This is a genomic window from Leifsonia sp. HAY1-4F (assembly GCF_056755275.1).
In genome coordinates this window covers 1-42491 of sequence record NZ_JBNDHX010000022.1, presented here as the reverse complement: position 1 = coordinate 42491, position 42491 = coordinate 1, and the positions used below count along the sequence as shown (strand labels likewise).

At 69.6% G+C, this 42491-nt stretch carries 29 protein-coding genes; 17 read left to right on the top strand and 12 right to left on the bottom strand.

Annotated elements, in window-relative coordinates; genetic code table 11:
- From ACPYOG_RS06840 to ACPYOG_RS06810, 7 genes are all read right to left on the bottom strand, one after another.
- On the bottom strand, nt 1-1618 hold a 1618-nt coding region (locus tag ACPYOG_RS06840), incomplete at its 3' end, for a hypothetical protein (protein ID WP_481293492.1).
- A gap of 258 nt (nt 1619-1876) precedes the next feature.
- Complete coding sequence (locus tag ACPYOG_RS06835; protein WP_481293491.1) at nt 1877-4891, bottom strand: DUF7927 domain-containing protein; 3015 nt, start codon at nt 4889-4891, stop codon at nt 1877-1879.
- Nucleotides 4892-5040: 149 nt separating this feature from the next.
- Nucleotides 5041-6477: a DUF5719 family protein gene (locus ACPYOG_RS06830; RefSeq protein WP_481293490.1), complete on the bottom strand. Its 1437-nt coding sequence runs from the start codon at nt 6475-6477 to the stop codon at nt 5041-5043.
- Nucleotides 6470-9655, bottom strand: a complete 3186-nt coding sequence (locus ACPYOG_RS06825) for a glycosyltransferase family 2 protein (protein WP_481293489.1) — start codon at nt 9653-9655, stop codon at nt 6470-6472. The genes ACPYOG_RS06830 and ACPYOG_RS06825 overlap by 8 nt, the downstream gene beginning before the upstream one ends.
- Before the next feature lie 72 nt (nt 9656-9727).
- A complete protein-coding gene (locus ACPYOG_RS06820; RefSeq protein ID WP_090036697.1) occupies nt 9728-10051 on the bottom strand; it encodes a WhiB family transcriptional regulator in 324 nt (107 codons plus the stop codon).
- A 188-nt stretch (nt 10052-10239) separates the two neighbouring features.
- Nucleotides 10240-11202, bottom strand: a complete 963-nt coding sequence (gene galE / locus ACPYOG_RS06815) for a UDP-glucose 4-epimerase GalE (RefSeq protein WP_481293488.1) — start codon at nt 11200-11202, stop codon at nt 10240-10242.
- Nucleotides 11203-11402: 200 nt separating this feature from the next.
- Nucleotides 11403-12581 (bottom strand): acyl-CoA dehydrogenase family protein, encoded by a 1179-nt coding sequence (locus ACPYOG_RS06810; RefSeq protein ID WP_481293487.1) that lies wholly within the window; start codon nt 12579-12581, stop codon nt 11403-11405.
- A 115-nt stretch (nt 12582-12696) separates the two neighbouring features.
- Between ACPYOG_RS06810 and manA the strand changes: the two genes are divergently transcribed.
- From manA to ACPYOG_RS06795, 3 genes are all read left to right on the top strand, one after another.
- Complete coding sequence (gene manA / locus ACPYOG_RS06805; RefSeq protein ID WP_481293486.1) at nt 12697-13857, top strand: mannose-6-phosphate isomerase, class I; 1161 nt, start codon at nt 12697-12699, stop codon at nt 13855-13857.
- A gap of 697 nt (nt 13858-14554) precedes the next feature.
- Nucleotides 14555-15292, top strand: a complete 738-nt coding sequence (locus ACPYOG_RS06800) for an O-antigen ligase family protein (protein WP_481293493.1) — start codon at nt 14555-14557, stop codon at nt 15290-15292.
- A 21-nt stretch (nt 15293-15313) separates the two neighbouring features.
- Nucleotides 15314-16603 (top strand): O-antigen ligase family protein, encoded by a 1290-nt coding sequence (locus tag ACPYOG_RS06795; RefSeq protein WP_481293485.1) that lies wholly within the window; start codon nt 15314-15316, stop codon nt 16601-16603.
- Nucleotides 16604-16606: 3 nt separating this feature from the next.
- On the opposite strand, the gene ACPYOG_RS06790 is transcribed toward ACPYOG_RS06795, so the two are convergent.
- Nucleotides 16607-17980, bottom strand: a complete 1374-nt coding sequence (locus tag ACPYOG_RS06790; protein ID WP_481293484.1) for a hypothetical protein — start codon at nt 17978-17980, stop codon at nt 16607-16609.
- Nucleotides 17981-18186: 206 nt separating this feature from the next.
- Here ACPYOG_RS06790 and ACPYOG_RS06785 point away from each other — a divergent pair, with 206 nt between their 5' ends.
- From ACPYOG_RS06785 to ACPYOG_RS06755, 7 genes are all read left to right on the top strand, one after another.
- Nucleotides 18187-19203: a Gfo/Idh/MocA family oxidoreductase gene (locus tag ACPYOG_RS06785; RefSeq protein WP_481293483.1), complete on the top strand. Its 1017-nt coding sequence runs from the start codon at nt 18187-18189 to the stop codon at nt 19201-19203.
- Nucleotides 19200-20804, top strand: coding sequence for a DUF2142 domain-containing protein (locus tag ACPYOG_RS06780; protein WP_481293482.1), 1605 nt, complete (start codon nt 19200-19202; stop codon nt 20802-20804). Before ACPYOG_RS06785 ends, ACPYOG_RS06780 begins: the two co-directional genes overlap by 4 nt.
- Nucleotides 20805-20876: 72 nt before the next feature.
- A complete protein-coding gene (locus tag ACPYOG_RS06775) occupies nt 20877-21776 on the top strand; it encodes a glycosyltransferase family 2 protein (RefSeq protein ID WP_481293481.1) in 900 nt (299 codons plus the stop codon).
- Nucleotides 21777-21817: 41 nt separating this feature from the next.
- Nucleotides 21818-22552, top strand: coding sequence for a glycosyltransferase family 2 protein (locus tag ACPYOG_RS06770; RefSeq protein WP_090036680.1), 735 nt, complete (start codon nt 21818-21820; stop codon nt 22550-22552).
- A 2-nt stretch (nt 22553-22554) separates the two neighbouring features.
- A complete protein-coding gene (locus ACPYOG_RS06765; protein WP_090036678.1) occupies nt 22555-22932 on the top strand; it encodes a DUF2304 domain-containing protein in 378 nt (125 codons plus the stop codon).
- A gap of 3 nt (nt 22933-22935) precedes the next feature.
- Nucleotides 22936-24477, top strand: coding sequence for a DUF2142 domain-containing protein (locus ACPYOG_RS06760; protein WP_481293480.1), 1542 nt, complete (start codon nt 22936-22938; stop codon nt 24475-24477).
- 91 nt (nt 24478-24568) lie between these two features.
- Nucleotides 24569-26179, top strand: coding sequence for a DUF2142 domain-containing protein (locus tag ACPYOG_RS06755; RefSeq protein WP_481293479.1), 1611 nt, complete (start codon nt 24569-24571; stop codon nt 26177-26179).
- Here ACPYOG_RS06755 and ACPYOG_RS06750 read toward each other — a convergent pair.
- Together ACPYOG_RS06750 and ACPYOG_RS06745 are read right to left on the bottom strand one after the other, a co-directional pair.
- Nucleotides 26130-27149 (bottom strand): glycosyltransferase family 2 protein, encoded by a 1020-nt coding sequence (locus ACPYOG_RS06750; RefSeq protein ID WP_481293478.1) that lies wholly within the window; start codon nt 27147-27149, stop codon nt 26130-26132. The two genes, ACPYOG_RS06755 and ACPYOG_RS06750, sit on opposite strands and share 50 nt — an antisense overlap.
- On the bottom strand, nt 27146-29623 hold the full coding sequence (locus ACPYOG_RS06745) for a glycosyltransferase (RefSeq protein WP_481293477.1): 2478 nt from the start codon (nt 29621-29623) through the stop codon (nt 27146-27148). The genes ACPYOG_RS06750 and ACPYOG_RS06745 overlap by 4 nt, the downstream gene beginning before the upstream one ends.
- A 133-nt stretch (nt 29624-29756) precedes the next feature.
- On the opposite strand from ACPYOG_RS06745, the gene ACPYOG_RS06740 reads away from it, so the two are divergent.
- The gene (locus ACPYOG_RS06740; RefSeq protein WP_481293476.1) at nt 29757-31337 is read left to right on the top strand and encodes a DUF2142 domain-containing protein; all 1581 of its coding nucleotides are present in this window, start codon (nt 29757-29759) and stop codon (nt 31335-31337) included.
- Nucleotides 31338-31474: 137 nt separating this feature from the next.
- On the opposite strand, the gene ACPYOG_RS06735 is transcribed toward ACPYOG_RS06740, so the two are convergent.
- A complete protein-coding gene (locus ACPYOG_RS06735) occupies nt 31475-34444 on the bottom strand; it encodes a glycosyltransferase family 2 protein (protein WP_481293475.1) in 2970 nt (989 codons plus the stop codon).
- Between the two features lie 65 nt (nt 34445-34509).
- Between ACPYOG_RS06735 and ACPYOG_RS06730 the strand changes: the two genes are divergently transcribed.
- From ACPYOG_RS06730 to ACPYOG_RS06705, 6 genes are all read left to right on the top strand, one after another.
- Nucleotides 34510-35589: a glycosyltransferase family 2 protein gene (locus ACPYOG_RS06730; protein WP_481293474.1), complete on the top strand. Its 1080-nt coding sequence runs from the start codon at nt 34510-34512 to the stop codon at nt 35587-35589.
- A gap of 190 nt (nt 35590-35779) precedes the next feature.
- The gene (locus ACPYOG_RS06725; RefSeq protein ID WP_481293473.1) at nt 35780-37162 is read left to right on the top strand and encodes a glycosyltransferase family 4 protein; all 1383 of its coding nucleotides are present in this window, start codon (nt 35780-35782) and stop codon (nt 37160-37162) included.
- 34 nt (nt 37163-37196) lie between these two features.
- Nucleotides 37197-38096: an ABC transporter permease gene (locus tag ACPYOG_RS06720; RefSeq protein ID WP_481293472.1), complete on the top strand. Its 900-nt coding sequence runs from the start codon at nt 37197-37199 to the stop codon at nt 38094-38096.
- A 2-nt stretch (nt 38097-38098) separates the two neighbouring features.
- The gene (locus ACPYOG_RS06715) at nt 38099-39355 is read left to right on the top strand and encodes an ABC transporter ATP-binding protein (RefSeq protein WP_481293471.1); all 1257 of its coding nucleotides are present in this window, start codon (nt 38099-38101) and stop codon (nt 39353-39355) included.
- On the top strand, nt 39352-40224 hold the full coding sequence (locus ACPYOG_RS06710) for a glycosyltransferase family 2 protein (protein WP_481293470.1): 873 nt from the start codon (nt 39352-39354) through the stop codon (nt 40222-40224). The genes ACPYOG_RS06715 and ACPYOG_RS06710 overlap by 4 nt, the downstream gene beginning before the upstream one ends.
- Nucleotides 40221-41027 carry a glycosyltransferase family 2 protein gene (locus ACPYOG_RS06705; RefSeq protein WP_481293469.1) on the top strand — a complete coding sequence of 269 codons (807 nt, stop codon included), beginning with the start codon at nt 40221-40223 and terminating at the stop codon, nt 41025-41027. Before ACPYOG_RS06710 ends, ACPYOG_RS06705 begins: the two co-directional genes overlap by 4 nt.
- A 13-nt stretch (nt 41028-41040) precedes the next feature.
- Here ACPYOG_RS06705 and ACPYOG_RS06700 read toward each other — a convergent pair.
- Nucleotides 41041-42491 (bottom strand): cell wall-binding repeat-containing protein (locus tag ACPYOG_RS06700; protein ID WP_481293468.1); only part of this gene is annotated, 1451 nt, incomplete at its 5' end.

Genomic DNA, 42491 nt, shown 5'->3' with positions numbered 1-42491 from the left:
AGAGAATCTGGGCGCCGTCACCGTCAGCGACGAGACAGTTCGGTGCGACCTGGGACGCCGAACGGACGGTGTAGTTGATGTTGTTCGTCGGTGGGGTGAAGTTATTGCAGAACGGCACCGTCCCCGATCCGGAGTACGTCGCGAAATCGACACAGAGGACGGTATTACCGCCAGAGAGATACACCTTTTTGCCCTGGACGAATGCGTCACCGGCGGAGTTACCCGCCGAGCTGAACTTGGCGCCGGTTCCCGCGTAGGGCGACGACGCCAACGCGGTGCCAGCCAGGTTCCAGCAGGTTGATGTCGGCAACGATCCGGGTCCGTTCGGAATCGTGCACACCCCTGTCACGGTTCCAGTCGTGGACAGGATGGGCGCGAATTCCGCGCCACCCAGGGCGCTTGAACCGCTGTTGGCTACTGGCCACGCGCCCGGGCAGAGCGAGCCACCTGCGATGTAGCAGTACGTGAGCCAGCTGCTGCCCGCCACGGGAACGCTGGCGAAGACGTAGCTCCCGAAGGTCGCGGACGTCATCGCCACGCCCGGTACGTTCGTGCTGTTCAGCGCCAGCGTGCCGCAATTGGCTCCCGTGGAGACGGAGACGCAGAACAGCTTCGCCCCGGTCGTGGTCTGCGCGACCGCATAGATGTTGCCGTTGGAGGCAGGAATGCCGCTGTTTCCGATCTGCGCGCCGATATTGCCGGAGACCGAGCTACCGACGTCGAACTGGGTGAACCCGCAACTCGTCGCCGGAGTCGTCGACAGATCCACACAGCCTGTGCCCACAGGCGAAGGGGATTGGCTCGTCCCCACCCCCGCGAAGAAGAACATCTTGGTTCCGGATATCCACGTACCGTTCTCCCACGCCGTAGTGCCGTCGAATTTGGTGCCCGTTCCCAGGGCTGTACCGGAGGTCGATGACCAGGTCAGGACATGGGCACTCCACCCCGGGCACACGGAGCCGTCTTGCTGCGAACAGTAGACGAAGCTGCCTGACGTGTTGTGGTGATAGGCCGCGTAGATGAGGCCGTTCCGCATGGCGACGTTGTAACCATCACCACCCGTGGTCGAGAATCCGGTGCCCGGCTGTTCCTGGAAATTGATGGAGCGCTGTTGAGTGCCCTGCGGTACCAGCGTGCCGGTGAAGCCCACACCGTTGGCGTTCGCCGGGGGCGTGCCCGTGGCCCAGGTGGTCCCTGCGTTGGTGGTGTATTGCGGGGAGATGGTTCCGACCGCGTTCTGGTTCGGCGGTAGCTTCAGAGACCCATTGACGTAGGCGCCCGCGTTAGTGATGACGTCCTTGAGGTTGACCGATGCGGCTGCCGTTGTGTTGTTCTGGTAGTCGACCACCCAATTGAGCACGTCGCCGGGCTTAGCAGTTCCCGTCTTGGCACCGCCGGGTGCGTCCGACGAGGCAGCGCTGCTGCCGTTCGTGAGATTGGTCGCCGTCTTGTAAATGGTGGACACCGACGTCGCGGATGCTTCGGCGAAGTGGTTCGGAACAATGAGAACCGCGACAAGCGCGCCGAGAGCCAGGCAGCCCGCGACCAGCGCCGCAAGCCGCCACCGGCGCACCAGCTTGGACCGGAAAGAACGGTCAGGCCACGGTGGGGTGGTCATCAGTAAGCGTGTCAATGTCAGTCCAACCAGTATCGAAAGGGTTCTCTACATAGAGGGACACCACCCGACGCGTTTCATCACGCGACCACGAGCAAAAAAGGTGACGAAGTGGTCACCTACACGTGCCGCCGGTCGGCACCGTCGCCGCTAGAGCCCGAACCTGGGCGGCGCCGCCTGGGTGGTGTGGTTCTCAGGCGTGAGTGTGGAATCGGCGCAGCTGGTTCGGGTAGACGGTGATGGGCGAGCCCAGGGCGGTCTTCAGGCTGTGCGGCGGCGTCGGATCAGCTGCCAGCTGACCAGGCCGAGCGCGGTCGCGAACAGGCCACCGGCAGTGATGGTCAGCGCGTCTGTCCCTAGGCCGCCGGTCAGCGGAATCGTCGGGACGGGCAGCTGCTTGTTAACCACATCGGCCAAACTCACCGAGACCGGGGAGCCGGAGGTGATGGTCACCGGAATCGGGGTGGAATTGAGCTTGAACCCGACAGGGGCTCGCGTCTCGACAAGCTGGTATGTCCCCGGGCCCAGGTTGGTCAGTCTGAACTGGCCACCGATCCGATCGATGTCATTCCCGGTGCACTGGGCGGGTGACGCGGCCTGGCAGTCGGTCACGACGATCGCGGGGCCGGTCGGTTTCCCCGCCCCGTCGACGGGTGTGAAGGTGAAGGCCGCGCCGGTGAGGATGTTCTTGGCCCCGGTCGCGTCGATCTTCTTCCACAGCACGTCCGTCACTTGGACAGCCACGGTCGCCGTACAACGAGTGTCCGTCGAACCCGAAGTACAAAAGCTTCCGGGGGTCGAGGAGACCACCGTGTTCACAAGCAAATGGTCGCCGACGTCCGGGGTTCTGACGAACACATCGTAAGTGATTGTCGCGGTCCCTCCGTTAGCCAGCGATCCGGACCAGGACAAGACCGGAGACGTCCACGATGCGGTACCCGAGGAAGCCACCGGCCCACTGACAAACGTCGCCTCTTTGAGGACGTCGGTCAGGTCGTCGGTGAAGGTGGCGTTGTTGTACGCCTGGGACCCCGCATTTGTCACAAGGATCGTGTACGTGACCCTGTCCCCGGGCCTCGCCGTTTGCACCGAGGGCAGCTTCTGGAAGACCAGGGCGCATTGCGAATCTCCTGGCAACAAGGAAGCCCGGTCGGAGAACTGGACGACACCGGTCGTATTTCCGTTCGGCGCATCGCTACCCGACGCTGACGTGGTGACAGCGTTAGCCGTGTTGGAAACTATCAGCGGTGCCGCCGCGTCACATGCCACATTGGGGGCCTTTGTTTGGAAGCACATCTGCGGCGGATCGCCCTGCCACGAGATTGCGACCTGCCCACTCGTGACCCCAGTCGCGTCGTTGATTCCATTGACGGTCACAGTTGCGGTGATCGACGTCACCGACGTGGGGATCGTTGCCAAGGACAGCGGTGTTCCAGCAGCCAATGTCACACCATTGAACCCGGTGATCACGTTATTGCTCTGGTCCCTCAAAGTGATGGTCGCGTTCGTGTAAGCGGTCGTGACAGCACCGGGCAGCGTGAGACTGCCCCAGCCTCTGAAACCGGCCGCCCCGGAGCCGCAATAGGAGTTCAGCGGCGTCACCGTCACACTCGCCGGGCTGGACGCGGTAGTGCAACCGCCACCCGTGATGCCGTCGAAGAAGAGGATCTGGGCGCCGTCACCGTCAGCGACGAGACAGTTCGGTGCGACCTGGGACGCCGAGCGCACGGTGTAGTTAGCCGTGCTAGTCGGTGGGGTGAAATTGTTGCAGAACGGCACCGTCCCCGATCCGGAGTACGTCGCGAAATCGACACAGAGGACGGTATTGAAGCTAGCGACATACACCTTTGTGCCCTGCATGAAGGCGTCACCGGGGCCTCCCGTCTGCACGGCGAACCCGGCGCTGGTTCCCGCGTAGGGCGAGGACGCTAGCGCGGTGCCAGCCAGGTTCCAGCAGGTTGACGCCAACGATCCGGTGCCGTTCGGAATCGTGCACACGCCCGTCAGGACTCCGGTCGTGGACAGGATCGGCGCGAACGGTGGACCAGTCCGGATGCTCGCACTACTGGTCACTGGCCACTGTCCCGGGCACAGGCTGCCACCTGCGATGTAGCAGTAAGCGAGCCAGGTGCCATTTGGCACGGGAACGCTGGCGAAGACGTAGTTCCCGAACGTTGAGGACATCATCGCTTTGCCCGGCATGTTGTAGCTGGTCAAATTCAGCACGCCGCAATTGCCTCCGGTGGAGACAGAGACACAAACCAGGTTCGCACCGGTCGTGGTCTGCGCGACCGCATAAACGTTGCCGTTAGTGGCAGGAATGCCGGTGCTTCCGATTTGCGCGCCGATAGTGTTGCTGATGTCGCTAGCGTTGTTGTAGAACACGTTCATCCCGCAACTCTTCGCCGGGGTTGTCGACAGATCCACACACCCCGTGCCTAGGGCCCCCGGGGACCCGGTCGCCCCTGCCCCCACGAAGAAGAACAACTTGTTGCCGGATATCCACGTGCCGTTCTCCCACGCCGTATAGCCGACGAAGGTGGTGCCTGTTCCCAGAGCCGTACCAGAGGTCGATGACCAGGTCAGGACATGGGCGCTCCACCCCGGACAGAGGGAGCCGTCCTGCTGCGAACAGTAAACGAAGCTGCCGGTGCCGTTGTGGTGATAGACCGCGTAGACGAGGCCGTTGCGCAGGGCGACGTTGTAGCCGTCTCCGGCAGGGGTCGCGAGCGGAGGCACCGTCGGTACCTGAACATTGAGTGAGCGCTGTTGAGTGCCCGGCGGTACCAACGTACCGGTAAAGCCCACACCATTGGCGTTCGCCGGGGGCGTGCCCGTGGCCCAGGTGGTCCCTGCGTTGGTGGTGTATTGCGGGGAGATGGTTCCGACCGCGTTCTGGTTCGGCGGCAGTTGCAGAGACCCATTGACGTAGGCGCCGGCGTTGGTGATGACGTCCTTGAGGTTGACCGATGCGGCTGCCGTTGTGTTGTTCTGGTAGTCGACCACCCATTTGAGCACGTCGCTGGGCTTAGCGGTTCCCGTCTTGGCCCCGCCGGGTGCGTCCGACGACGCAGCGCTGCTGCCGTTGGTGAGGTTGGTCGCCGTCTTGTAAACGGTGGACACCGACGTCGCGGATGCTTCGGCGAAGTATTTCGGAATAACGAGAACAGCGACAAGCGCGCCGAGAGCCAGGCAGCCCGCGACCAGCGCCGCAAGCCGCCACCGGCGCACCAGCCTGGACCGGAAGGAACGGTCAGGCCGCGGCGAGGTGGTCATCAGTAAGCGTGTCAATGTCAGTCCAACCCAGTATCGAAAGTGTTCTCTACATGGAAGGACACGACCCGACGCGTTTCATCACGCGACCACGAGCAGCGGCGTCCGCTGGGATGATGTGATTCTCAGGCGTGAGTGCGGAATCGGCCTGGCTAGTTCGGGTAGACCCTGATGGGCGAGGCCAGGGGGCCGGGCGGAGCGAGCGCGAAGCTGCTCGCACGTCCGTCGGCACCGAAGCTGACGCTGCCCTCGAGGCCGTCCGCGCCCGTGATGCGATAGGTGCCCGCCGCCACCCGGAGGCCGGCGCCGCCTTCCGCCGGCACGGCGACCTTCATGGGCTTGCTGCCGTGGGCGAGGCCCTGCACGGTGACCGTGCGATCCGCCTCTCCCCTGTTGGCGAAGTGCAGCGTGGCCTGAGGGCCGGACGGTACGGCGGCGAACAGGCTCTTCTGCAGCGGCTGCGCCGAGGAGAACCAGCTGAAGTCGCGGGTCTTCGCGCCGATCACCGACGTGCGTGCTGCTGCGACGACGGGAACGGTCGAGTTGACCGTGACGGTGTAGCTGCCGTCCTTGAGGTGGTCGAGCGGGACTTCGGCGACGGTTCCCGCCTTGAGGCTCGCGGCGTACGAGTTCCCGGCGGACGTCCCGGCCTCCCCCACGGCGCCGACGGTCACCTGCGCGTCCTTGTCACCCGGCACGAGCAGCCGGACGACGGGGAAGTCGACGCCGACGCTCTCGGCCGACTGAGCGCCCTGGATGGCGGCCATCGATGCCACCGTCACGCCCGGGATGATCTGCTGAGGGCCGGGCGTGCCGGTCGCTCCCGCGATCTCCGCCCCGCGCGGCTGGATGCCCTGCTCGAAACTCTGCTGGAGGGACGCAACGACCTGGCCGCCGCTGGTCTGGACACGCACCACCGGAGCGGCCGCGGTCGGCGCGAGGCCGGACAGCGGGACCACCTTCTGCGCACCGGCGGGGACCAGGATGCCGGCGGCGCCGGGGGCGCTCACCGGGCCGCTCTCGGTGTAGATCGAGAGCGTCACCGTGGCATCCACTTTGCTGGGGTTCGCGAGCAGCACGAGGCTGGTCTGACCGAGCGAGGTGGATCCGGCGGCCAGCCACGTGTCCGCGCTCGGCTCCGCGCAGGCGGCGGCAGCGAGTCCGGCGAGGTCGTCGGTCGCGGCCGCCTGCAGCTGGGCGGCGGCGAACAGCGGAGGCGTGGTCGCGCCCTTCGGTGTGGCGATGCTGACCACGGAGGGTCCGTCCTCGGTCGAGGACGCGTCGGCGTCGGGCTTCAGCGGGTCGGTCCGGAGGTCGGGTCCATCCGCGTCGGAGGCGACGGTCGGAGGTCCGATCGTGCTCGGGCGGGTGGCCGCGCCGGCATCCGCGGCGAGTTCGAGCAGGGATCCCGGGCAGACGCGCTGCTGGTCGGCCGGAACCGGAGCCACGGTCTCGGCGGGCGCGCTGATCGCGAACCCGGGGAGCGGGAGCACGGTGGCGCCGGCGACCGCGACGAGCGCGACACCGATGCCGATCAGGCCGCCGGCGGTGCGGAAGCCGATTCGTGCGAGGCCTCTGCGGTCAGCCATGGTCGCCTCCCTCGAAGCTGCGTCGCGGACGGACGATGGTCTCCTCCAGGCCCTCTTCGAGCGTGGTCGGGGCGGGCGGAGTGGTCACCCGCTCCACCGTGGGCTCCGACTCTGCGGCGGGTTCCGCCTCCGCGTCAGCCTCCGCCTCCACGGCGGGTTGAGCGGCTGCCACGGGCGGTTCCGGCTCGCGAGCGGGGATCTCGTCCTCCTCCGCCGACTCGACCACTGCCTCGTCCGCGGGTTCGGCCTCGTACTCGCTCACGCTCTCGCCGGCCACGCCTTCGGACGTCTCGTCCGGGGCGGGCGGCTCGTCGTCCGGCTCGACGGCGGCCTCCTCGTCCCTCCGCCTGCCCGGGCGCCGGGCGGAGAGCTCCGACACGCGATCGGCGGAGCGCGAGGTCGGAATCGCCAGGAGGGCGGTGATCCCGATCACGATTCCCTGCACGACCAGGACGATGACCCGCCACAGCCCGCCGGCTCCTGCCGGGATCTGCGCTGCGGTGGCGATCTGGCCGGTTCCCCGGTCGAAGGCCCAGAGCCGGCCCGTCGAGGTCGCACCGACCTGCGCGAGGAGCGGGTTGGCATCCATAGCGACGGCGGCGCGCATCCGGGTGGCGTCCGCCGCGGAGTTGTCAGAGCGGTCGAGAGCGCTCGCGGGAGGCGTGAGGAGGACGAAGTCGATCCCCAGTCGCTTCAGCGACGCGGAGGCGTCGTACCCGCTGCGCGACGACAGGTTGCCGGCCAGCTCGGCGATCTGGCGCTGCCCCGATGTGAGGGTGCGGCGGGTGTCCGCGAGCGTCGAGATGTCGTCGAGCGTCTGACCGCTCCCGCGCACGATAGCCGCGCTGATGCCGCCGTCGGCCTGCGGCACGATGCGCAGCGTCCCGGTCCGCGGTTGTGTCGAGGCCTTCGCGGTGACGACGGCCGGCATCGTGCGGCCGTCGCTCTCGGCGACGTCGCTGTGGCCGGTGAGGACCATGGCCCCGAGGGGCGCCGCGAGCACCGCAAGAGTGACGATGGCGGCCCACGCCGGGTACACCGCCGCCCGGCCGAGGGCGGACAGCCCCAGCACGGCAGCGCCGATCAGGCCGAGCCAGTAGAGGCTCAGCGCGCTCCCCGGCCAGATCGGGACCACCGTCCCGCCCGTGACGGCGACCTGCAGGTGCAGCGCCACGACGGCGCTGACGAAGCCGGCGAGAGCGACGACGAGCGCGACGATCGCCCGGACGCTCCCGCGCAGGAACAGGGCCAGGATCGCCAGGACCCCGAGCGGCAGGAGCAGAATCGGCACCGCGATGTTCGCGGCGGTCGAGGGCAGCATGAGTTGGGAGGCCAGCTCGTGCCAGCCTCCGAGCAGGCCGTCCGGGAAGCCCAGCGCGAGCTGCCAGGCCGGAGTCTGCCGGGCGGCGAGCGGAACGCCCGGGTCCGCGAGGACGGATGCCCAGGCACCGCGCGAGACCTGCTCCCAGACGAGCGGTGCGAAGAGCACGAGCGCGGGCAGGGGGATGAACGCGATTCGGGCGCCACGCCGGCCGGCGAACACGATGGCCGCGATCCACGCGATGAGCAGTGCCGGGATGAGGATGGGCGCGCAGGCGGCCGTGGCGGCGGCCAGCAGTGCGGTCGTGGCGCTTGCGGCCCACGAGCGACGTGCGGCGAGTCCGGCGAAGAACAGCCACGGCAGGAGGATGTGGGCGAGCACGGCCGACGGGCGTCCGCCCTGCAGCGCCACGAGCAGCGTCGGTGCGAGAGCGTAGGCGAGGGCGGCGAAGGCACGGAGGGTGGGACGGGCGGTGAGGCGGGCGGCCGCCAGCCAGGCTCCGAGAGCGGCCAGGGGAAGCGCGAGTAGCCAGAGCACGACAAGCGACTGCGAGGGCTGCCAGAAGGTGATGGTGCCGAGTACGGCGAGCACGGCCGAGAACGGGTCGGCGGCGCCGGTGAAGCCGAGGCCCACATCCCTCCAGCCGTAGCCGAGGTTCGCCCAGAGCTGGCCGACCGAGTCGTGGAGCGGGAGCAGGCCGCCGCCGGTGAGGGCGCCGGAACCGGTCAGCGGGAAGAACAGCGCGACGCCGACGAGCAGGGCGACCAGCACCGCCCAGCCGCCGCCGGTGCCGAAGAAGTCGAGGTCCTGCTTCTCCCCCTGCTGGCGGACCATCGCGGCCTCGCGCTTGAGCGCATGGCTGCGACGCACCTCCGCGAAGGGGATCCGCAGCGGCGCGACGGCCGCCCAGCCCACCTCGCGGGCCGACGCCAGGCGCCGGCGCGCGTTGCTGACCGCGAGCCCCGAGAACGCCACGCGGAACGCCGCCCGCAGCTCGCCGCCGACGGAGCCCGGCTCCTTGCGCAGCAGCCGCAGCAGCCCGCGGAGGATGCCGAGCGGCACCAGCGCGAGCCAGTGCAGCGGGACGGCCCAGCCGGGCGCGTAGACCATCCGCCGGTGGAGCTGCGCGGCACGCCGCTCCCGCGCCAGGCGGCGCCGCACGGTCCACTTCGGCGAGAGGTTGGGCCCGGCCGTGCCGGCGCCGGCGACCGCGACGCGGGCGGACGCCACAAGGGTGACGCGGAACCCGGCGAGGCGTGCCCGCGTGCAGAAGTCGAGTCCGTCATCCACCGTCGGGAGGGCCGGGTCGAAGCCGTCGAGCCGCTCCCACAGCGCCTGGCGCACGAGCATTCCGGCGCTGGACACGGCGAGCACGTCGCTGAGGCCGTCGTGCTGCGCCTGGTCCAGCTCGTTCTCGACGAGGGGCACCGAGGCGCCGAACGGCGTCATCGCCTCGCCGAACTCGCGGATGAGAGCCGGATCGTCCCAATCCACCAGCTTGGGACCGACGACGGCGACCGAGGGCGAGACTTCGAGGGCCGCCAGCAGTGCTTCGAGGGCCTGCGGCTCGGGCGCGGTGTCCTGTGCGAGAAGCCAGAGCAGCTGCTCGGAATCCGCGGCGGGAGGGAGCACGCGCACGGCGGCGACGGCGGCGCCGAAGGAAAGCTTCTCGGGGACGCTCAGCAGCTGGGTGGGGTGGAACTCCGACAGCAGCCGGGTGGCGTCGTCGGCGGTCGCACAGTCGACGGCGATCACGGCGTCCGGTCGACGGGTCTGTTCCGCGAGGGCGTCGAGAGTGCGCTGCAGGCGGGGGCCGCCGCTCTGGGCGACGACGATGGCGGTGACTCTCGGATACATCGGGAGCCAGCCTAAGTCGGGGTCGCGCCGATCACGTCTTTGCGCCGGGCGCGGCGCGGATCAGAAGACGGTTCAGCCGGCGCGCTTGCGCAGTTTGCGGCGCTCGCGCTCGGACAGGCCGCCCCAGATCCCGAAACGCTCGTCGTTGGCGAGCGCGTACTCGAGGCACTGCGACCGCACCTCGCACGAGGTGCAGATGCGCTTCGCGTCGCGAGTGGAGCCGCCCTTCTCGGGGAAGAACGCCTCCGGGTCCGTCTGGGCGCACAGCGCGTCCGTCTGCCAGGCGAGCGGATTGTCGTCGTCGACAGCGGCTGCGCGGACGCCCGGCACCCCGAGCCGGACCGGATCGATGAACCAGTCGTCGGGTACTCCGGAACGATATTCAGGCACTGGCATATCGGTCTCCCCACCCATGAACTGCTGAAACACGAGATTCTCGCGTTCCCCTAATTACACCGGTGTCATTCGCTTACGTCAAGTCGCGAATCGTAAAGCCTTGACCGCCGGTCGAGAGTTCGCGACGCGCCGGGGAACGACAACAATCCCGACACGCCCGGCCGTCTCGGACGGGGTGCGGGAGGGTGTCAGGATGCCGCTTGCCGCGCTTCCCAGGCGCTGCGGACCATATCGTCGAGGGTGTGACGCATCGTCCAGTCGAGATCGCGCGCTGCGAGCTCGCCTGAGGCCACGATCCTCGCCGGATCGCCCACGCGTCGAGGCCCCACTTCTGGGGTGAAGTGGATGCCGGTCACCTCGGCCACGGTCGACATGATCTGCCCGACCGAGACGCCGTCGCCGCTGCCCAGGTTGTAGACGGGCTCGATCGGCTCCCCCGCATCCAATCGCTTCGCCGCTGCGACGTGCGAGGTCGCGAGGTCGGCGACGTGGATATAGTCGCGCACGCAGGTGCCGTCCGGGGTCGGGTAGTCGTCGCCGTTGATGCGCGGAGTCCGTCCCTCCACCAGCGCGTCGAACACGAGCGGGAACAGGTTGTGCGGACTGGTGTCGCGCAAGCCCGGTTCGCCGGACCCGACCACGTTGAAGTAGCGGAGGGAGGTGTGCCGCAGCCCGGTCGCGACGCCCTGGTCGCGCAGCAGCCACTCGCCGATCAGCTTCGACTCGCCGTACGGCGACTCCGGGCTCTTGGGCGTGCTCTCGGTGACGATGTCCACATCCGGCGTGCCATAGACCGCGGCGGAGGAGCTGAAGACGATCGCATCGACGCCCGCCTCCTGCATCGCGCCGAGCAGCACGGCCGTCGCCGTCACGTTCTGCTCGTAGGTGTGCAGCGGGCGCTGGACGGACACCCCGGCGTACTTGAAACCGGCCACGTGGACGACGCCGCTGACCGGGTTCTCGGCGAAGATGCGCGCCAGCAACTCGGCGTCGAGGATGCTGCCGCGGTAGAAGGGGACCTCGCTCGGCACGAACTCCGCGTGGCCGCTCGACAGGTCGTCGACGACGACGACGTCGATGCCCTGCTCCCGGAACGCCCGCACCACGTGCGCTCCGATGTAGCCTGCGCCTCCGGTCACCAACCACGCCACGGGGGTCCTCCTGATCGTTCGCCAACGGGATGCGGCCACACTATCGGTCCCGGGAGCAAGGCCGAGATTCGTCACGAATGTGCACCTACACGCGGCTCAAGCGACGATTCGTCACGAATGTGCACCTACACGCGGCTCAAGCGACGATTCGTCACGAATGTGCGGGACAGGCAGTGCGCGAGGCGAGGCCGGAGGCGAGCTCAGACGAAGGCCGCGTGGCCGGTGATCGCGCGGCCGACGATGAGCGTGTTCATCTCGCGCGTGCCCTCGTAGGAGTACAGGGCCTCCGCGTCGGCGAAGAAGCGCGCGACGTCGTACTCGAGCACGATGCCGTTGCCGCCGAGCGCCTCGCGGCACCACGCGACCGTCTCGCGCATCCGCGCGGTGGCGAACGCCTTCGCGAGCGCCGAATGCTCGTCGCGCTGCTCGCCGTCGTCGAGCATCTGCGAGACGCGGGTGCAGAGCCCGATGGAGGCGGTGATGTTGCCGATGGACTTGACGAGCAGATCCTGGATCAGCTGGTGCCCGGCGATCGGCTTGCCGAACTGCTCGCGCTCCGTCGTGTAGCGCAGCGCCGCCTCGTAGGCACCGACGGCGACCCCGATGGCCGCCCACGCCACCTCGGCGCGGGTCAGCCGCAGCACGCTGGCCGTGTCCGTGAAGCTGTTCGCGTTCTGGAGGCGCATCGACTCCGGGACGACGACGTTCTCGAGCGTGATGTCCGCGTTCTGCACGATCCGGAGCGACTGCTTGCCTTCGATCTTCGTCGCGGTGTAGCCCGGGCTGGACGAGGGCACGATGAAGCCCTTCACCTGGCCGTCTTCGGCGCTCTTCGCCCAGATGATGGTGATGTCGCTGAAGGTGGCGTTGCCGATCCAGCGCTTGGAGCCGTTCAGGACCCAGTTGTCGCCGTCGCGCGTGGCCACCGTCTTCAGCCCGCGCGCCGAGTCGGAGCCTGAGGTCGGCTCGGTGAGGCCGAAGGCCCCGAGGACCTCGCCGCTCGCGAGCTTCGGCATCCACTCTGCGCGCTGCTCGTCCGAACCGCAGACGCCGAGGGCTCCGAGCGCCAGGCCGTTCTGGACGCCGACGTAGGTGCTCACCGAGGCGTCCACCCGGGCCAGCTCCAGCGCGACCCAGCCGCGGAACACGGCCGAGTTCTCGAAGGCCGCCGTCTCCGGGAAGCCGAGACCGATGACGTCGTTCCTGTGGAGCACATCGACGGTCCGGCGCGGGAACTCCGCCTTCTCCCAGTTCTCGTTGACGATCGGTTTGAGCTCCGACTCGAGGTCGGCACGCAGCGTCGTCAGGAAGTCCTTCTCCCGGTCGGTGAGCTGGTTCGCGAAGCCGTAGAAGTCGCCGGCGATGGTCTCGAAGGGCATGTGTGCTCCAGTGCGTCCACAGGGATGGTCGGGCGCCGTCAGCCTAGGGACCGCACCGATGGCAGGACAAAGCGATTGGTAGTTTGGTCCAACGGAACAAAAGGGATGAGGACGCATGTTTGTGCGCATCGGCAACACCCCGCGCGACTACGCCTGGGGTTCCACGACCGCGATGGCCGAACTGCTCGGCACGGAGCCGAGCGGCCGGCCGGAGGCGGAGCTGTGGCTGGGCGCTCATCCCGGGTCCCCCGCGCGGGTGCTCGACCCGGAGCTCGCCGGCGGGGCGGAGGACCTCGCCGCCTGGGAACGGACGAGCGACCTCCCGTACCTGCTGAAGGTCCTCGCCGCCGAAAGCCCGCTGTCACTCCAGGCGCATCCCTCCTCCGAGCAGGCCCGGGCGGGATTCGAGCGCGAGAACGCGGCGGGCCTTTCGCCCGACTCCCCGGACCGCAACTACAAGGACCCGTTCCACAAGCCGGAGCTCATCTTCGCCCTCAGCGACCCCTTCGAGGCGCTGTGCGGGTTCCGCGACCCGGCCGAGAGCCGGGCGGCGCTGGAGCGCCTCGCGGCCGCAGCGACGGGCGGCGCCGTCCTCTCCGGCTTCGCGCGGACGCTCGAGGGCGATCCGGCTGCCGTGCTGCGACACGCGACCGAGTGGCTGCTCGGCGGCTACCCGGATGTGGACCTCCTCGTCGCCGAGGTGGTCCGCGCAGCGCGCGCCCTGCCGGACGACCGGGATGCGCAGACCGTGCGGATGGTCGACGACGCGTTCCCCGGCGACCCGGGCATCGTGCTCGCGCTGCTGCTCAACCGGGCGACGCTGCGGCCAGGCGAGGTCCTGTACCTGCCGGCGGGCAACATCCACGCGTACCTGCGCGGGCTGGGGATCGAGCTGATGGCGGCATCCGATAACGTGCTCCGCGGCGGCCTCACGCGCAAGCGCATCGACGTCCCGGAGCTCGTCTCCGTGCTGGACTTCACGCCGATCCGGCCGACGCCGCTCGCCCCCGGGCATCCTGCGCCGGGCGTCGAGACGTTCCGGCCGGACATTCCCGACTTCGCCCTCGAGCACATCGCGCTCGCGGGAGACGTCGACAGGGCGACCGTGCCGCTCCCCGGCCCGGCGATCGCGCTGGCGACGGCGGGCGACATCGAACTGCGCGGTGCGACCGGGTCGCTGCGGCTGGAGCGCGGCCAGGCCGCGATCATCACGGAGGAGAGCGAGCTCACGGCGAGCGGGCAGGGTGTGCTGTTCGTGGCGCATCCCAACGGCTGAGCGCGCGCGGCAACCGGCGCCCACCCACTGACCTGTCCGTTATCCTGCCGAAGTGACCACCCCGCGCGTCCCGCCCCCCGCCCGACCCGGGGCCGCGCGCCCTGCACCCCGTCGCTCCGGAGTGGATCCGGCCCGCGTCGCCGCGGTGCGGACCACGACGGGGACAGCGGAGGCGGTCCTCGCGTCCTTCGCGCTGTTCACCCTGTTCGCCGGCGACTTCTGGCGCAACCTGATCAGCTGGCCCGGCTACTTCGTGCTCGTCGGTGTTCTGACCGTCGTGATCGGCGTTGTCGTCGTCCGCTCGCGTCCGCGATTCCGCTGGCGGAGCACGCCGAAGACGATCGTGGTGTTCCTGGCGCTGGCGATCGTCTCCCTCGCCTGGTCGGCCTACCCCGGCGCGACCGCGCTCGGCGTGGTGGCCCAGCTGGCGACCACCCTGGGCGGGCTCTTCCTCGGGCTCCGGCTCGGCTGGCCGGGGCTGCTGAGCGCGCTGGGCAACGCGTTCCGCTGGATCCTCGGGCTGTCGCTCCTCTTCGAGCTCGTCGTCGCTGCGATCGTCCGGCATCCGGTCCTCCCGCTCACCCCGGCCCAGCCGGTGCCCGCGGGCCATCTCCCCTCGGCCTTCTACTGGAGCCGCGACCTGCTGTTCCACGGCGGCCCGATCCAGGGCATCCTCGGCAACAGCAACCTGCTGGCCATGATCGCGCTGCTGTCGCTGATCGTGTTCGGCATCCAGCTCGCCGACCGCACCGTGCGCCGCGGGTCCGCGATCACGTGGCTCGTCCTCGCGGCGCTCACCCTCGCGCTGACCCGGTCGGCCACGGTCATCGCCGCAGCGCTCGTCACGGCGGTCGTGCTGGGCTTCGCCCTCTGGATGCGGCGGGCCGGCCCCGCGCGCCGCACCCCGGTCTATGTCACGGCGTTCGCCCTCCTCGCCGCGGGCATCGTCCTCATCTCGGTCTTCGCCTCGCGCATCCCGGCCCTGTTCGGCAAGAGCGAGGACCTCACCGGCCGGCTCGACATCTGGCATGCCGTGATCGGGCTGGCGCAGCAGCGCCCGGTGGCCGGCTGGGGATGGGTCAGCTACTGGGCGCCGTGGGTGAAGCCCTTCAAGGGCCTCGCGACGCGAGGCGGCGTCGAGTACCTGCAGGCCCACAACGCCTGGCTGGACGTCTGGCTGCAGCTCGGCATCGCCGGGCTCGTGGTGTTCGTCCTGCTGGTGCTGACCACTCTGGGGCGCTCCTGGTTCCTTGCGGTCGACCGGCCGCGCTTCACCGTCGCGGACGACCAGCCGTATCGCGCCGTCGCCCTTCTGCCGCTGCTGCTGATGGCCGCGCTCATCGCGCAGAGCTTCGCCGAGAGCCGCATCCTCATCGAGGGAGGCTGGGCGCTCCTGGTCGCCCTCGCAGTGGCCACCAAGCGGACCGCGCCGTAGCCGCACCCGTAGTCTGTGAACATGGCAACGCCCCCACGGACCCTGGTGCCGCCCGCGGTGACCGAGTTCCTGGGGTCTGCCCGTTTCACCTCGACCCTCGCCCTCCTCGCGGTGATCACCGGGTTCTCGACGCACGCCATCCGCGGCCTGATCGGATGGCCAGGGCTGATCGGCGCCCTCGCCGTCCTCGTGGTGCTCGCCGCGCTGTCGTTCGCAGCGCAGTGGCGACTCATCGAATGGCACGGGCTGCTGCCCATCTCGGCGCTGCTGTTCGTGGGGTGGTGCGCGGCGTCGATCCTGTGGAGCCAGTACCAGTGGGCGTCCTTCGCCGGGGTGATCTACCAGCTGATCTTCGCGTTCCTGGCGGTGTACATCGCCCTCGTCCGCGACGCCATCCAGATCGTCCGCGTCGTCGGTGACGCGCTGCGGTTCCTTCTGACCCTGTCCCTGGCGCTGGAGGTGATGAGCGGCCTGCTGCTCGACGCGCCGATGCGGTTCCTGGGCATCCAGGGCAACCTCGCGGTCGGAGGACCGATCCAGGGACTGTTCGGCACCCGCAACCAGCTGAGCATCGTGGCCCTGATCGCGTTCGTCACCTTCCTGGTCGAACTGCGGACGCGCTCGGTGCGTCCCCCGGTCGCGACGTACTCGATCATTCTGGCCGGGCTCTGCATCCTGTTCGCCCACTCCCCCGTGATCGCCGCGGTCTCGGTCGTCGTCGGGCTGGCGACCCTCGCGCTGTACCTTCTGCGGAAGACCACGACACAGCAGCGGCCCTACTTTCAGTGGGGTCTCGCGATCCTGACGGTCGCCGTGCTCGTCGTCGCGTACATCTACCGCACGCGGGTGATCGACCTGCTGAACGCCCGGGCGGACTTCCAGGTGCGCTACCAGCTGTGGATCCAGATCTGGCAGCTCATCCCCGTCCAGCAATCGATCGGCTGGGGCTGGGTCGGGTCCTGGCCCACGGACCTCTACCCGTTCACGGCCATCCAGGACAACACCGGCGTCTACCACTCCGACGGACTGAACGCCTACCTCGACGTGTACCTCCAGGTCGGGATCATCGGCCTGCTGCTCTTCGTCGCCCTGATCGGGCTGGCGTTCACGCGGTCGTGGCTGCTCGCCTCCAACCGCCGCAGCGTCGTCTACGCCTGGGCGCCGCTCGTGCTCGTCGCACTGCTCGTGACCAGCGTCTTCGAGAGCTCGATCCTGGTCGAGGCGGGATGGATGCTGCTGATCATCTGCACGGTCAAGGCGTCGCAGGGCATGAGCTGGCGGCTGCGGCTGCCGCACCGCGAACCGAGCTGACCGTCAGCGCGGAGCGGCCTCGGTGAGGACGCCGGCGCCCTGCATGCTCCGCGAGCGCAGCCACCAGAGGTGCACGGCGATGCCCACGGCGGGACCGGCCGCCAGCGCCAGCGCCGCGCGCGGCTGCAGCGGCAACGGAGCGAAGAGCAGCGCGATGGTCACGACGGACGCGGCCACCCACCCGATCGCGTAGCCGCCGTGGAGGTTGCGGGCGAGGACCGCCGCGCCGGTCACGCAGAGCACCCCGATCATCCCCGAGGAAGCGACGAGCGCGGTGAGCGTGCCCGCGTCGAGGTCGAACTGGCCGCCGAAGACGGCGACCACGACCGGGACCCCGAAAGCCCACGCGCACAGGCAGAGGACCGCGACGATGGCGGCGATGAGGGCCGAGAGCCGGAGCGCGAGCCGGCCGGCGCCTTGCGGCATGCGCGCGAACTGGCTGACCAGGAAGCTCGACAGCGCCATCAGCGGGACCAGGATGGGCGCACGCGTCAGGGTCACGCCGAGCACGAGGGAGCCGAGCTCGCGATGCCCGGACGGATTCGCGAAGAACGAGAGGATGAGCGGGAAGCCGTTGATCAGGACCGCCGTCGCCGAGGCCGCGATCATCGTGCGCAGCGTGTTCGACGCCAGCGTCCGCATCCGCTCGGGGACGAGTGCCCGGCGCAGGAGCGCGCGCGGAGCGGTCAGGATGACAGCACCGAGCGCCAGCGGGAACGGCAGGATGACCGCGAGCGCGAGCACCCAGGATTGCGTGGTCAGCGCGAGCGCGAGCAATACGAAGGCGACGCGCAGGATGCCGTCGACCGCGACCACGCCGGCCAGCTGCCGCCACATCCCGCTCCCCGCCATCACGCCGGAGCCGGCCGCCACCAGGCAGTTGAGCCCCGCGCCCACCGCCACGAAGATCGAGAGCCCCGCCTGCTCGCGCCCGAGCGCCGGCACCGCCCACAGCAGTGCGGTCAGAAGCACCGCCACAGCGACGAGGACGGCCAGGACCGCGGCGAACAGCCAGAGAGAGGACCGGTGCCCGCCTCGGTCGCCGTGCTCGGCGAGCGGGGCGCTCTGCGCGACCGCGCGGGTCGCCTCCTGCTGCACGCCGAACAGCACCCCGACCACGAGGAAGAGGGCGGACCAGAACACCGAGAACACCGCGTAGCCCGCCGCTCCACTCGCGGTGAAGACACGCCAGGTGACGACGTAACCGCTCAGTCCCGAGACGACCGTGGCCCCGAGGATCAGCGCGACCGAGGATCGCGCGCTCCGGGTGCGGACGTCGCCGTCGGCGCGAGCGGGCAGCGGCTCGTTGAGGGGTTCGTAGCTGGTGATGGGTGCCTCCGGGGGACGGATCTCAGGCTGATCGCCCGTGAGGTGCATTCAACCATGCGGCAGCCGGGGAGACCGTGGAGGGCGGCCCGTCCGGCTGCCACACGGCCGCGGAACTGGTATTTTCGACTGCGGACGCCGCATCCGGATGGGCGCCATCCAGCTCGAGAGGACCACCACGTGACGTTCGTCGCCGCCGATGCCATCGTGTCCGCCGATCGGGGCAGTGCGGACACCCGCGCAGAGGCGGGACGCTGATGGCGGCGCTGCGCTACGGGGTCGTCGGCCTCGGCGTGATGGGACGCAACCATGCGCGCGTGATCCGGGAGCTGGACGGGATCGAGCTGGCGGCGGTCGTCGACCCGTTCGCCGTCGACGACGACATCGCCGGGGCCCCCCTCCTGCCCGACCTGGACCGCCTCCTCGAAGCGCGCATCGACGCGGCCGTCGTCGCCGTGCCCACGACGGCCCACGAAGAGGTCGCCCTCCGGCTCGCCGAGGCCGGCGTACACGTCCTGGTCGAGAAGCCAATCGCCGCGGATGTGACGCAGGGCCGCCGGATGACCGACGCCTTCCGCTCCCGGGGTCTGGTCGGCGCGGTCGGCCACATCGAGCGCTTCAACCCGGCGTTGCAGGCTCTCCGGCAACGGCTGGAGGCCGGAGAACTGGGCGAGGTCTATCAGATCGCCACACGCCGCCAGGGGCCGTTCCCCGTCCGCATCGCCGACGTCGGCGTGATCAAGGACCTGGCGACCCATGACATCGACCTCACCTCCTGGCTCGCGCAGAGTCCGTTCCGCTCGGTGCACGCCAACACCTCGCGCCGCAGCGGCCGCCCGCACGAGGACCTGGTCGCCTTCAACGGCCGGCTGGGCGACGGGACGATCACGAACCACCTCGTCAACTGGATGTCGCCGATGAAGGAGCGCATCACGGTCGTCACGGGCGAATCCGGGGCGTTCGTCGCCGACACCCTCAGCGGCGATCTGACCTTCTACGAGAACGGCACCGACGCGACGGAGTGGGACGCGGTCTCCGCCTTCCGCGGTGTCGCCGAGGGATCCGTCATCCGCTTCGCCTTGAAGAAGCGGGAACCGCTCCGGATCGAGCACGAAGCCTTCCGGGACGCCATCCTCCACGATCGACCAGGCATCGTCACGATGGAGCAGGGACTCGCCACGCTGGCCGTCGCCGAAGCGGTCATGCGCTCTGCCGCGGACCAGCGCGAGGTCGTCATCGACGACGTCTCCGGAGTGAGCGAGGAGATCCGATGACGACCGACGTGGACGCGGCGGACCTGAACGACGCCGGAACAACCGATGCGGGCGCAGCGGACGTGGATGCGACGGGCACGAAGGACGGCGGCCCGACCCGGGCGCCCCGTACCGGTCTCCTCGGCCTCAGCCGCGGGCGGACGGTCTTCGCCGCGCTCATCCCGGTGATGCTGCTGGTGGCTCTGCTCTCCTGGGCCTTCGCCTCACCCGTCGGCGCGAGCCCGGACGAGGACTACCATCTGGGCAGCATCTGGTGCGCTCAGGGCGACCGTGCGGGCTTCTGCGAGTCGACCGCCGATCCCGGCGTGAAGATGGTCCCGGCGGCGGTCACCAAATCCGCCAAATGCTACGCGTTCAACACCCAGAAGAGCGGGGCCTGTCCTGCGGCGGGAACGCAGAAGCTCGAGGCGTCGAAGCGGGGCACCTTCAACGACCACGGCTACCCGCCGGTGTTCTACGTCACCATGAGCGTCTTCGTGAGCCACCACACGGCGACCTCGGTGCTGGCGATGCGCGCCTTCAACGCCCTGCTCTTCGTCGGCCTCCTGACCGCGCTCTTCCTCCTGCTGTCGCCCCGGCGGAGACCGCTCGTGCTGTGGGGCGGGATCATCGCGCTGGTCCCGTTCGGGATGTTCATCATCCCGAGCGTGAACCCCTCCGGATGGGCGGCGACCTCCGCCGTGACCCTGTGGCTGTGCCTGGTCGGGTTCTATGAGGCCGAGACCCGGGGGCGGACCATCGCCCTCGGCGCCCTCGCGACGGTCGCCACCGTCATGGGGGCGGGCGCACGCTCCGATGCGGCCACCTACTCGGTGCTCGCCATGATCGTCGTCGCGCTGCTCAAGGCCGAGCGCACCCGGTCCTTCTGGATGCGCTCCATCCTCACGCTCGTTCTGGCCATCGTGTGCGTGATCTTCTTCCTCACGGGCAGCCAGGGCGGCGTGATCAACCCGGAGACCGCCACGCCGTTGTCGGGTCATCAGACGCTGGCGCTCGCGGTCGGCAACCTGCTCCAGCTCCCCACGCTCTGGGTGGGCACGCTCGGGACCTGGGGCCTGGGCTGGCTCGACACCCTGATGCCCGCCATCGTCTGGATGCCGTCCACGACCCTCGTCGCCGGTGTGGCCTTCGGCGCTCTGCGGAAGGCGCCGCTGCGCAAGGTCCTGGCGGTCGGGCTCGTGGGGCTGGCGCTGGTGGCCGTGCCCCTCTACGTCCTCGTCCACGACCGGGTGGCGGTGGGATCCGGCGTGCAGCCGCGCTACATCTACCCGCTCATCCTCCTCTTCGTGGGCGTCTGCCTCTGGGGTATCCGGCGCCTGGGCCTGGGTATGTCCGGCCTCCAGCTCATCCTCATCGTCGGCGGCCTCTGGATCGCGAACCACGTCGCGCTGTACACGAACCTCCGGCGCTACGTCACCGGCACCCTCGCCCAGGGCCTCAACCTGGACGCCGGGGACACGTGGTGGTGGGCGCTCCCGTTCGGCCCGATGTGGGTCTGGATCGTCGGTTCGCTCGCCTTCCTCGCCATGCTCGCCGCTGCGGCGATCGTGGCCTGGCCAGTCGGCACGTTCGGCCTGAACCGGCGCCGCACCCCCGCCTGAGACCCTCTGGCGCCCGTGCGAAGATAGTACGGACCGAGCCAGGTACCCACCCGACGAAGGCCTTCTCCCCACGTGACCATCGACATCATGATGCCGTTCTACGGCGACCCGGATCAGCTCCGCGCCGCCGTGAGCAGTGCGCTTGCGCAGACCGACCCGGACTGGCGCCTCGTGGTCATCGACGACCAGTACCCCGACCGGGCGCCCGGCGAATGGGTGCGAAGCCTCGGCGACCCCCGCGTGCAGTACCTGCTCAACGAGACGAACCTCGGCGTGAGCGGCAACTTCTCGCGGTCCCTCGATCTGGTGGAGAGCGAGCACTTCGTCCTGATGGGGTGCGACGACGTGCTCGAACCGGGCTACATCGCGCAGATGCGCGCGGCCATCGAGCGCTTCCCCGGCACGTCGTACTTCCAGCCGGCGGTGAGCGTCATCTCCGATCGCGGGAATGACATCCTCCCGCTCGCCGACCGTGTGAAGCGCTGGTCGCGTCCCTCCAGCCCGCAACCGGTCATCCTGCGCGGCGAGCCGCTCGCCGTCAGCCTGCTGCGCGGAAACTGGACCTACTTCCCGTCGATCTGCTGGCGCACAGAGGCCGTCCGCCAGGCCGAGGGCTTCGATCCTGACTACGAGATCGTCCTCGACCTCGCCCTCCAGCTGACGATCATCGCCGCGGGCGGCACGATGGCCCTGCTCCCGGAGCGCACCTTCCGCTACCGCCGGCACGAGGCCAGCGTGTCCTCGGCGACGGCCCGCTACGGCGGCCGCTTCGATGAGGAGCGCCGTTTCTTCCAGAACGTCGCGGGCGACATGGAGGCGATGGGATGGCACCATGCGGCCCGCGCGGCGCGCCGTCATGTGACCAGCCGGCTGAACGCGGCGACGAAGCTCCCCCGGGCGCTGCGCGTCGGCGACCGCGACGGGAGCAGCTCGCTGCTGCGCCATGTCTTCACCAATCGGACGGTCCGATGAGCACCGGAGCGGGCGGAACGCGATCAAGTAAGGTGAGTGCCATGCCACCGTCCCTCGCGCGGACACTCATCGTCATGCCCGCCTACAACGAGGAGGCGTCGGTCGCTGCGGTCGTCGCCGAGGTCCACGAGAAGCTGCCCGGGACCGCCGTACTGGTCGTCGACGACGGGTCATTGGATGCCACGGCGCGGCGCGCGCATGACGCCGGTGCCCTCGTGGCGCGCCTCCCGTTCAACATGGGGGTGGGCGGCGCCATGCGGCTCGGCTTCCAGTACGCGCTGTCGAACGGATACGACGTGGTCGTGCAGATCGACTCGGATGGTCAGCACGACCCGGCCGCTGTCCCTTCGCTCCTCGAGGCGCTCGCCGACTCCGACATCGCGATCGGCGCCCGCTTCTCCGGCGAGGGTCAGTACGAAGTCCGCGGTCCCCGCAAGTGGGCGATGCGGCTCCTCTCGGTGGTGCTCAGCCGGATCACCGGAACGAAGCTGAACGACACCACCAGCGGGTTCAAGGCGAACGGCCCCCGTGCCGTCGAGCTCTTCGCGCGGGCCTACCCGGCCGAGTACCTGGGCGACACGGTCGAGGCCCTGGTCATCGCCGCCCGGGCGCAGCTGAAAGTCAGTCAGACCCCGGTCTCGATGCGTCCGCGCACCACGGGCACCCCCAGCCACAACCCGTTCAAGTCCGCCGTGTACCTCGCCCGCGCCTTCCTTGCCCTCGTCGTCGCGGTGATCCGCCCGCGGCACGCCATCACCGAAACGGCCATCGCCTGACCATGTCACTGCTCAGCTACATCTTCGGCATCGTCGCGGCGCTCGTCACCCTCGCCGTCGTCATCGAAATGCTCCGGCGCGGGCGGATGCGCGAACGGCACGCCATCTGGTGGCTGATCGCCGGCACCCTCGCGCTGATCATCGGCGTCTTCCCCCAGATCCTGAACTGGCTGTCCGAGCTCCTCGGGGTCGGTCTGCCGGTCAACCTGGTGTTCTTCGTCAGCATCGCGGTGCTGTTCCTGGTCTGCATCCAGCACAGCTCGGAACTGACCCAGCTGGAGAGCAAGACGCGGACTCTGGCCGAGCGGCACGCGATCCTGCAACTGGAGGTCGAGCAGCTGAAGGACCATGTGGCCGCACTGACCGACGGGAAGGACTAGGCGGTGTCGCTTCGGGCACCGTGGTCTCCTCGCCGTGTGCTCCTGGTGACGTGGGCCCTCCTCTCGGCGCTGTCGGCCGTGTGGGCGCTGGCCACCCCGATCGCAGCATCGCCGGATGAGCCGGCCCACATCATCCGTGCGGCCAGCGTCGTCCGGGGTCAGCTGGTCGGGACGCCCTCGCCGGAGGGCCATGTCGTGAGTGTCCCGCGGTACATCGCGGACACCCAGAGCGAGACGTGCTTCGCCTTCCACCCCGCGGTGACCGCCGACTGCTCCCACCTCGCCGACCGGGACCCGGGCGCGACGACCACCGCCACGACGACCGCCGGCCTCTACAACCCGCTGTACTACTACGCGGTCGGATGGCCCAGCCTCCTCTTCACGAACGACGCCGGCATCTACGCGATGCGGATCGTCAGCGGCGTACTGACATCGCTCTTCGCCGCGCTCGCACTCGCGCTGCTCTGGCGCCGGGAGGGATCGCCCCTCGTCGTGCTCGGATTCGCGATCTCGGTTACACCGCTCCTGCTCTTCCTGGATGCGTCCGTCAACCCGAACGGCCTGGAGGCGACCGCGACCCTGGCGGTCTTCGCCGGGATGCTGGCGATCGTCCGCGGCGCGAAGGACCTGCCGATCGCGCAGCAGGCCGCCGCCGTGGCGGTCTCCGGCTTCATCGCTGTCAACGCGCGGGGTCTGTCTCCGCTGTGGGTCCTCGTCGCCGTCGTGCTGCCCCTGGTGCTCGTCGGCCGTCATGAGCTGGCGGCGCTGTTCCGGCGGCGGGCGGTGATCGTGACCGCGGCGGTCGTCGCCCTCGGAACCGTCGCCGCGATGGCGTGGACTCTGGGGACCAACTCCCTCCTGAACGCTGTCGACCATCCCGAGTCGACCCCCCAGCGGTACGCAGGTGTCGGGACGAATCCCTTCAGCGGCTTCTTCATCACACTCGAGCGCACGGTCGAGTATGCGCACGGGGTCATCGGGATCTTCGGCTGGCTGGACACCCCGGCCCCGCCCGAGGTGTTCTTCGTGTGGTCGGCCGTCATCGGAGCGCTCCTGCTGGCAGCGTTCGTGCTGCTGCGCTCGCGCGCACTGCTGCTCGCCGGACTCCTCCTCACCTCGTTCGTCCTGCTCCCCCCGATCGTCCAGGGGGTCTACATCACCGGCGGCGGCATCATCTGGCAGGGTCGCTACGCTCTTCCGCTGTTCCTCTGCCTCATCGTCGGGCTCGCGGTGCTCCTCTCGGATCGGCTCGTGATCTCCGCGCGCACGGGCTCCTGGCGGCGGCTCTCGTGGATCGTCGTGGTCGCTCTCGGAGCCGCGCAGGTCTACGCGTTCGAGAACACCCTGCGCCGGTACTCGGTCAGTGAGATCGGCTCGCTCAAGGTCTTCCTCATCGGCTCTCCGCCGTGGGCGCCGCCCGGAGGCACCCTGCTCCTCCTCGTGCTCTTCACCCTCCTGGTCGCCGTCGCGGGGTGGCTGACGCTCCGGATCGCCCTGGCGGACCGGCGCGACGCGCCGGACACCGCCATCGCTGCCGCGGGGTGACGATCGTCCGCTAGGGTGTGGCCGTGAACGCTGCCACCGAAGCCGGCCCCCGGGAACGTCCCGTCAGGGCGCTGACTCCTGCGACGCTCCGGTGAGCACCCCGGTCGACCAGCGGCGGCCGGAGGTCTCCCAGGTCGTCGTCGTCACGGAAGAGGTCCCGGCCCGTCGCCCGCTGGTCTCGTTCTTCGTCGCCTGGGCTGTCCTGGTTCTCCTCGGCGCCGTCTGGGCCTGGGCCACGCCGCCGTCGGCCTCGCCGGACGAACCGGCCCACATCGTGCGCGCCGCGAGCGTGGTCCGCGGAGAGCTGTTCGGGCGGCCGTCCGCGTCGGGCAACCTCGTACACGTGCCGCAGTACGTCGCAGACGCGCACCGCACGACCTGTTACGCCTTCCAGCCGTCCGTCCCCGCCGCCTGTCCGCTCCCGAGCGGTGAGGATACCCGAGCGACCGTCATCGCGCCCACCTCGGCCGGGCTCTACAACCCGCTGTACTACTACGCGGTGGGATGGCCGTCCCTGCTGTTCGGCGATGCCGGCGGACTCCTGGCGATGCGGCTGGCGAGCGCCGTGCTGTCCGCGCTGTTCGCGGCCCTCGCCTTCTCGATGGTGATGACGTTCAGGGAGCGGCGGCTTCCCGTGCTGGCCTTCGCCGTCGCCGTGACGCCGATGGTCCTGTTCCTGAGCGGCACGGTCAACCCGAGCGCTGTGGAGGCGACGGCGACCCTCGCGGTGTTCTGCGGCATGCTGGCGGTCACCCTCTCGCCGGATCCCGCCCGGTTGCCCGCGCGCGCGGCCGTCGTCGCCGTCTCGGCGATCGTCGCGGTCAACGCGCGGGGGCTGTCCCCGCTCTGGGTGCTGGCCGCCCTGGCCGTCCCGCTTCTTCTCGTGGGCGGCCGGACAGCGCTCCAGCTGCTGAGACAGCGCTCGGTCCTCCTCGCCATCGCAGCCGTCGCCGTCGGGACGATCGCCGCCCTGGGATGGACGCTCGCCACCAACTCGCTCGCCAACGCGATCGCGCATCCCGAGGACGCCCTGCAGTTCCCGGGCGTCGGCGCCTCGCCCTTCACCGGCTTCCAGCGCGTGCTGGTGGGCACCGTGGGCTACTCGCAGGGCCTCGTGGGCTTGTTCGGCTGGCTCGACACACCGGCGCCCGAGGCCGTGCTCTTCGCGTGGGGCGTCGCCATCGGCTCCCTCGCGATCGGAGCGCTCCTCGTGCTCCGCGGGCGGCGGCTGCTGGTCGCCGCGGTGCTCGTCGGCGCCTTCCTGCTGCTGCCCGCGCTCGTGCAGGCCGTGTACATCCACGGCGGCGGGATGATCTGGCAGGGTCGCTACAACCTGCCGCTCTTCCTCTGCCTCGTCGTCGGCCTGGCCGCTCTGCTCGACGGCTCGGCCTTCCGGTCGCCGCACACCTGGCGGCGGCTGCGCATCCTGCTCCTCGGCGGGGCGCTGCTCGGGCAGCTGTGGGCCTTCGCCGCCGCCCTGCGCCGCTACGCCGTGGGGGCGAACGGCTCGGTGAGGACCTTCCTGTTCGGCTCACCCGCATGGACACCGCCGGGCGGCGTCATCCTCGTGCTCGTCGTAGCGGCCGTCGTCTTCGCGGTCGCCGCCTTCCTGCTGTACCGTGCGACGGCGAGCGAGGGTGGGGAGCGCCGGATCAGGAGGGTTGCAGCAGGTCCCGCAACACGTCCAGCCGTCGCCGGCTAGCGAGGCGCCCGTAGTCGCCGCCTCGGGCGAGGCGGATCACCGGGATCAGACGCGCCAGCCGGTTGGCGGGCAGCGCCGCCCTGGCCGCCTCGAAAACCGCCTTCTGCTCGGCGAGCGCGCGGTGCTCCGCGGGAACGCCGTCCGACGCGGCCAGCCTGTCGGCGAGGATGCGCGAGCGGGCGGCCAGCATCCGGTTCCGGTCGCCACGCCGTCCGAGGACGCGGCCGACCTTGTGGCGCAGCGTCGGGTCGCTTGCGCCGATCTGGTTCTCGTCGTGCCGCCGGTACCGGGTGAGCGGCCGTTCGCTGAGGTCGAGCCGGTCACGGGCCGCCGCCTGGATCGCCAGCCACTCGTCGTGCACCCACTCGGACGGGAACGGGAGCGCCTCCCGCAGTAGCCCGGCGGAGATCATGGCCGTCGCGCCCGTGGCGAGGTTGCGGCGGACGAAGGCCTCGAACGCGTGCCCGGAGTGGACGGCCGCACGCTCCTCGTCGCTGACCTCCAGCACCTCGAAGAGGGTGCCGCCGACCGGCAGGCTGTCATCGCCGATGAGGGTGGCGTCCGTGTGGAGGAAGCCGAGACCCGGGCGGGCGGCGAAGTAGGCTGCCAGACGCTCGAGCTTGTCGGGCACCCACTCGTCGTCCTGGTCGCTCAGTGCGATGAGGTCGCCGTCGCAGGCGCGGAGGGCCTGCTCGAAGTTCGCCGTGACGCCGAGCGGCGTCTCATTGCGGAGGATCACCAGCCGCGGCGTCGGTGCGCCCGCTGCCCGATGCGCGGCGACCTCCTCCTCCACGACGGTCAGCGTGGCGTCGACCGAGGCGTCGTCGGACACCACGAGCTGGTCGGGCGGGAGCGTCTGGGCGAGGATGCCGGCGAGCTGCCGTCGCACGTAGCGGGCGCCGTTGTGCGTGCACAGGGCGACCGAGATGGATGCGCGACTCGCGCCGCTCGCGCCGGACGCGTCGCTCACCGGCGCCCCAGCCGGCTCCGGATCTTCTTCGTCACGACGGCCGGGCCCCCGTTGCGCAGGTAGTGGAAGAACAGACCGACGTCATGGCGGACCCCGTGCTTCTTGCGCCGCTGGGTGGTGCGGCGCGCCGGAGCCCCCTGCCCCACGACACCGCGGGCGACCAGGTCGGCCGCATGCCGGGGCTCGGAGACGAAGTCGACCAGGGGGGCGAGGACCACGCTCCAGAAGTAGCGCTGGCGCACGCGGGCGAGGTTGCGCTTGGCGGCGCGGATGAACTTCTCGTCGAACAGCACCATCTCCAGAGCCGCGACCAGCGCATCCACATCGCCGGAGGGGACGACCACGCCCAGTTTCTCCTCCTCGACCAGCTGAGCGAAGTGATCGCCTTCGGTGACGACCATCGGGAGGCCGGCCCACAGGTAGTCGAGGATGCGCGTGCGGAACGAGAAGGTCGTCTCGACGTGCGAGAAGTGCGTGCTGACGCCGGCATCCGCCTCGGTGAGGTAGTTCTGCCGGTCCGCGTAGTCCACCCACGAGCTGTTGAAGAAGACCACGGAGTCGAGCACGCCGAGGTCGCGGGCCAGCTGCCGCGACTCCGCGACGATGCCCATCTCCGGGACGCCGGGATGCGGATGCTTGGTCCCCTGGAAGAACAGGCGGACATCGCCATGGGTCTCCGACAGGCGGGCGACGGCCTCGATGAGCGACTTCGGATCGAACCAGTTGTAGAGGCCGCCGCTCCAGAGCAGCAGCTTGTCGTCGGGGCCGATGCCGGGCTGGACGCCCTTCAGCACATCCCGCTCGTGTGCGGGCGGCGTCTCCGACAGCCCGAACGGTACGACGTCGATGAGGCCCTCGAGGTCCGGGTCGTCGTCGTAGTTCGCCGGGTTGATCCGGCCGAGCGCGGCGAGCTGCCCGAGGTAGAAGTGCCGCTGGCGCTCGGAGGCGCAGAGGAAGAAGTCGCCGCGCTCCAGCTGCTCGTTGAGGACGTCGGTGGCGTCGAGGACCTGCTTGTCCCACTGCGCGCGGCCGAGCTCCCTGCCCTGCTCCAGCTGCTCCAGGTGCATCGGGTCGTAGACGTCGGCCACGATGATCTTGTCCGTCTTCCGGAGGCTCTCGAACAGGGCCATCGCGAGGCCCTGGAAGACGATGACGTCGCTCTCGCGTTCCAGCGCCCGCATGGCGCGGTCATCGCCTGGACGCACGTGCACGACGTCGAAGGGCGCGGAGACCGGTTCGACCCCCGCCAGCGACACGAGCGTCACGACGTTGTCCTTCGCCAGCGCCTCGGCCATGCTCCAGGCGCGGATGGCCGGGCCGGCCATCTTCGCACCGATCGGGTCCCCCGTGATGACGAGGACCCGGGTGACGGCCGGCCGCTCCGTCACCGGGAAGGCGGTCGCCAGCTTGTCGTAGCCCTCCAGGTAGTGCTCGCCGGTGTAGGAGGGCGCATCCGTCTCGCCGAAGAGGGACCAGATGCGGCTGTCGGCGATGACCCGCGAGCCCTGGATGCGCTCCCGATCCGCTGCGAGACCGGGCAGGTGCTCGACGAACTGGTCGATCGCATAGACCGCCGCGACCGTCTCCTTATCGATCTCCATGGTCGGGTCGTTCGAGCCGCCCTTCCGCAGGTCGAACTCGGTCGAGTCGAGGCCGCCCTTGGCGATACCCCGCCGTACGGTGAGCGCCAGCGTCGCCGGAAGGACCTGCGCGAGAGCCTCGTCGCCCAGGTTCTTGTACTGCGCGAACAGCGCGTTGCGCTCCAGGAGGTAGCTCTCCTTGAAGACGCCGAAGGAGGACATCGAGGCGTGGTGCTTGTGGAAGGCCAGCGACGTCGGCTCATAGACGAAGCGGTGGCCGGCCAGGTTCAGCCGCCAGCCGAGGTCGACATCCTCGAAGAACATGAAGAAGCGCTCGTCGAAGCCGCCGAGCTGCTCGTACACCGAGCGCCGGACGAACATAGCGGAGCCGGTGCCGAAGAGCACATCCGTGGGGACATCCGGGGTGGAGGGTACGGGCTGGCCGGTCAGCGGCTTGTAGCCCTGGCCGAACCACGTCATCGCCGAGCCGATGTAGTCGACCTTGTCCCCGTCCCAGTCGAGCACCCGGCTCGCGACGGCGCCGACGCGGGAGCTCGACTCGAAACGCGCGACGGCGGCGCGGACCCACGCCGCATCGGGCTTGGCGTCGTTGTTCAGGAAGGCCACGTACTCCCCCGACGCCGACCGCACGCCCAGGTTGCAGCCCCCGGCGAAGCCGAGGTTCGCCTTGGACTCGATCAGCACGACGTGAGGCGCCTCACGGCGGAGGCGCTCGGCGCTGCCGTCGCCCGACGCGTTCTCCACCACGACGATCTCGAGACGGTCCGCCGGCCAGTCCAGCCGCCCGAGATGGTCGATTGCGGTCAGCGTGTCGTCGGTTCCTCGGAAGTTCACGAGGACGACCGAGACGACTCCGGGGCGCGTGGTGGGCATGCGATCCTTTCACTGGCGAATCCGCCCGCCAGCCTAGCAAAGCGGCCATCCGAGCCCCCCGCGCCCTCCCAGCCGATTGCTAAGCTGACCTGGTTCCACCCACCGCTCAACAGGACACGAGGTCTTCTCCGCGATGGATCACGCACGCTTCGCCATCACCGCACGGTCGACGAGCTTTCCGTGGCGATTGTTCTGCGGCGTCTTCGCCGGGCTGTTCCTGCTGATGGCCGCCTGGGCCCTCGCCACGCCCGTCTACTCCGTGCCGGACGAGCCGTCCCACGCCGTCCGCGCCGCTGCGGCCTGGCACGGCGAAGTGGTCGGGAACGGCATGCAGTTCGAGGCTCCGCGCTACCTGCTGATCGACGGGGCGGGCGTCTGCTACAACTCGGCGGTGGATCAGTCCGCGAACTGCATCGGGCCGATCGTCTCGGATGGGCGGCTGATCCCGTACACGAGCTCGGCCAACACGAACAGCCCGGTGTACTACGTGATGGCCGGCCTGCCGAGCGCCTTCCTCACCGGGGCGCCGGCGATCTACGGCATGCGCATCTTCTCCGCTGCGGTGACCTGCCTTCTGTTCGCGGCGCTGGCCGTCCTGCTCGTCCGCCTGCCCCGTGCCCGCTGGGTCGTGCTGCTCCCCGCCGCGGTGATCACCCCGATGGTCGTGTTCCTGGGCGGCTCCATCAACCCGAATGCCATCGAGATGGCCGCTGCCGGGGCACTCCTCGGATCGCTCCTGGTGCTCGCGAGAGAACGCCCGTCCGGGTGGCTTTTCGGGTTCTCGGTGGCGACGGCCATCGTCTCCGCCGCCTTCGTGACCGGGGGACGGAGCCTGGCGATGCTCTGGGTCGTATTCGCCGCCATCGCCGTCGTGGCACTGCTCCGCGTCGAGGACTGGCGCGCGCTGACGCGACGACGTTCCACCTGGATCGTCCTCGCCGTGCTCGCGGTGATCTGCCTCTTCGCCCTGTGGTGGTTCACGCGGCCCGAGAACACGGTCCACGCGGCCAAGGTCCCCTACCCGGGGAGCCTCTGGGGCGTCGCGCAGGACATGCTCGAGAAGACGTTCCTGTACTGGCGCCAGGACGCAGGCATCTTCGGCACGCTGAACGTCCCAGCTCCGGAGGGCGTCCAGACCCTCTGGTCCGCGGTGTTCGTCGCGCTCATCCTGTTCCCCCTCGTCCTCGGACGCGGACGCGAGCGCTGGGTGGCGGCGGGCTTCAGCGCCGTGCTCGTCGTCCTGCCGATCATGGTGCAGGTCGCGCTCTGGCGTCAGGTCGGCGACGTCTGGCAGGGCCGCTACATGCTCGCCGTCTTCCTCCAGCTCGCGATCGCGGGAGGACTCGCGCTCGACCGCGTCGTCGGGCGGAGCGCGGCTGCCGACGCACCCGGCGAGGACCTCGCGCAACGCCGCACGGTGTCCGTGCTCCGGGCCGTTCTCGTGCTGCTCGGGATCGCGCAGCTCGCGTCGTTCCTGTTCACGCTGCGCCGGTACGCGTCGCCCGAGCGTTCGTGGTTCCAGTTCCTGCTCCACCCCGAATGGCAGCCTCCCGGAACCACCATCGGGCTGACGCTGCTCACCCTGGTCGCGCTCGGGCTGTCGACCGTCTGGGTCTGGCGATCCCTCCCGCGCCTCTTCGAGCCCGTCCCCACCTGGGACGCGGAACCCTCCGGCCTCCCGGCGGACGAGCCCGTCTCGAGCCGCTCCGCCTAGCCTCCGCCCCCGCCGCCATTCGTCACGAATGTTGCTTCCAGGCCCGGCGTAGGGCGACATTCGTCACGAATGTTGCTCCAGACGCGGCGTAGGGCGACATTCGTCACGAATGTGTAGGCGCGGGGGGACGGACCGGGTCAGGGGGCGATCCACGGGGGCGTCTGCGTGGGGCGCGCGTTCGCCTCGGGGTCGCTGAGGAAGTCGTAGATGCCGTCGAGGGCGGCGTCCCAGTCGGAGTGCGCCGCATCGATCGTCGCCTCGCCCGCCGCCGCGATGCGACGACGTGCCTCGGCATCCCGAACCAGTCCGTCGAGTGACGCCACGACCTCTTCGTACGTCATCATCGTCGTCTGCGCGTTCTCGCCCGGCGTGAACAGCCAGCGGAACCACGGCGAGTCGGGGACGACCATGGCGACGCGGCTCGCCATCAGCTCCAGGGGCAGGTAGGACGGGTGACGCGAGATCTGCAGGGTGATCCCGATGTCGGTCTCGCGGTAGAGGCGGCCGGTCGCGCGGTAGTCGAGCAGTCCGAGGTCGATGAAGTCGGCGCTCGGCGGCAGGTATTTGGCGCCCGCGGCCACAATGCGGACACGATCTCCGTGGCGACGCTTGATCTCGCTGAGGGCGGCGTACACCAGCTCCCAGCAGTTCCGGAAGTGGTCGCGGGCATAGGCGAAGATCGTCACCGGCTCGTCCGCCTGAGGTCCGCGCCGCCCCTCGCCGTGGAAGATCGTCCGGTCCACCGCCGGCTCGAACCAGGTGGCCGTCCCGCCGTACCCGCCCGAATAAATGTCATGCATGCTTTGCGTGTTGCAGATGCCGTACAGGCCCAGGCGATACGTCTGCTCGGTCATGGCGAACATCGTGCTCGCCGGATAGAACGACGGCTCGTAGTCCTGGATGAGGTAGAACTTCCGCGGCGTGCCCGGCGTCTTGGCGACATCCCGGGCGGTGAGCCAGAACGTGGCGATGGCCGCATCGGCGGGAGGGATGGCGGCCAGCCCCTCCTCCGTGCCGTAGTAGTGCCCGACCTCCGAGCCGGCTAGGCCCGGGAAGGCGGCCACGATCGCCGACTGGTAGAACTCGTTCGCCGGGTGCCCGTTGATGAAGAACCGGTTGAGGACGCCGTGGTCGCGCGCCAGTTTGTCGGCAATCCGCAGGGTGGTGTTGACCCCGCCGAAGAAGGGGAGGTCGAAGCCGGGGAGCAGCCAGTTGATGGTGCGCACCTCCCGCCGTCCGGTCGTCGCGCGGTGCGTCTCCACCACCTGCTCGACCTCTGCCGCGGTGATGCTCCCGAGCGGCAGGAGGGCGGTCGCATCCTCCGAGATGGTCGACTGCTGCGCATCCGACTTCCACGGTCGCCCGAGGCCCGCCATCGTGAGCTGGAGCGGAGGCGGATCGTCGGCGGCGGCGAAGCGCGGGACTTCGACCAGGCGGCAGACGTTCGGCGAGATGTAGGGGTCGCCGGCGACGAGCCACGGCTGGTAGCGCCAGTAGCTCGCGAAGGAGTCCGCCCGCGGAGCGTGAGCGCCGCGCGTGAGCGACTCGAAGTGCCGGACGGCGTCGAAGGGGATGACCACGTTGCGCCGGCCGTGGACGACCTGGTCCAGCCCGAGCACGACATCGCTCCCGGTGAGCTGGAAGCGCTCGTCGAAACCGCCGACCTCCTCGAAGAGCTCACGACGGACTCCGACGCAGGCGGCGGTGACCGCCAGGCTGTTGCGGTACCAGCGGACGGGACCGATCAGCGAGTCGGCGTCGGGACGCATCCCGGCGAACAGGTTGGCCGCGAAACCACCGGGGCCGAGCATGACGCCGCCGTGCTGCACCACTCCCTCGCCGGTGCGGAGCTGGAAGCCCGCCGTGCCGACGCCCTGTCGCTGCAGGATCCCGACCAGCTCGCGCAGCCAGCGCGGGTCGACGATCTCCGTGTCGTCGTTGAGGAAGACGAGCACCTCGCCGTCGCTCTCGCGCGCTGCGACATTGTTGACCCGGGAGTAGTTGAAGGGCTCTTCGTGCCACCAGCGGTGACGGACGGGGATCCCGGGGTCGAGGGCCGCGTACCAGGCCTCGTTCTCGTCGTTCTCGCCGCCGTTGTCGACGACGGTCACGTCGAACGCCGGGTAGTCCGTGGTGGCCAGGCTCGGCAGCAGCCGGTCGAGATTGGCCCGGCTGTGGCGCGTCGGAACGACGATGGACACGCTCGGCCAGCGCTCCGGCCGGAACCGGACACGGACGATGCCGTCGCTCACCTCGGTGGCCGCATCCTCTCCCCGATCGCGGAGGGCGCGTGCGACCATGGTGGCGTCTTCCTCCGTCGCACCGGCTTCCGGAGCATCCGGAACCGACAGCAGAACGAACGGGACGCGGCCCACCGCCGACTCGGTCAACTCGGAGCGCAGGAGGAGGCGCCAGATGCCGTGGTCGTCGAGCGTGACACCGACCGCCGCCCGCGCGTCCGGCACCCGGATGGCGAAAGCGCGGCCCAGATAGTTCGCCCCGAGCAGGATCTCGGGCGACCAGACCGGGCGGAACAGGGGCGAGCTGCGCGTTCCGTCGGAGAGGATGCGGTCGGAGTCGAACCCGATCACGCGGCACACCGGGTCGACGCGGTGCTCCTTGGCCACCTGCTCGAGGGCGTGCGGGTCGAGCACGGATCCGGCCTTCAGGAACAGCACGAAGTCCTCGACGACGTCGGGGAGCAGCTCACGCAGCGGCGTGCCGGTCCGCACGACCAGCGAACGCGGCTCGACCGCGACCTGCGCGTCGAGGCTCGCCCTCGTCGCGGCGACGCGAGCCGCTTCGTCCTCGTCCGCTGCGCCGGTCTCGCCCTCGGTGCCCGTCGTCTCGATGAGCACCAGGAAACTGCTCGTCGGCCCGGGCGGGAGCGGCTCGAACGGGGCCTGCTGGGCACGCCACTCTGCGTAGTCCGTCAGTCCGGGGCCGCGGGGCACCGACTCCGCCTCCGGTTCCGGCAGCGGGGGCCGGAGCTGGGCACGGAACGTGAGCGCGGCCTCTTTGCCTGCTCGGAGGACTCGTCCCCGCTGTGATCCTGCTGGCAGCAGACGGCCGAACGCACGTCGTGCGCGGCTCATCCATGCGTTCATCCGCGCAAGTCTAGCCGGGAGGCCGGTGGGGCCGCCCCGCCTAGACTGGAAGCGAGGAGGCGTCAGTGAGACTTGCCATGACCCTGATGGTGCGCGACGAGGCCGACATCGTCGGCGCGATGATCGATCACCATCTGGCCCAGGGCGTCGACACGCTCATCGTCACGGACAACGGCTCTGTCGACGGCACAGCCGAACTCCTCGAGGGCTACGCCGCCGACGGCCGGATCGTCCTCCATCAGGAGCCGGAGCACCGCAAGCAGCAGGCCGTCACCGTGACGCGCATGGCCCGCAAAGCGGCCACGGAGCATGGCGCGGACTGGGTGATCAATGCCGACGCCGACGAGTTCTGGCTTCCGCGTGCGGACGGTCTCACCCTGAAGGAGGCGTTCAGCGGGATCCCGAAGAGCATCCAGGCCTTCGATGTCCCGGTGCACGACATGATCGGCCCTGCCGCCCTCGCGGGCACCGGCCTCCAGCGCCTCGTCTACCGCGACCTCCGCACAGAAGCGGCGCTCCACCGGGTGGGCCTCAAGGCGCACGCCACGCACGATGCGGCACATATCGGCGACCCGGGCATCGAGGTCGTGCAGGGCAACCACTTCGTGAGCCTCGAGAACCGCGGTCCCGTCCCCGACGGCTTCGAGGTCGAGGTGCTGCACTTCCCCTGGCGCTCGTGGGAGCAGTACAGCCGCAAGGTCCGCAACGCCGGGACCGCTTACGAGAACTCCGAGCTCACCCCGAGCCCGAACCATCACGGGATGCGGGACTACCGGCGCCTGCTGGCCGGTGTCCTCTATCCCCTCTACCTGTGCCGGCATCCCGACGCTGCGGAGCTGGAGGCGGGTCTCTCCACGGGCGAGTACGTGCTGGACACGCGCATCGCAGAGGCCGTCGACTCGCCGGTCGCCGATCGTCCGGTCGATCCCGCCACGGAGGCCGTGGACCGCGCGGTCGGACTCGCGCTGGCCGACCTCGACCGCCGGCTCGCCGCCGCGCTCGACGATCGGGCGAGGGCTGCAGCGGAGCTGCACGCGGCGCGCGAGGAGAACCGTGAGCTCCACGAGCAGCTCGGGATGCTCCGCAGCCGCCGGGTGGTCCGGCTGGCCGATGGAGCCGCCCGCCTCCTGCGCGGCCGTCGCTGAGAATCCGCGCAGTCGACCTGGCCGGATCGCACACCGCGCTCCCCGGTACCGGTGATAGCCTTCCCCCCGGCTTTCGTGCTCGGCGCTTACCCGGATGCGGGCGAGAGGCCTCCCCCGCGACGTCGCCCTTCCAACGGTCTGGCCCGGACCCGCGGTGGAGCGGCCCGCTCGACGACGCAGAAGGAGCACCATGCCGACCACCGACCCCGCCACCGCCCAGAGGAGGCGGATCCTCGTCGTGACCCCCGACACGCTCGGGGTGCTCATGGCCGGCCCGGCGATTCGCGCGTGGGAGATCGCTAAGGCACTGAGCGCGGTCGGGGACGTCCGCCTCCTCTCCACGAACCGGGTCACCGACGATCTCTCGCACGACGACTTCCATGTCGCCTTCGCGGACGACCGCGGCCTCCGCGCCCACGTCGAATGGGCGGAGGTCCTCGTCTTCCAGGGACACATCCTGCGCAGCCACCCGTGGATCAAGACCACCGACACGATCGTCGTCGCCGACATCTACGACCCCATGCACCTGGAGCAGCTGGAGCAGGGCAAGGACCTGGACCCGGAGGACCGGCTGGCCGTCGCCATCGACACCGTCGAGGTGCTCAACGACCAGCTGGAGCGCGCCGACTTCCTGGTGTGCGCCTCCGAGAAGCAGCGCGACTTCTGGCTGGGACAGCTCGCCGGGCTCGCCCGCATCAACCCCGCGACCTACGACCGCGACCCGGGCCTGCGCTCCCTGCTGGATGTCGCGCCCTTCGGCGTCCAGAACGAGCCTCCCGTGCAGAACCGCCACGGCATCAAGGGCACCGTCCCGGGCATCGGGCCGGACGACAAGGTGATCGTCTGGGGCGGAGGCATCTACAACTGGTTCGACCCGCTCACCCTCATCGAGGCGGTCGCCATCGCGCGGGAGGCGCATCCCGACCTCCGGCTGTTCTTCCTGGGGGCGGCCCACCCGAATCCGAACATCCCGACCATGCAGATGGCGGTGCAGGCCCGCGAGCGCGCCGACGCGCTGGGACTCACCGGCGAGACGGTCTTCTTCAACGAGTCGTGGGTCCCGTACGCGGACCGCGCGGACTACCTCCTCGACGCCGACCTCGGCGTCAGCACGCACTACGAGCACCTGGAGACGGCGTTCAGCTTCCGGACGCGCATCCTGGACTACCTCTGGGCGTCCCTCCCCATCATCAGCACCGACGGCGACACGTTCGCCCACATCATCCGAGACCACGACCTCGGCCGCGTCGTTCCGCCCGAGGACGTCGACGCGCTGGCCGGGGCCATCGAGGAGCTGCTGTACGACACGGCGGCCCGCGCGCGCATCGCCGAGAACATCGCGGTCTACGCCCGGGAGCACACCTGGGAGAACACGCTGCGGCCGCTCGTCGCGTTCTGCGCCGACCCGGCGCCCGCCCCTGACCGCGTCGCCGGAATCGTGTCGGAGCGGAACCGCGTCGTGGACGACCTCACCACGCGGATCCGTGGCCTGGAGCAGAGCTCCTCCTGGAAGCTCACCCGCCCGCTCCGCGCGACCTCCGAATGGGTCGCCCGCAGGCGCCGCAAGCTATAATCCATCGATGCCCGAGAACAGAAACGACGACTGAATGACTGCACTGGATCGATACCGTTCGCTCTCCCAGGCGCGGATGGTGACGGTCGGCGGCGACGACAAGTCCGGAGGATCCTGGGCAGCACTGCGGGACATCCTGCGGCACCGCGAGCTCCTCTCGCTGCTCGTCCGCCGTGACCTCAAGTCCCGTTACAAGGACAGCGTGCTGGGCTTCATCTGGACGCTGGTGCGCCCGCTCACCCAGCTGCTCATCTACGCGGTCGTCATCGGCAAGGTCCTGGGCGCGGCGAAGGGCATCCCCGACTTCGCCATCTACGTCTTCTCCGGCCTGACCGTCTACGGACTCTTCAGCGAGATCATCGGCGGGACGACCGCATCCATCGTGGGGAACGCCGGGCTGATCAAGAAGGTCTACCTTCCCCGCGAGATCTTCCCGCTGGCGAGCGTGGGCTCGGCCGGCTTCAACTTCGTCATCCAGTTCGCGATCCTGCTGGTCGCGACGATCGTGGTCGGCAGGGCACCTCTGCATGCCGAGACCTGGTACCTCATCCCGTCCGTGCTGCTGCTTCTGCTGTACGGCACGGCGTTCGGACTGCTGCTGTCCGCCGTGAACGTCTATCTGCGCGATATCCAGTACCTGGTCGAAGTCGTGCTGCTGCTGCTCCTGTGGGCCTCGCCGATCGTCTACTCGTGGACCATGGTGCGGGACGCCCTCGGCCACGGCCTCGCGCTCGACATCTACACCGACAACCCGATCACGCTGGCCGTCCTCGGCTTCCAGAAGGCGATGTGGGTGGGCGGCCAGGGCGTAGCCCACTACCCGGACCAGCTGCTCCTGCGCATGGGCGTCGCCTTCGTCATCGGGATCGTCCTCCTCTTCGGCTTCCAGCGGGTCTTCGCGCGCCTGCAGGGCAACTTCGCGCAGGTGGTGTGAGCATGACGACGGACACGACAACAGCCACCGCGGCTGCGACCGAGGACGAGGCCCCCGAGATCGTCCGGGTGAGAGACGTCTCGAAGCGTTTCGTCATCCGCAAGGACAACTCCCTCAAGGAACGACTCGTCGCGTTCGGCCGCGGGCGCCAGCACCGCGAGGAGTTCTGGGCCCTCCGCCACGTCACCATCGACATCCGCGCCGGCCACACGGTCGCGCTGATCGGCCACAACGGCTCGGGCAAGAGCACGCTGCTGAAGGTCATCGGCGGCATCATCGACCCCACTAGCGGAAGCGTTGCGCGCCGCGGCCGGATCGCTGCCCTCCTGGAGCTGGGCGCCGGCTTCCACCCGGACCTGACGGGTCGCGAGAACGTCTACCTGAACGCGTCCATCCTCGGGCTCAGCCGCCAGGAGACGGAGGAGCGGTTCGACGAGATCCTCGGCTTCTCCGGCATCGGCGACTTCATCGACACGCAGGTGAAGTTCTACTCCTCCGGCATGTATGTGCGTCTGGCCTTCGCCGTCGCGGTGCACACCGATCCGGATCTGCTGCTGGTCGATGAGGTCCTCGCCGTCGGCGACGAGGCCTTCCAGCGCAAGTGCCTGGACAAGATCCGCTCGTTCCAGGACGAGGGACGGACCATCATCCTCGTCACCCACAACCTGGGTCAGGTCACGGAGCTGGCCGACCGGGCGATCCTGCTGAACAAGGGCGAGGTCGTCTACGACGGCGAGCCGGGCGGTGCCGTGACCGAGTTCCGCAAGGTCCTCGAGGGCCGTCGCGTACTCGAGGCCGAAGCGGAGGCTGCCGTGCAGACCGCCAAGCACGGCCCGGTGAGCGTGGAGCGCGGCAAGGTCGTGGAGGCGCGCGCGTGGGCGGACGGCCGGGCCGTCGGAGATCCGGTCCAGCCGGGCGACGACCTGCGCATCGAGATCACTCTGGAGCACGACACGGGCATCGAGGACTGGAAGTGCGCGATCCAGATCGACAACACGCTCGGGCAGCCGGTCTACGGCACGACGACGGAACGGATCGGCGCCGAGGTGTCACGGCTCAAGGAGCGGCAGACCGTCGCCTTCCTGCTGCGCGACGCGCGCTTCGGCGCCGGTAAGTACTTCGTGAACGCATCGCTGATGGACCGGGCCGGCCGCCACCTGTCGGACAAGCCGCAGGCCTGCTCGTTCGACGTCCCGTACTATCCGCTCGCCATCGGGATGGTGCACTCCGTCCCCGAGGTCGTCGAGCCGTCGGCGTGACGGACGAAGGGACGGAACCCGCCGCGCACGCTGTCCCGAGGGTGCTCGCGGTGACCGTGACGTACAACTCGAGCGACACCATCCAGCCGTTCCTCGCCTCGCTCGCGGACGCCGGACGCATCGACGAGATCGTCGTCGCCGACAACGCGTCCGAGGAGGCAGCGGCGGTTCGGGCCGCCGTGACGGCAGCGGGTCATCGCTTCGTCGAGCTCGAGGTCAACGAGGGCTACGGCGGAGGCGTCCGGGCGGCCGTGGACGCCGCGACGGCGACACCGGACTACGTTCTCGTCGCGAACCCGGATGTCGTCTTCACCCCCGGAGCCGTGGATGCGCTCGTCGCCGCCGGCGAGCAGCTGCCGGACGCAGGCTCCATCGGCCCGAAGATCCTCGACGCGGACGGCACCGTGTACCCCTCTGCGCGGCGACTGCCCTCACTGCGTACGGGCGTGGCCCACGCGCTGTTCGGCCGGATGTGGCCCACGAACCCGTGGTCCGTGCGCTACCGCGCCGAGAGGGAGACCGAGAGCCGGCGGGACGCCGGCTGGCTGTCCGGCGCCTGCCTGCTCATCCGCGGTGACGCGTACCGCCAGATCGACGGGTTCGATCCGGGGTACTTCATGTACTTCGAGGACGTCGACCTCGGCGACCGGCTGGGCCGCGCGGGGTGGCGCAACGTCTACATCCCCGAGGCCGTCGTCACCCACACCGGCGCCCACTCCACCTCGCGCGAACGCAAACGCATGGAGAAGGCGCACCACGACAGCGCCTACCGGTACCTGTCGCACCGCTACGAGGCCTGGTACTTCGCCCCGGTGCGGCTCGCTGTCCGCCTCGGGCTGTGGGGACGACTGTGGTGGGTGTCGCGATGAGCGCAGCGACGTTCGCGCGGCGTGCGATCGCAGCCGCCCGCTGGCGGGTGGCGATGCGGTTGTACCGTGCGGGGCGATTCCGGCTGCGTCCGCTGTACTCGGCGAACGCCGCCGGCGGACCCGGCGAGATCACCGTGATCATGTGCCTCTGGAACCGCCGGGAGCGCATCGACGCGGTCCTCACGGAGCTCGACGCCCAGCAGGGACCGCGCGTGCGGCTCCTGCTGTGGAACAACCAGCCGGCCGATGACCGCTATTACCGGGAGCGGGTGGCGGCGTATCGTCCGCACGGCGCCCTCGCCGGCGTCTCCCTGTTCAGCAGCCCCGTCAATGTCGGCGGGCTCGGCCGGTTCTTCGTCGCCCGGAAGCTCTGGACCTCGGGCGCACGCGGCACCTTCGTCATGCTCGACGACGACCAGGATGTCAGCGACCACTTCCTCACCGACCTTCTGGAGGCGTCCGGCCCGCACACCATCGCCGGGTACTGGGCGTGGACGATGGAGGGCGAGTACTGGGCGCGCACTCCGGCCGAGCCGGGCGACCGCGTCAGCTACGTCGGCACCGGCGGGTGCGCCTGCGACCTCGACATCGTGTCCGACCTGTCCTTCTTCACCGGATTGCCGCGCTACTTCGCGTTCGTCGAGGACATCTGGATGTGCGGCTACGCCCGCAAGCACGGCTGGGTCCTGCGCAAGGTCGACACTCCGATCGAGTTCGTCCTGGATGAGACGAACCAGCACCACACGCTCGCGGAGCGCAAGGCAGAGTTCTACCGCTACCTCCGGCTCGACGACGGCGCCTGAGCCCTCTGAGCCCTCAGCAGGCGATGTAGCCGGTCACCGCGCCTGAGAGGGCCGACGGTCCGCCGATGAAGTAGACCTTCGACGTCTTCATCGAGACGATGTCGTTGCCGACCGAGCGCGGCATGCACCAGCTGGGTGAGAGGAACAGCGGCGCTTTCGCTGCTCCCGCCATCGCGGCGGCGGAGAGGGCGTCCGGGAAGTCGATGCCCGAAGCGATGTAGGCCGTACCGGCCGTCTGGAACCGCTGGGCGTTCACCAGATGGCTGGTGTCGTAGCGATCGGCTCCTCCGATCCGGGTGACCGTCAGTCCCGCCGACTGGAGGGAGGTGTCGAACGACCCGGCGATGATCGCGGAGCCTCCGATCACGGTGGCCGACGTGAGCTTCGCGTTCGTGACGTAGGCGCTGGTCGGCGCATCGACCGCTCCATAACCGGTGACCAGCACGACCGGCTGGCCGCCGACGCTCGCCGCCGATGCTGCGGAGAGCGCGTCCGGGAAGTTCAGGCCGCTCGCGAAGTACGCCCCGGTCGCGGCCGGGAAGGCATACTTCGCCACCGCGCGCGACGTCTCGAAGCGGTCCCCACCGGCGATCCGCACGACATTCGGCTGGATGGTCGCCAGCTTCGCGAGAACCGCGTCGGCGATCACATTCGTCCCGCCGACCACGACGATCTTCGCCGGAGCGAGACGTTTGACCTCCGTCATCACGCTCGCGGGCACATCGCCGCCGGTCGTGAGCAGGAGTGGTCCCCGCTGCACCGCGGCTGCCGCACTCGCGGCGATGGCGTCGGCGTATCCCTGTCCCGAGGCGATGTAGACCACCGGCACTCCGGGTGTCGGATAGGACGTCTGGGACACCGCGACCGACGTCGCATACCGGTCAGAACCCTGCACCCGGTAGCCTGCGGGCGCTCCCCCGATCGCGCTCGAGTAGAACTGGGCCCTGCAACCGAGTGCGGTGGCGCCCGAGGTGTTCCCGGCCGCCGGCAGCGCCGTGACGCAGGCCGTGTACTGGCCGTCTCCGGAGCGCGGGACGCTCGCGGTGAAGCCGTGCGCGGGACCCGCGGAAGGGTACACGTTCGCAACGTCCGGCCGGTTTCCGGAGGCCGTCACCGTGCTGGTGGTCGTGCCGGCCGGCGTCTTCCAGGTGATCTGGACATTGATCGACGTCGCCGCGAGGGTCTGGTCGAGCGCCCATCCACCGATGCTGAACGTGGTAGCCAGGAGGTTCGCCGACTCGAAGTTGCCGATCGGGGGAACGCCGGAGGTCGAGGGGCCGAACCAGTCCGTGTAGAGCCGCCAGAAGTTGCGGTTGCCGTACGCCGAGCAGGCGTCTCCGGTGCCGTACAGATTGGCGAGGGCTGCGGCGTTCGGCTGATACGGCGTGTAGTAGTAGAGCGCGGCGGTGGCGGCGTTGCGGACCAGCACATTGCTCGATCCGCACGCGGAATTCGGGTTGTAGC

Coding starts and splice junctions, on each gene's coding strand:
- ACPYOG_RS06770 (WP_090036680.1), top strand. CDS start 21,818: ATGCCACCGTCCCTCGCGCGGACACTCATCGTCATGCCCGCCTACAAC.
- manA (WP_481293486.1), top strand. CDS start 12,697: ATGTTTGTGCGCATCGGCAACACCCCGCGCGACTACGCCTGGGGTTCC.
- ACPYOG_RS06735 (WP_481293475.1), bottom strand. CDS start 34,444: ATGAACGCATGGATGAGCCGCGCACGACGTGCGTTCGGCCGTCTGCTG.
- ACPYOG_RS06810 (WP_481293487.1), bottom strand. CDS start 12,581: ATGCCCTTCGAGACCATCGCCGGCGACTTCTACGGCTTCGCGAACCAG.
- ACPYOG_RS06800 (WP_481293493.1), top strand. CDS start 14,555: ATGATCGCGCTGCTGTCGCTGATCGTGTTCGGCATCCAGCTCGCCGAC.
- ACPYOG_RS06765 (WP_090036678.1), top strand. CDS start 22,555: ATGTCACTGCTCAGCTACATCTTCGGCATCGTCGCGGCGCTCGTCACC.
- ACPYOG_RS06820 (WP_090036697.1), bottom strand. CDS start 10,051: ATGCCAGTGCCTGAATATCGTTCCGGAGTACCCGACGACTGGTTCATC.
- ACPYOG_RS06720 (WP_481293472.1), top strand. CDS start 37,197: ATGACTGCACTGGATCGATACCGTTCGCTCTCCCAGGCGCGGATGGTG.
- ACPYOG_RS06785 (WP_481293483.1), top strand. CDS start 18,187: ATGGCGGCGCTGCGCTACGGGGTCGTCGGCCTCGGCGTGATGGGACGC.
- ACPYOG_RS06740 (WP_481293476.1), top strand. CDS start 29,757: ATGGATCACGCACGCTTCGCCATCACCGCACGGTCGACGAGCTTTCCG.
- ACPYOG_RS06825 (WP_481293489.1), bottom strand. CDS start 9,655: ATGTATCCGAGAGTCACCGCCATCGTCGTCGCCCAGAGCGGCGGCCCC.
- ACPYOG_RS06795 (WP_481293485.1), top strand. CDS start 15,314: ATGGCAACGCCCCCACGGACCCTGGTGCCGCCCGCGGTGACCGAGTTC.
- ACPYOG_RS06830 (WP_481293490.1), bottom strand. CDS start 6,477: ATGGCTGACCGCAGAGGCCTCGCACGAATCGGCTTCCGCACCGCCGGC.
- ACPYOG_RS06715 (WP_481293471.1), top strand. CDS start 38,099: ATGACGACGGACACGACAACAGCCACCGCGGCTGCGACCGAGGACGAG.
- ACPYOG_RS06835 (WP_481293491.1), bottom strand. CDS start 4,891: ATGACCACCTCGCCGCGGCCTGACCGTTCCTTCCGGTCCAGGCTGGTG.
- ACPYOG_RS06725 (WP_481293473.1), top strand. CDS start 35,780: ATGCCGACCACCGACCCCGCCACCGCCCAGAGGAGGCGGATCCTCGTC.
- ACPYOG_RS06745 (WP_481293477.1), bottom strand. CDS start 29,623: ATGCCCACCACGCGCCCCGGAGTCGTCTCGGTCGTCCTCGTGAACTTC.
- ACPYOG_RS06790 (WP_481293484.1), bottom strand. CDS start 17,980: ATGCACCTCACGGGCGATCAGCCTGAGATCCGTCCCCCGGAGGCACCC.
- ACPYOG_RS06705 (WP_481293469.1), top strand. CDS start 40,221: ATGAGCGCAGCGACGTTCGCGCGGCGTGCGATCGCAGCCGCCCGCTGG.
- ACPYOG_RS06780 (WP_481293482.1), top strand. CDS start 19,200: ATGACGACCGACGTGGACGCGGCGGACCTGAACGACGCCGGAACAACC.